This window comes from Acinetobacter sp. P8-3-8, from assembly GCF_000214135.1.
Taxonomy (GTDB): domain Bacteria; phylum Pseudomonadota; class Gammaproteobacteria; order Pseudomonadales; family Moraxellaceae; genus Acinetobacter.
Genome location: NZ_AFIE01000024.1, coordinates 1 through 48,969, shown reverse-complemented (window position 1 = coordinate 48,969; position 48,969 = coordinate 1). Strand labels below are relative to the sequence as shown.

The window sequence follows — 48,969 nt, the reverse complement described above, 5'->3', positions numbered from 1 at the left end:
ACTATAGTTCGTATTGGGAATACATTGAATTCGCTTTTAAAAAATATAATCTTTGGGATTATCTAATTAAACTCGATTCATCTAAAGGTACATTCCAACGTAAACTTCAAGAGCTATATTCATCATTCCCAGAGCAAAAATATGATTTTGAGGAAATATTTCAAACACTTTATCCAGAACTAATTTAATCTCATATTTATTTTTTCCACATAGCCACCACACCCAAAATTTTGTAGAATAGTGCTTTATTTCCCATGGTGCTGTTTATGACCTCTTGGACGCCACATGTTACCGTTGCTACAGTTGTAGAGAAAAACGGAAAATTTCTTTTTGTAGAAGAACATACAGAAGGTGTAACGCATACGGTATTTAACCAACCTGCGGGACATGTTGAAAGTGGTGAAAGTATTGTTCAAGCAGCCATTCGTGAAACTATGGAAGAAACTGGGCATGCCGTCGAAATTGATGCATTACTTGGAATCTATACCTATACTCCCCCGATGTTTCCAGATCGCACCTATTATAGATTTTGCTTTTTAGCACATGTACTCGAATATTTCCCAGAAGCTGAACTTGATACAGGTATTATTGGCCCAAAATGGATGACACTTGAAGAATTACTTGAAACTGCACGTGCACGTAGCCCATTAGTAATTAAAGCTGTACAAGATGCGCTTTCTGGTCAAAAATACCCACTTTCGCTCATTTATGAGCACCAAAACTCTCCTTTAATTTCAAATTTGGATGCCTAATCCTATGCAACAACGTGTCATCGTCGGTATGTCTGGTGGTGTAGATTCATCTGTTTCTGCAGCACTTCTTCTTCAACAAGGATATCAAGTTGAAGGACTTTTCATGAAAAACTGGGAAGAAGATGATGGTACGGAATATTGCACGGCGATGGATGATCTTGCCGATGCTCAGGCTGTTTGCGATAAAATAGGTATCAAGTTACACACTGCCAATTTTGCTATGGAATATTGGGATCGTGTCTTTGAGCATTTTCTAGCAGAATATGCTGCTGGTCGCACACCAAACCCAGATATTCTGTGTAATAAAGAAATTAAATTCCGTGCATTTTTAGATCACGCTGTGAACTTAGGTGCTGACTTTATTGCAACAGGTCACTACTGCCGTCGTGGTGAAACTATGACTAATTCTCGTGGTGATGAATATGCACCTTTACTTCGTGGTGTAGACAATAACAAAGACCAAACTTATTTCTTACATGCAGTTCATGGCCGTGAAATTAACAAGACTCTGTTCCCTGTTGGTGAAATTGAAAAACCACAAGTGCGTAAAATTGCAGAAGAATTAGGCTTAGCGACTGCTAAGAAAAAAGATTCAACAGGAATTTGCTTTATTGGTGAACGTCGTTTTAATGACTTTCTTAAACAATATTTACCCGCTCAACCCGGAAAAATTGTCCTAGATACAGGAAAAGAGGTTGGTGAACATCACGGCTTAATGTACTATACGCTCGGTCAGCGTGGTGGTATCGGCTTAGGTGGTCTTAAAGGCGCTGAAGAAGGTGCTTGGTTTGTTTTACACAAAGACATCGCAGGTAATCGACTTGTCGTCGGTCAAGGACATGAACACCCGCTTATGCAAAGCACCACTTTATGGTCTGAAGCGATAGATTGGGTTGCAGGTGAGCAAGAAATCCCTGAAACAGGTTTCCGATGCACGGCAAAAACACGTTACCGTCAGCCTGATCAAGCATGTACAATTTATAAAGATGCAGATACTCCAACAGGTGTTCGTGTCGAGTTTGATGAACCGCAAAGAGCTGTAACACCGGGACAAAGTGTTGTGTTCTATGTAGATGAAGTGTGTTTAGGTGGTGGTGTGATTCATCATACCAATGCGCCAATACCCGACTTTATCGTTCAATAGTTTAAATTTTCAGAATTATTTAAAGGAAATTAGGCATGGTTGAGTTACCCTTTCAACAGCCTCAAACTTTGAATCAACGCCAAAATAGAGCTTTGGCGTTAGCAGCTGTGTTCCAAGCAACACAGCTGACGCATATGACAGCCATGTCAGGACATCAGAGTATTGGTGAAAGTGGTAATTTTTATTTTGAGCAACTCATTAAAGCCAGTTTAAATATTCGCCCTGCTGATAATTGTTCCAGTCAAACGCTAGACTTTTTTAATCAATTGGCCGATATTTCTCTTGGACTGAAAGCTTTAGAAAGCAGTATTACCCAACCTTTTAATACCTCACCTAAATCACGAATTCCCAAATTATCCAATGCAAAATTACCCATGACTTATGCCATGTCACTTTTAGCATTAGAAAAGAAAGTGTATGGCAATCCGAAATTCGTAGAAATTATTGAAAAATCACAACAAAAAATATTAAAGCAACTCTCATTTTTTGATCATGACTATATGCACCCAAGTATCATTGCCAATTTAGCGCAAACCTATGTCGATACCGCTGGTCAAATCAACCCCAGAATTCTTGTGCGTGGTAATGCAGAAGCATTTAAAGATGCATCGCATACCAATCGTATTCGCGCCAGTTTATTTACTGGCTTACAAATGGCTCACCTCTGGCGTCAACTCGGCGGTAGCTCATGGAATATGATGTTTAGTAAACGCAAACTTCTTCAAGATATTCAAGATCTTGCTCGATTACAATATCAGGTTATTTAATTTGATAGATAAAGAGCACTTGTTTTGTATTTACGTTTAATTCCAAAATCTAAGGAATCTTTATGAACGCTTTAACTGCACTTTCTCCATTAGATGGACGCTATGCAAGCAAATGTGATGCTTTGCGCCCTTTCCTCTCTGAGTTTGGTTTAATCCATGCTCGTGTGACTGTTGAAGTGCGCTGGTTACAAGCGCTTGCGAACCGTCCAGAAATTACTGAAGTTCCTGCGTTCTCTGCGGCAACAAATGCTGCTTTAGATGCAATCGTTACAGATTTTTCTGAAGATGATGCAAACCGTATTAAAGAGATTGAACGTACAACCAATCATGATGTAAAAGCAGTTGAATATTTCTTAAAAGAAAAAATTGCACACATTGATGAATTAAAAAATGCAGGTGAATTCATTCACTTTGCATGTACTTCTGAAGACATTAACAACCTTTCTCATGCTTTAATGTTGAAAAGTGGTCGTGAAGTTTTAATGGCTTCAATGCAACAAATTGTTGATTCTATTGCTGCTTTGGCTGAAACACATGCTGAACAGCCTATGTTGTCACGTACACATGGTCAAACGGCGAGCCCAACCACTTTGGGTAAAGAAATGGCGAACGTGGCTTATCGTTTAGCGCGCCAAATCAAACAATTTAACCAAGTTGAATTACTGGGTAAAATCAATGGTGCTGTAGGTAACTACAATGCGCACTACTCTGCTTATCCTGAAATCAATTGGCCTGCTCACTCGCAAGCTTTTGTTGAATCTTTAGGTTTAACTTTCAACCCTTATACAACGCAAATTGAACCACACGATTATATCGCTGAATTGTTCGATGCTTTACGTCGTTTCAATACAATTTTGATTGACTTTAACCGTGATGTTTGGGGTTATATCTCTTTAGGTTTCTTCAAACAACGTTTAAAAGAAGGTGAAGTTGGTTCTTCAACCATGCCACATAAAGTGAATCCGATTGACTTTGAAAACTCAGAAGGTAACTTAGGTATTGCCAATGCTGTATTGGCTCACTTGGGTGAAAAACTGCCTATTTCTCGTTGGCAGCGTGACCTGACTGACTCGACTGTACTTCGCAATATGGGTGTAGGCTTGGCACAAAGTTTAATCGCATTTGAAGCTTGCTTAAAAGGGATTGGTAAACTTGAGCTGAACGCTACTCGTATCCTTGAAGATTTGGATCAAGCTCAAGAAGTCTTGGCTGAGCCAATTCAAACAGTAATGCGTCGTTATAACGTTGAAAAACCATATGAGAAATTAAAAGCATTGACTCGTGGTCAAGCGATGACACGTGACATGATGGTCGCTTTTGTCAATGGTAATGAACTTGAAGCAGTTCCTGCTGCTGATCGTGCACGTTTAGCTGAAATGACACCTGCAACTTATACAGGTAATGCTGCTGATCAAGCAAAACAGATTAAAGATTTAATTGCAAAGATTTAATTAAAATTATATAAAAAGCGAGGTTAATCCTCGCTTTTTATTAAAGATTATATGAACACTAAATACCTAAGCAAAATAATATTAAGCATCCTTTTACTTGCTTTTTCACTTTACTATTTCGTGATGAGTATAGATTTTGACATTTGCAAATATACATTCTGTTTTAAATATGTGAATATAGATCAATTATTTACAATAATAATTTCATTAATCAACACCTTTATTATCATCTATGGATTAGACCATTGGAAAAAGCAGGTAAATACTAACCGAAATATCGAAATCTATAAAAGTTTACTATCTAATCTAGATAATTTAGAAGAAAGTCGTTGTTGTTATGATTTATTAATAAATTCATTCAATAGAGAAATTCAACAGCAGTTTGATCCTCAAATAAGCTTGCTATTTTATGAACAATTTAAGCAGAAATTTGAAGAAACTCGCTATGCAGATATATCTAAGATTGCCAAATACAATACATATGCATTACACATGTCTAATTTTTTTCCAAATTTTAATTACGTAGAGTTAAACGAAGCGCATAAGAAATTTTTAGATATACTTGAAACTATTTATATTTCTGTACATACGAAAAACTACAGTGGTTTTATGATGCAAATAGAATCTTATTCCATATGCACTAAACATTACAAAGAACTTTTAAAAGAGCTCAGAGTTATGCTTTCAAACCATATTATTTTAAAATAATCTCTAAAATTTGAGCTTCGCATTTTTTTGTATTTTGATTACAATAAATTAAAATTTCACAATGAAAATAACAACATGATTTATCACTCATTAACTCTTAAACACTGGTTTGTACTTCTTGTTTTAGCTGTGGCAATCGTCATTGCCAGCATCTACCCATTAGAATATCCATCTTACCTATTGCATCAAGTTGGAACCGTGTTGATGCTGATTGGATTATTCATCTGTTTAAAAAAGGTTGGGCTGAGCTTTTCAGCATTTTTCTTATACATCTTATTTTTAATTATTCATGTGATTGCGGCGCATTACCTCTACTCCTATGTACCTTATAATGATTGGACAATCAAATACTTACATTTTGACCTAAACCACGCAATGGGTTGGACACGCAATATGTTCGACCGCTTCGTGCATTTTTTCTATGGCTTATTTTTATATCCAATTTTTTATCGACTTTTCCAAGTATGGTTACCGAGTCTAAAACCTAAAGTTCTGTTCTTATTGATTATTCAATTCGTTATGGCGAGTAGTTTGATTTATGAATGGATCGAATGGTGGATTGCGATTGGGCTATCTCCTGAAGAAGCTGAAAATTATAATGGTCAACAAGGCGATATGTGGGATGCCCATAAAGATATGTTCCTAGCAACAATTGGTGCGATTTTTACTGGTTTATTGATGCTAAAACAAAAATAGATTCAGTTGTTAATTTTTCTAAATAATGTAAAATACATCACATTATTATTTTATATTAAATATGAATCCAATGAATAAAAAAGCAATTCTTTTAATAGCAATGATGGCAGGCTTAACTGGGTGCGTTAGTCATCAAACATACAATGCCATTGTCAATACACAGCAATTACCTGCTCTAAGCAAGTTGTGTATTCAAGAGAATAATGCAATAGACCCATCAAAAGAATACTTAAGCATCATCGCAAATAGATTTGAAACCAATAAAATCAATACTCAAGTTTATGCGCAGCAAAAACCGAGTGATTGTAAATATACACTGACTTACGATATTAAAAAGAGTGACGATAATACTGTTGCGATTTCAAAAGCAAGCTTACATTTATTTGATAATGGGCTACAAATTCATACAGCTCAGTACAACATGAATGATATTTTTGTATTTGATAAAAATAAAGCGGCAAAAGACAAATTAGAACCGTTGGTTGATCAACTTTCGGTGAAATGATTTTTCTTTTTTACATATATGTACGCCAATCTCAACGTTGAATAAGGATTTCCAGCTGTAAAGGCGGATTTCCTAGTTTGGTATTCAAAATGACTGAAATTGTGTGTGAAAGAATTTTGCGAATAATTCTATGTGTTAAATGCCATAAATCTTTTGCTCTTACTTTTTAAATGTGAAATCGATCTGTCAACTGCCCTATAACAGTTTCAATCTTTCTACGTGCATTCATGAGTATCCACATCGATTCTTTAGGTCTCTTATCAACCATATTTTTTCGATACGGTGTTTGTAAATCAAGGCTCCAGACTAGCAGATTTACACTTAGTTTTACCTAATGAGGTTCCACAACTCTGTTGCTAACTCATTAGGTTCCCTCATCCAACGCCATTCTGTTTCTTTAAGATGATAATCAAAGTACTCTTTTGAGATGCCATTGAACTTGGCCAATCTTCTTTTACAAAAGCTCCAGAATGATTCTATTCCATTTATATGACATTGCCCTCTAGCAAACTCATTTGCTCCATGATTTACTCTGAAATGCTTTGAATAACCGACATCTACTAAACCATTGTATCCACGCCAACCATCACTATAAATTACGCTTTCAAGTGCAACTTTACCTAAGATAACTTGTTGTAATATATTCTTTTTACAATCAGGGACTATCTCTGTATAAACGTGACCATTCCTTTCAAATATTCCAAATACAGGCTGTTTTAAAGTACCTCGACCTCGTTTCAACTTTCCATGAAAACCACGTTGTCTTTTAGCTCCAAAATAGCTCTCATCCACTTCAATAGAACCTACAAACTTTACTCTTAAATCTGTTTGATGGTCATAGATCGCTTCTCTAAAAAGCATGTACCAATAGTTGATTGTATTACGGTTCAGATTGAGTAATAAGGCTGTTTTAGAAGCAGGGATATCAATGCAAAAGCATTGAATAATTTTTTTAATCTTGTAGTGACTTAATTTACTTTTTTATATCATGATTATAGACTAACATATCTATTCTGCTAGTCTAGAGCCCCATAAAAGTCTGCTAGTAAATACGACCAATGCCCTTTAAATTGCCTACATAGAACGTATCCTGTGAGCAAATAGTCTGGGTGTGCTGTTTCAATTTCACCACAAGCAACATCGTCTTCGTGTTTACATTCCAACGCAGTTATTTGTTGATGATTCAGTTGAATACCATCCTGAGCAATTTTAGCCTCCAAAGCTTTGAGCCTTTTCTTAAAGTTCTCTAGATCATGGCGAAGCTATATAGATCGAACCCCACTTCCTGATACAAGACACCTTGTTTTCGAAGTTCATTACCTCGTTCGATGTTGTCCATACGCAGGATATGGATTGCATAATCAATGACAGCATGATCTATATGATCATCAACTCGATTTTTGAAATTAGGCACACGACAGGATTTGTTGATAAATTCGTCCACATCACCTGATTCGGTGAGTTCTTGATAACGATAAAATGCATCTCTCGATACTCCCATCACATTTTGAAGTTCCACAGCTAAATTGAGTAAGCCTACTTTGTGTTTGATGACTTGATTGCTAATATACATCATAGAAAGTTACCTTTGTTTTGTTAAGATTCGACATCTTTATCAAAACGGGTAATTTTCTCTTTTTCAAGACCTGTTTCAGATCAAGTCTGAACTAATACAATTAAGGTTTCATTTAATTGCTGGAATTTACAACTTTCAGTTGGCTAAATAGTGATTTATAAAAGAGACCTAATAAAATCTACATTTCATTTATATAATCCAGCACATTGAAAACCAAGATTATTTACTTTGAATCCGTTGTTTATTTTCTAAAATATCTGGCAAGCTTCGTTCAATCCAACCAATTAAATAATTCAATTTTTCAGCGGCTTGTGCGCCCAATACCGTAAGTTGATATTCAACTTTAGGAGGAACTTCTGGATAAACCGTGCGTAAAATAAAACCATCTTTTTCCAAGGTCTTTAAAGTCTGAGCAAGCATTTTCTCACTCACCCCTTCTATACGATTTCGCAGCTCACTAAATCGCTGCACCCCCTCACTCAAACAACGTAAAACCAACACTGACCATTTACTGGTTAAATGTTCCAGTATTTGACGTGATGGACATTCACTGGATAAAACTTGACCAACCAAATCACTCTTCGCATAAATACTCATAAAATTCTCTCCAAACAGTAACTAGCTTACTTTTAGGTATGTACTTACATTTGGTAAGTTTAATAATTATGATATTAGCATCAAGTTTAAAAAACGTCCAACTTAAATCGTTAAAAAGGTCTATATCATGAAAATTGCAATTACAGGTGCAACAAGTCAACTCGGTGAATTGGTTATTCAAAACTTATTAACAAGTACTGAAGCAGAAAATATTATTGCTTTAGTCCGAAATGTTGAAAAAGCACAATCGCTCAAACAACGAGGTGTTGAATTACGATTATTTAATTATGATCAACCCGAAACACTTATTCCAGCGCTTGAGGGAATTGACAAATTATTGCTTATTTCTGCAAATGAAATTGGTCGTCGCACACCACAACATCAAGCAGTCATTCAAGCTGCTGTTTCAGCAAAAGTCCCTTATATCGCCTATACTAGCTTATTGAATGCTCCAACAAGCCCATTAGCTTTGGGTCAAGAACATCGTGAAACCGAAGCACTCGTTCTGCAAAGTGGCTTGAAATACACCCTTTTACGCAATAACTGGTATAACGAGAACTATCTTGCAAATGTACAGCATGTTGCTGAAACAGGAATACTCTATGGCAGTGCTCAGGATGGTAAAATCAGCGCAGCATCACGCTTAGACTACGCAGAAGCAGCAGCCAAAGTCCTCAGCACGGAAGGACATGAAAATAAAATCTATGAATTGGCAGGATCTACAAGCTTTACACTAGCTGATCTCACATCTTATATTGCCAATGCATCAGGTAACGCAGTTGATTATCAAAATCTCAGTGCTGAGGATTACACTCAAGCACTCACAGTAGCAGGTTTGCCATCAGCCCTAATAAACGTGATTGTTGATGCAGATATTCAAACAGCAAAAAGTGCAATGTTTAGCGATAGCAAAGATTTAGAACACTTAATTGGTCGTAAAACCACACTCATTCAAGATCAAGTAACGACCCTTTTTAATTGATCAGTGAATAACTGCAAAATCAACAACGGCTCAAATGATCATTTATTTTGAGTTTTCCAATTTGAACTTATTCCATCAATTACCCATCAAGGATGAATATTTTTGATGGGTAAATCAATATCCATGTTTAAATCAGCAATAGATTGCCGTTCAGTATTGATCATCGTGGCATTAAACGTAGAGATCTTACGCATGGTAATTGGATCGTTAATATTCAACACGGGTCTAAATTGATGATTTACTGGTACATCCACAGCTTCATCAAATTGAAAATACACTGATCCATCAAATAAAATTTTGATTGGAACTTGATAACTGCGTTTTAATTGAAAAGGTACATCTAACTGAATAGGGATATCCATTTTCAATGGAAATTTAGGTAATAGCTTGTTTTGATACACTAAATCAGTATTGGTTTCCAAAGGCATTACTGTTTCAATATGAATATTGGTCGTGTAATCAATATCAACAATAATTGGTGTTGTTACGGCAAAGCTAAGATCTGCAAGGTATTTCCCAGTCAAAGGTAAATTAAGCGTCTGCTCAACTTTTAGATCCGCATCTAATGCTCCCTTTGCCTGAGCTTGTAAATAATTACCCACTTGAATTTTAGTAGGTAATTGCTTTGACAGTTGAATCTGAGCATTTTTGGCAGAAATTTGCATAGACGCCTGAATATTCAAATACACCCAAACCAGTGCTGCAATCAGCAATACCACAGCAACAAAACTGATGAGCAAATGTCGAACTGAACTAAAAATCCACATTATTTCACCTTACTTATTTTGTAATTGAGTTGGTGAATCATGAGATGCAATGTCATGCTGAGAAAGTCTCAGACTATTTAGCGGAATCTTTAATTGCCCTTTTTCTATTTTGACTGGCAAGGTATTTTGCACATCAACAGTTGCCTGTAATGCTGATTTAATTGGAACATTTAAATGCCCTTCTATAGGAATATTGGTTTTCAAGGTTGTCTTTAATGGAACTTTTAAATTTTCTTTAAGCACAGTTTTAACAGGAGCATCAAATTTCAAATGTACTTTTTGATTTAGAGGTATTTTTAAATCGATCGGAACATCCATCCGAATCGGTATCGTGCCTTTTAAGGGTAAGCTAATATCTTTACCCAATACATTCACTTTCACAGTGGTATCAATCGGCATATCTTGATTCACTTTCAGCACTTCATTGACTGGGATCGTCGTTTGAATCGGCACCTGATTATCAAAATACACGCGAGGCGTTAAAGTCTGTGCAATGGGTAGCTCTATATTTTCATGAATGGGAATGGTTGCATTCACCTGCCCTTTTACATCAACATCTAAAGCATCATGAATCTGCACCTTGGCTTGTAAAGGCTCTTTTAAATCAATATTAACGGCTTGATTCTCTAAAGGAATATAGATATTAAAATGCTTAAACACCCAAAACGCAATAAGTACACCACATAATGTTGCCACCAGAATAAAAGCAACGCCTGTCATTATTTGTTTTAACTGCAAAATTCATCCCTTGAATCTTAGTTTTATCTATTTTCTATTCTAAATATTATTGTGAATCAATTTGCATTTTTATGTACACAAGTTGAAGCTATTTGTTTTTATTTTAACCAATTCTGCATCTTTAATTTACGTTTTACGCTTCAGGATAGTCATTTAACCAATAACAATGCACTTGTGCAATTTTGCCTTTATATTCCACACTTAGGTTAGCATTCATTTTGCTATTAAAATTCAAGGAATTAAACGCTTTTCTTGCAGCAACCGTAGCCAAATTAAAATATAAATATTCATTATACTGCTGTGCAGGGCGACCAAAGCCAATTTCAAATTGAGTGATCGGAATACCTGCATAAAATGTATTTTTAAGCTGATAACGTGTTAAATCATAGGCTTGTTCTTCAGTATATTTTGAATCGACAATATAAGAAGATAACGGTTCTAAAAGATCTGTATTTTCATCATGAAAATCATAAGCTTGTCGCACTGTACAATTTTGCTCAAAGCGATCTTTAAGTAAAGAACGTAATTCCAACGGTTTAGCATTGAGAAAAGTTACAACAAACAAATATAAGATAATAAATAGGATGCTATTTTTCATTGCACCGACCCATTTGATTTTTTGTGATCAACCAAAGTTTAATCCAACCTGAGTTCGAGATAAGATGTGTTCCCAACTATATGATACGCGGAAACGTCAGTCGCATTGTTCGAGGCATGAGGAATATATTCCGCAAGATCTGTAATATACTGTTTTAGCGATATATTAAATACTTGATAGTATCTGTCGAGTTGGCGACTCTTGCGCTGCTTTAATCACAGCTCAGGTTTTGCCCTTGCGTGGCAGTGCCACTCATCCCGAAAGCCTTGCGAGGTAGTACCTCTCAGGTCGAACCTGAACAAGATTGAAATATTTTTCAAGCGAAGTGCAAGACGAAGTGGGTTAATCCTTGCATTTGACTTTTAAACGGTAAAACTCCGCTGTGTCTGATCTATCTTTTCAATAACTTACATCAAAGTTTATCCCGAACTGACGTTAATCCAATTCTAAAAATTTAGGCATTAAAAAACCCGACATGGTGTCGGGTTTTATTTACGCTAACAAATTATGCATTTGTTTCAGCAGGAATCTTTGGATAGCTTACGCCGCCCATTTGCTCTGCAATACGTAATACTTGGCAGCTATAACCCACTTCGTTATCGTACCAAACATATGCAGTTAAACGGTTGCCAGAAGTAATTGTTGCTTGCGCATCAAATACACCTGCTGTACGAGAACCGATAAAGTCAGAAGACACAACCTCAGTTGAGTTTGTATAACCGATTTGACCTTGAAGATTCGAGTTAATCGAAATTTGACGAATATATTCGTTCACTTCTTCACGATCAACTTCTTTATCTAACGTTAAGTTTAAAATCGCAAGAGAAACGTTTGGTGTTGGAACACGTACAGAGTTACCAGTCAATTTACCTTGAAGTGCAGGAAGTGCTTTAGCAACTGCTTTAGCCGCACCAGTTTCAGTAATCACCATGTTCAATGTTGCAGCACGACCACGACGGTCTGCTTTATGGTAGTTGTCAATCAAGTTCTGGTCGTTTGTGAACGAGTGAACTGTTTCAACGTGACCATTCAACACTGTGTATTTGTCATGCAATACTTTAAGTGTTGGTGTAATCGCATTGGTTGTACAGCTTGCAGCAGAGATAATCGTATCTTCATCAAGAATGTCAGCTTGGTTTACACCAAATACAACGTTCTTCATGTCGCCTTTACCAGGTGCAGTCAAGATCACACGCGCAGCGCCTGGGCACTTCAGGTGTTGAGCAAGACCATCAGCATCACGCCATTTACCCGTGTTGTCGATCACCAATGCATTGCTAATACCGTAATCGGTATAATCAACTTCAGTTGGGTTAGAAGCGTAGATCACTTTAATGAACTGACCGTTTGCAATAATTGCTTCGTTTTCTTCATCAACAGAAATCGTACCAGAGAATGGACCATGGATTGAGTCACGGCGTAATAAAGACGCACGTTTTTCTAAATCACCATCAGATGACTTACGAACAACAATCGCTTTTAGATTTAAACCACGACCAAGACCAGACTGACCAATCATTAAACGTGCAAGAATACGACCAATACGACCGAAACCGTAAAGTACAACATCACGACCTTCTACTGAAGTGTCACGACCTTCCGCAGCTTTAACAGCTTCTGCAACAAATGCATCAACATCGCCACCTTGCTCTTTAAAAGCAACCGCTAATTTGCCTAGATCAATTTCAGCAGTGCCAATATTTTCAATTTTAGCTAATGCTTCAAGAATTGGGAACGTGTTTACAACTGAAAGCTCAACGTCCAACATACGTGTACGACGGTGCGCTTTTAAAATTTGAATCACTGAACGGTTTACTAAAGAACGACCGTAAACAGAAGTCACAATATTTTTTTCACGGTATAATTGACCGATTAATGCAATCATACGTTCCGCGATTTCTTCACGGTTTTTCCAACGACCTTGGTGCTCTGCGTGTAGGGCGATGATAGTGTCTTTGCTCACAGATACGTCCTCTATTTTATGTATATCTAGACATGGTTTTAAAACGCCATAATTGTAAAGCAATTCTCATTTAGTTGAAATCAAATCATCTATCATTTTTATAAAATTTTGTAATACTCATCATTTTAATTCGGATTACAACTTGATTTTAAAGAATTAAGCCATGATTCAACAGCTTTCATTCATCAATAGTGCTCTTTTAAAGCAATCAAATGCTAAATGAACAAATAACCAAGTTCACCCAAATAAATGATCCAAACGGTTAAATCTACACGCCTTCAATAACATCCATGTCAAACTACGAGTTCGGTGAAAAGTGTAAATCGTAACTAATCGAAGAATTAAATGCTTCAATATCAAAATCGATTAAATTTTCTGGTATTTTCATCAATATAGGTAATCGAATCAGTCCATTATCTCCATTTGGAAAAGCATAATGACGTTCCAATTCACTCATTGACGTTAAACTTTCAAACTCAATAAACACATGATATTTAGGTAAGCTTTTAGGAACAGTCAAAACATCCATGTAGGTTTGCTTTTTAATCAGCAAAGCGGCTTGACTAGTTTGTGCAATATCTTTATCAACCCGTTCACCGCGTAAAATTCTTTTAATAAAAGAACCCTGCCATGCTGTTTGTTCTTTTTTCAACTGAGTAACATAAGTCGTTAAATCACGATAATCCGTCATTTGCTCCAATAAAATGCCTTGGATTTTTTTAATAGGCTGCTGTGAACGCTCATGCATCACCTGCCACTCATGCTTACTCATTGGAATAAAAATTTCATCTTTCCGTTTTTCCAAAAGCTTTAAATAAGCCAATAATCGATATTCAAAAAGTTGTACGGCGTGATTAAAAAATAAAGCAGGCTGTTCTTTAAAATCTCGATAATGCGCTAAAATTTCAGAAAAAATACGATGTACGCTCATAAACAAGTATTCAAACTCTTCTATATGCGATAAATCATTTTTAACTGCGTTGCGTAAAGGCATTAAAATATTGGCAGTAATCAATTGCTCAATCTTTTTTAGATGATTTTGAGCAACTGAATCACTATTATTCGCCGACATACCTAAAGGTTCCATTAAGAACGGCAATAGCATTTTATCGGTAAAGCTTTCAAAATCTTGTACGACTTCAATCACATCCTTTTGCACTTGGCTTTGAATGGTGATCATTTTTTGCATCAGTCGATCTAAGTCACCTTTATAATTCTCATCGTCAATTCTTTCCAGTTCAACGACAAGTCCAGTCACATAAATTTGATTTTTATATTCAATATTTTCCTCAAACAAAAAACGCCGAATTGAATAAGGATTTTGTTCAAAGTTTTGAATTGGGGCGATCAAATAAATAAATTCAGATGTCTTAACAATGTCAAACTTTCTAACTTTTTGTTCATTTAAAATATAATATTTAAAAAATGGATGATTTCTTAAATCAGCCGACTTTGGTAATAAAGGCTTAAACCAATAACCCAATAATTGTTGTTTTATAAAGACTTCGACAATAAAACAACGTATTTGTTCACACGACAAATGACGAACGCCTTGAGGCGGCTCAATTCTAATTTTGCGAATCAGTTTCGCGACATCTTGTAAAAAAACTCTGCGAATCAACATTTTTTCACGTTGTAGACTTAAATTATCATCAACAGGAATCAAATCAATTTGGTGCAAAGCATTTTCTAGATAATCAGCGATTTGCACACTGTCAGAAATATCCTTCAACCAGTTAATCGAAATGCTTAATTTACTCGCAATCGAGCGCATACGCTCACTCGAAAAACTATGCTTCAAAATACTTAAAGAGTTAGTCACCGTATACTCAAATGTATTGGTGACACGATTCCATTGAATATCTTTTGGCTTTAGAATTTGACGATCTATTTCTTCTTTTACTTCAATATTTTCACTATCAAAAATATGCGACAAAGTCCCCTTCCAGTTTAAATCTGTGCTGGGTTCTAATTGCGACAACATTGCTCTTGTTTGATATGGAATAACTGTCGATTTCATCATATAACCAACTTTTTACTTTTAAAGTAAATACAAGAAAGCCTCAGTAATGCGACATATTTAACATATTTTTTCAGTTTTGTTAATTACTTATGTGTGAATTGGCTAAAATTTATTATTACGATAACCACTTTGGACTGTGCATAATTTGTCTGTATTCTGTCTGCATTGAGCATTTTTCACTCAACTTTTACTTAAAATACAGCATTGAATTGTTTTAGACATTCAAAAGCATAACTTCACAAAAATAACAACGTCGCTTTAAAACATTTTGGTCGTTAATGCACCTTAAACTACGAACAAAACATGAGCTATATATATTTAAAGCTTATTGCTCAGGTTGTGACCAAAATGATTTTTTCATTCATTATTAAATTAAACTTGGAAATCGTTTTATTATTTTCATTCATACTCTAAAGCATGTACGTCTCATGTATCATATTTATTTGTACAACAATCAATCATAAAACATCCATAAACCTTAATAATTATCGAATTTTTCAATATTTAACGCTAAGTTTTTCTTACGTTGTTTCTGTTTATAAAGATGTATCGTTCCTTCGATCACTAATACACCCACAGCACACCAAATCGGTATATAAGTCAACCATTCTTCTTTGGCTATAGATTCACCCAATGCAAGTGAAGCTAAGGCCAACAAAACAGGTTCTAAATAACTCAACAACCCAAATAAAATCATTGGTAAGTATCGGCTAGCAAGAATATAGCTTCCCAATCCAATTGCACTTAAAAACCCCAGTCCTACCACTACAAGCACTAAGCTTGGTGAGTCGATAAATTGACCATAAGCATTTAACCCAGTTTGGGTAAAATAAATGGCAAGCGGGATACAAATCAAAATATCCCACCAAAAGCCACCAAGATTATCGGTTCCAATTTTTTTACGAATCAGAAAATATAAGGAATAACCTACAGCAACACTCATGGTTTCCCATGCGATACTTCCGAGTCGCCACAACTCGTGTCCTACGCCAAAAGTAGCAAAAGCAACGGCCACCATTTGGAACTTTGATAATTTTTCTTTATAGAAAATACTGCCAGCTAAAACCAAAACTAAAGGTAATAGAAAATATCCAAGCGAAACCTGTAAACCACGCCCATTCATCGGCCCCCATAAGAACAGCCACAATTGAAAGCACGTCAAACTCGAGGTAATCACTAAAAGTAATAACAGAATAGGTTTTTCAATGATTCTTTTATAAATTGTTTTAACGTGGACAAAATCACCGCTAAATAACATAAATAATGTTAAAAAAGGCAGCGTTGAAATAATCCGCCAACCAAAAGTTTGCTGACTATCCAGATCGCCTAACAGCTTAGAAAAGAAATATAAAACACCAAAAGTCACAGATGCCAATACAGACAATGCTACACCCTTAAACATCTGTTACCTCTAATACCTACATATTTAAAGTTATTATAAACATCTTTCATTAAATATCACTTGAAAGATCAATTATTTTTATTATTCAAATAATCATTCCAAAATTCATTTATTTAAATAAAAATCAATATCTTGAAAGATTAACACTTACCATTATTGATCTGTTTGTTTGGTACGAATAATATCTTTTAGACTAAAGCCTACAATTTGTGCATAACGTAGAAATTCAGTGACTTTTGCTTCATCTGGATGTGCGTCACGGGACAATAACCATAAATATTTGCGTTTAGGCTCACCGACTAAAGCCATTTGATAGCTTGGATCTATTTTCAATATCCAATAATCACCACGCCCGATTGGCACCCAACGAATCGCTTCTGGCAGAAAACTGACTTTTAATTTTGAATTAAAAGGTTCATTACTGATAAAGCCCTCGCCTAAAGAGCGCAATTCATTTCCATCAACATCGATACAACGATTATCAACGGCAATATTCCCATACTCATTCACCGTATAACGAGCTGTTACATCCTTGGCACATTGCTTTTGAAAATGCATGGGTTTACGTGCAATTTCATACCATAGCCCTAAATACTGGCTTAACTCCACTCTTGGCACAGCAGCTAAAGTCGAATTTTCTGCATAAGTTTGACTATAAAAATTAGGCAAAGTGATCACAGCACATAGCATGATGAGTTTTTTAAAATTGTTCACTTTGGGTAATTTTTTTAGAAGTTGCACCTTATACCTTCGCCATTAGCAAATATTATAATTATTAAAATAATCATAAATTTAAACTAAAACTGTAGCTTTATGTATCTTAACATCCTACCTAAAGCTACACATTTATCGCATTCTAAACTTAACGAATTACTGTAACATTCTGGTTTTTAAACGAACAATTTCATCACGTAACCGTGCTGCCTGTTCAAACTGAAGTTCTTTCGATGCCTTTAACATCTCCTTTTCCAACTTCGACAAATGTTTACTCAGTAATTTAGGATCAGAGAGCAAATGCTGCTCATCTGCGGTTAAGGCTTTATTTTGCTCAAGAATTTTTGAATCAATCTCATCATCTTCAATCACTTCGCCTGAATCAATTTCCTTGACCACTTGTCGCACTGCACTACGTGGAATAATGCCATGCTCTTCATTAAATTGAATTTGTTTATTGCGGCGACGCTCTGTTTCATCCATGGCTTTTTGCATTGAATCAGTGATACGGTCTGCATAAAGAATCGCTTTACCATTTAAATGTCGTGCTGCACGTCCAATCGTTTGAATTAATGAACGTTCTGAGCGCAAAAAGCCCTCTTTATCTGCATCGAGAATGGCAACCAAAGAGACTTCTGGCATGTCCAAACCTTCACGTAATAAGTTAATACCGACGAGTACATCGTGCACACCTGTACGCAATTCATGAATAATTTTGACCCGTTCAACGGTATCAATATCCGAGTGTAAATAAGCGACTTTGACACCGTATTCTTTCAGATAAGAAGTTAAATCTTCTGCCATGCGCTTGGTCAAAGTTGTGACTAAAACACGTTCATCCAATTCTTTACGAATGTTAATTTCTGACAATACATCATCAACTTGCGTCAACACTGGGCGAATTTCAATTTCAGGATCTACCAGTCCTGTTGGACGAACTACCTGTTCTGCGACTTGTTCAGATTTTTCCAATTCATATTTTGCAGGCGTTGCACTGACATAAATCGTCGCTGGAACGATACGTTCCCATTCTTCAAATTTCATTGGACGATTGTCCAACGCACTCGGTAGACGGAAACCATAATTCACTAAGTTTTCTTTACGTGAACGGTCACCTTTATACATCGCACCAATTTGCGGCACAGTTACATGCGACTCATCGATAATCAATAACGCATCATCTGGAATATAATCGAATAAAGTCGGTGGCGCTTCACCTGCTGGACGACCTGATAAATGACGTGAATAATTTTCAATACCGTTGGTATATCCCAATTGTTGCATCATTTCCAAATCGTAACGTGTACGTTGCTCAATACGTTGCGCTTCAAGTAGTTTTTCATGTTCTTTAAAGAAAATTAAACGCTCAGCCAATTCTTCACGAATTGTACCAATCGCTCTTTGCAAATTATCTTTTGGTGTTACGTAATGACTTTTCGGATAAATCGTCACACGTGGTGCCTTACGTACTAATTTACCCGTTAATGGATCAAACCAACGGATTGAATCGACCTCATCATCAAATAGTTCAATACGAATTGCGTGTTGATCCGATTCCGCAGGGAAAATATCAATAATTTCACCGCGAATACGATAAGTACCACGTAAAAACTCAAGTTCATTACGCGTATATTGCATCTCTACTAAACGACGGATAATGTCATCACGGCTAATTCGATCGCCTTGAACAATATGCAACAGCATACTCATATAAGCGTTCGGATCACCCAAACCATAAATAGCCGATACAGAAGCAACAATAATGGCATCACGTCTTTCTAATAATGCACGAGTCGCAGAGAGACGCATTTGATCAATATGATCATTAATGGCTGAATCTTTTTCGATAAAAGTATCAGAAGAAGGCACATATGCTTCTGGCTGATAATAGTCATAATAACTAACGAAATATTCAACGGCATTATTGGGGAAAAATGACTTAAATTCACCGTAAAGCTGTGCAGCCAAAGTTTTATTATGTGCCATGACAATCGTAGGTCGTTGTGTCTGTGCGATCACATTTGCCATGGTATAGGTTTTACCTGAACCAGTCACACCAAGTAAAAGCTGATCACGAAAACCTTTGTTTACGCCTTCGACTAATTTTGCAATTGCCTGTGGCTGATCGCCAGCAGGCTCATAATTTGTGACAAGTTCAAAAGGTTGATGATCACTCACAGGCTTTTCTCTTCTTACCAATACGATTGAATCATTCACTATCTCTATAGATTAGACTCTATAGATTAGACAATGAATAATACGGATTAAATAAATAATGGTGATTGTAAAAATTCTAAAAAATAAATAACAAATACGCTTCACGACAAGTCTAGCAGAAACTCACTACTTACCCGACGAGATTATTTTTAAATGGGGTTAATTACACAATATTCAACAAATATCCTTGACCCATTTTTAATTCAATAGCAACATGGAAACAAGCCGACTAAAAGATTGAAAAAACATGACTTATCAATATCATAATGAAAGCATAATCAAAAGCTTAGCTGAAGATACGGTTTTTGTATTTGGTAGTAATATGGCTGGTACACATCAAGGTGGTGCTGCTAAAACAGCACATTTATACTTTGGCGCAATGAAAGGTGTCGGACGAGGATGGTCTGGGCAAAGCTTTGCTATTCCAACTATGAATGAACACTTACAACAAATGCCACTTTCACAAATTCAACATTATATTGATGATTTTAAAATCTACACCAAAAATCACCCGAAACTTAAATACTTTATTACATCTGTAGGATGTGGTGTTGCAGGCTATAAAGTTGAAGAAATTGCCCCCATGTTTAAAGGCATTTCACACAATGTGATTTTTCCACAATCTTTTCGTCCTTTTGTCGAAAAAACCTTACCTAAACTTACGCAGAAATTACTGCACAGTTTTATCAATGATCAGGTTATTTTTAGTGGTGATGTTGAACAAAGCATTCAACAACTTGATTTAACAGATGCAGAAAAAAGTTTAGCTACGATTATTTTAAATACGCCTATGTATCCAACAGACAGTAATGGTCGTGATCGTGAATTTGAAATTCAGGATATTTTGCATAATCTGCATGGGAAAACTTTTGATTTTCAACCAGAGGCCGAAGGTTCTATGATTTTTGGCGGTGCCATATTAGCGTTATTAGAGCTTTATCATTTAAACGAAAATGATTTTATTGATGTTTGGAATGGTACACGAACAATTTCAGCGCCTAAGCCTGAAAATTTTTCGAAAAAATAAATGATCAAATACCCATTGATTGAATCAATAAACAGAATATTAATCATGCGTTGATGGTGATTAATATTCAAAAAATACAAATCAATGCGAGTGAGATTATTTATCACAAATAAGATAAGAATCATTATTAAAATTTAATTAGATTGAATAACTTGATTGGTCATCTTATTAATTTTCATCCGTATTAATGATTTTAAAATTTGAGTAAATCTAAATTCAACCCCTTTCTCCTGTATGTTTTTCACTCAAACATGCATCACAGTATTACAAACTTATAAAACCGTAATATCCTGATATTATTGTAGAAATATTTATTAATTTTTCACTATCAAGCACCTACACTCAAAAAACAAAATATGAAAACAAATAATGAACAATTCTTTGTTGTTATTGTTTTGATATTATTATCTTTTAAGGTATATTTCCGACTACTTCAGAATTTAAAAACAAATGAGAATCCTGTAATGGATATTATGAATTCCACTATATTTGATATATCACCGATCCCCATGTGGTTAGAAGATATGAGTGAAATTAAAGCACAATTTGACCAATGGAAAGCGCAAGGCATCACTGATCTTCAATCTTTCCTTGAAGAAAATTTTGATTTGGTTGTTGAATGTGCACATAAAATTAAAATTATTAAAGTCAACCAAAAAACTTTAGATCTTTTTGAAGCCAATAGCCAACCTCATTTATGTCAAAATCTAAACGTTATTTTCCAAAAGGAAATGTTTAAAGCACATTTGCTTGAATTGGTCTCGTTATGGAATGGAAATAATGAGTTCTTAAGCACAACCACCAATTACACAATCTCTGGTAGAAAACTCGACATTAAACTGAGAGCGGTTGTTCTTCCTGGTTCAGAAAATACCTTTAATCAAGTATTGATCACCACTGAAGATATTACTGATTATCAAAATGCACACCGCAATGAAGAAAAAAATCGTCAACTTGCAGAATCTCGCTTTATTTATTCGCCAACTTCATTATGGGTTGAAGATTTTAGTCGTGTAAAAATGCGTTTAGACCAATTGCGTCAAGTGGGTATTGAAGACTTTCGTACTTTTTTAGATGTACACTCAGACTTTGTAAATCAATGTATAGATGACATTATCCTACTTGATGTAAACCAAGCCACTTTAGATTTATTTAAAGCAAAAGATAAAGAAACGCTCTTTAAAAATTTATACCGTGTATTTTCCAAAGAAACGCATCAAACATTTCGTGAACAATTGATTGAATTGTGGAATGGAAAAATCCACCATCAACGTGAAGCTGTCAACTATGCACTAGACGGCTCTATTCGTAATGTATTATTGCAATTTACGGTTTTTCCAGGCTATGAAGATGACTGGAGCTTGGTACAAGTTGCCTTAACAGATATTACCGCACGTAAAAAAGCTGAAAACTATTTAGAATATTTGGGCAAACACGACGTACTCACAAAACTATTTAACCGTTCATTTTATACGGAAGAAATTAACCGCTTAGAACGTAGTGTACTCCGCCCTGTTTCGGCGATTTTCATTGATATGAATGGTTTAAAAGCAATCAATGATCACTATGGTCATGATGTTGGCGATGAGCTACTTCGTCGCATGGGCAATATATTAAACCGTACCGTAACACATACCAGCTATACAGCGTCTAGAATTGGTGGTGATGAGTTTGTGGTGATGATGTCTGGTGCCAATGAGCAAGCAGTGAACTCAACGATTATGACCATTGAAGAATTATTGAATATTGATAATCAGTATTATTCTTCCCATCCCATCAGCATCGCTATTGGTCATGCAACCACACAACACGATGAAAAAGTTGAGGATATGTTAAAACGTGCCGACCAAGTCATGTATCAAAAGAAAAAAGATTATTATGAATATTTCACTCAAACTGTAGATGAATAAGCTATTAAATATTGTTATAACTTTAACGAATTAATCATACATTTCAAAAATGACACATATAAAAATAGGTGCTGAATGCACCTATTTTTAATTACCTTTTGCCCATAGAGCGACGTGTACCACGTGGTGGCATCCATGTCCGATCTGCATACTGTTCAGGTTTTGGACGCACTTGGTTGTGAGCGACATCATCTTGATTTTCAGCAGAAGCCGACGGCATTGGAAAAGGTAACTTTGCCAATGACTTTTTCTTGGGAGTATTTTGGGTGCTCATATGATTCACTCAATTTTAACTGAGCATATTGTACGTAAAATTGCTTAATGATGCGAGTGCTTATATGAACCACTGATAATTTGTCGCGTCTTGATACAGTAAAGTTGAATTTTCGTAGATTTCTGGTGAATTTGTTTAGATATTGAACAACGATATCCCCTATTTTAAGCTATGATAGTGTGCTTTTTATTTTTAATCCCTATAAGAAGGAATAATGCCGTGGACGTACGTCTTTCAGATCGTGTTAATGCCATCAAACCGTCCCCAACTCTTGCTGTTACCAACAAAGCAGCAGAATTAAAAGCTGCGGGTAAAAATGTAATTGGTTTGGGTGCAGGTGAACCTGACTTTGATACCCCACAACACATCAAAGATGCTGCTATTCAAGCAATTAACAACGGTTTTACCAAATACACAGCTGTAGATGGTACGCCTGGCCTTAAAAAAGCAATTATTGCAAAGTTAAAACGTGATAATAATCTTGACTATGCTGCAAACCAAATTTTGGTTTCATGCGGTGGTAAACAGTCATTCTTTAACTTAGCACTTGCCTTATTAAATAAAGGCGATGAAGTGATTATTCCTGCGCCATATTGGGTGAGCTACCCAGATATGGTGATTATCGCTGAAGGTGTTCCAGTTATCGTAAAATGTGGTGAAGAACAACGTTTCAAAATCACTCCTGCGCAATTAGAAGCGGCGATCACTGACAAGACACGTTTAGTGGTTTTAAACAGCCCTTCAAACCCAACAGGCATGATCTATACCAAAGCTGAATTAGAAGCTTTGGCTGACGTTCTTCGCAAATATCCAGAAGTTTATATCGCTTCTGACGATATGTACGAACCAATCCGTTGGGATGACGAATTTTATAACATCGCAACAGTTGCTCCAGACCTTTATGACCGTACAATCGTGTTAAACGGTGTATCTAAAGCCTATGCAATGACTGGCTGGCGTATTGGCTATGCAGCGGGTCCTGCTAAGCTAATTGGTGCGATGAAAAAAATCCAATCTCAATCAACTTCAAACCCAACTTCAATTTCACAAGTTGCTGCTGAAGCTGCTTTGAATGGCCTTCAAGATGTTCTTGAACCAATGATTGAAGCATTCAAACGTCGCCATGACTTAGTCGTGAATGGTTTGAACGAAATTAACGGTATTTCTTGCTTACCTGCTGACGGCGCATTCTATGCTTATGCAAATATCCGTCCATTGATTCGTGCGAAAGGTTTAAAATCTTGCACAGAATTCTCTGAATGGTTATTAGAAGAAACAGGCGTTGCTGTTGTTCCAGGTGATGCATTCGGCTTAGGTGGTTTCATGCGTATTTCTTATGCGACTGCTGATGAAGTTCTTGTTGATGCGCTTGCACGTATCAAAAAAGCTGCTGATTCAATCGAAGGCGTAGATGCTGCGATTGCTTCTATCGAAGCTGAAAAAGCTGCGAAATAATCTATAGATTTCTATAAATAAAAACCCGCTCAGTTCAACTGAGCGGGTTTTTTATTTCTAAATCAAAATCATTATTGATTCATTACAAATATAATCAATAAGTTAAAAATAAGATTTAAATTTTTAAATGAAACACAGAGTTAAATCAGTCTAAATACTTAACCTGAGTTCGAGATAAGATATATTCCCAACTATCTGATACGCGGAAACGTCAGTCGCATTGTTCGAGGCATGAGGAATATATTCCGCAAGATCTGTAATATACTGTTTTTGCGATATATTAGGTACTTGATGGTATCTGTCGAGTTGGCAACTCTTGCGCTGCTTTAATCACAGCTCAGGTTTTGCCCTTGCGTGGCAGTGCCACTCATCCCGAAAGCCTTGCGAGGTAGTACCTCTCAGGTCGAACCTGAACAAGATTGAAATATATTTCAAGCGAAGTGCAAGACGAAGTGGGTTAATCCTTGCATTTGACTCTTAAACGGTAAGACTCCGCTGTGCCTAATCTATCTTTTCAATAACTTACATCAAAGTTTATCCCGAACTGACGTTACTTACTTCAAATATTGCCGATATTTAAGACATAGGCTACACACTGCCACAGCAAGAATATAAGCAAATGTCAGTAAAATCCAAAACCCATAGATTCCCATCGCAGGTAGATGAAACTGAAGCCAAGCAATAGGATGATACGCAACATACCAACCACCACCTAAGCCAATCACTAGAATCACAGAGGTATAAATAAACATCGGGGTAATTGTCACAGACCAACAACGCAACATATTAACCAGAATGCACAGCATCGCATCTGCAATATGCATGACACAAACGATCAATAATAAATTCATTACAAAAACAGTAACGGCTGCATCTTTCGTAAAGATAGGAATCAATACATCTTTAAATCCATAAACACAAATCACGATAGATAAGGCCAATAACAATCCTATTTGCAAAGCCCGCTGTGTTAATTTCCATGCAGCTTGAAGATCACCCTCTCCTACTTTGGTAGAGATTAAAATGCTATATGCAGCAGATAATGATGATGGGAACATAAACAGTAATGAAGTGATACCCATAACAATTTGATGTGCTGTTAAAGCTGTATTTCCCAAAGGAATAGAAAGCAGTGATATAAAAGTCACCGCAATGACATCAATTAAGATAATGACAGCCATTGGGAAACCAATTCTCAAGATTTTTTTTAAAATATCAAAATCGAAGAATTGACCCGCCAGTTGAATCCGATATTTCTTTTCTAGGAAAAATCCATAATAAACAAACAACATGATCCATTGAGTAAGCATTGTCGCGGTAACAGCGCCTTTCACACCCAGTTGGGGAATGTGAAAATAAGGAACACCATAGATCAAAGCATAAGATAAGCTCAGTTTTATGATTAGTGCAAAAATATTGGCATAAAACACCAATTTCGCTTGCCCGCATGTTTGAGTCACGATAAAGAAGGTTCGTAATAGCAATTGTGCAGGTAAAGCCAAAGCTAAGATGAAAAGACAATCTAAAACCAGCGCTTGCAAATGCTGATCCGCACCAAGAAGTCTTAAAACCGACTCTGAATGTGTGAGAAAAATGATTCCAAACACAGAAAGCAATAAAACGATCAATACACCTTGTTTGATAATGATTTGCGATGTATTTAAAGCATGTCGTCCATTTGCTTCAGCCAGTTCTTGCATCACACCTTGCAATAAACCAAAACCCAAAATATAAACCAAAGCATAAATAGAAAGCGTCACAGACATTGCAGCGACATCTGATGTGCTCACATGTGATAAAAAAATAGTATCCGCAACACTACCGACTACAACGGCGAGGTTGCTCAATAAAATAGGAATAAAGAGATTGATAAACTTTTTCATACATTCTTGATTTTGTTGTATTTAGGATTTGTTGACATTAAATTTTATATTTTGAGCACGAAAGTCTTGAATGCTAAATAAATGAATACCTAACACTTGAGAAAATTTATCAAACAATAAAATTTTACACTTCAATAAATATAGCTAATTTTTATAAAAAATAATATTGAAAAATAACGAAAAAAATAAAATATTAAGCTGACTTATTTTAAACAATGCAAACTCAAGTTACTTTTTTAGGTACTGCAAAAATAACCAATAAAATTCCACACAGTACAGCTCCAGACGACAGTAAAATTCTCAGACCGATGTTTTCACCAATAAAGAGCGAACCACCAATAATTGCTAGACATGGCACGCTTAATTGCACCGTGCTCGCCATGATTCTGTCGATCTGTTTGAGAATGGAATACCACAATACATAAGCACTACTTGAAGCCAATCCTCCTGAAACAATCGCTAAAATAAAACCTTGCCAACTTATATAAATATCTTGTGCAAATAGAAATCCAGCAATAACCACAAATGGTATAGCCCAAACAAAGTTGGTGTATGTGCTATTTAAAGGATTAGCAGAATCTTTGCCTGAAATACTATAAGCAGCCCAAGCAATACCAGAAATCACCATAATCAAGGAATATCCTAGGCTTGGCGCATTTGCACCCGGTAAAAGTAAAATCGTAATGCCTGAAAAAGCAAGGAGCAAACCCACTGCTCTTTTCCAATTGATTTTTTCACCATGACATAATCCGTAAATCACCATAGTCAATTGCACTGTACCAAATAACAATAACGCACCAACACCCGCATCAATTTTCACATAAGCCAATGAAAATGCAACAATATACGTCGCTAGATAAAACCCATGCTTGAGATTCCAATTAAGTTTTGTTCGGATTTGAGATTTGCGATAACTCACCATCAACAATACACTTAAAACCAAAACACCACTCAGTACACGAAGGATGCTAAAGCTCATTGGATCAATTTGATTTTGCACCAATGCAAAACGGCAAATTACTGAATTTGCAGCAAAAGCAATCATTGCCAATACAATTTTAAACAGCATTGCTGATACGTCCATTTTCAACACATTTTGAAATCCATTTTCAAAGAAAATAATTTGATTATTCAGATTGTGCTGTAAATAAAGCCACAACTTCCGCCTCAGTCATTTTTGTCGTTTCATTTTTAAAGCTATAAAAGTCAGGTTTGTTGTCTATATAAATCTCCAAATCCAATTTTAAATCTTGAAGTGCATCATTTAATGAAAATGCATTGATATTACAATAGCTTTGATCTTTAGTTCGCCAAAACAAAGTTGTACCACACGCATTACAGAAACCTCGTTCGCCCCATTCTGATGAGTTAAAAACACTCAAATGATCTTGCTGATCAAAAACCAAAGTACCTTGTTTTACATCTATGGTCATAATCACGCCACTGGTTTGGCGACGGCAAATTGAACAATGACACACATGGACATCGTGATTATTTAATTCAACATCAAATGTTGTTACGCCGCAAAGACACTGTCCTTTCATAAGCTTGTTCCTTTTTGAGTCTAAATTTATAAATTGATTTTATCGTTTGAACTAAAAATACTATGATTTTTAGATGAAGTCCTTATGAATATTTTATATCCTGAATTCACATATAAAATGAATTTATATTTACGTTATTTATCATTTGAAATTTACAATTCATTAGGATTAGACTAGAAAAACAATAAATTAAATATAAGCTTTGGAAAATATGCGTTATAAAATAATTGATGTCTATAAACTACAAGGCATTCAGCGTTATATCGCTAAGTGCTTAAAATCACACTCACCTCAATTTATCGTGATTGAGAGTGCTAGAACACTGTGCAAAGAATTAGATATTATCGATGTGGATCTCGCAAAAGCACATGCCACATGGGCAACAGGTGAGAAAATTGCCTTAAAAATCATTCATCAATCTGACCATTTCGAAAAATTCTACACAACTGAATATTAAAATTTTCTAACGCTACAGTCACGACAAAAGATTTGACAGTCTTCTTGTCTCAGCTTATCTTATTTTAATAGTTCCTTTTTGGAACTTAATTTAAAAATGGCAATCAGGATAGCAAGATGAAACACCCTAAAGAAATGACAGGATTAGAATTTTTACAAGCAATGGTTGCTGGACATATTCCAAGAGCGAGTATCAGCGAAACTATTCCAATGGATTTATTTGAAATTTCTAATGGTCAAGCCAGCTTTAAAGTCAAGGCAGATCAACGTCATTTGAATCCTTTAGGTGGCGTACATGGTGGTTTTGCTGCAACTGTTTTAGATTCTGCGACAGGTTGTGCAGTACATACCACTTTGGAAGCTGGTGTGGGTTATGGAACAATCGATTTAAATGTCAAAATGTGCCGTCCAGTGCCTAAAGATAAAGAATTACTCGCGATTGGTTCTGTCATTAATTTAAGTAAAAATCTTGCAATTTCTGAAGGTAAATTAGTTGATGAAGATGGTAAGTTATATGCGCATGCCACAGCGACCTGTATGATTATTCGTCCTTAGTCCATATGCAATTAAAGTGCTATTTATTTTGAATGGCACTTTTTATTCTATTTCTTTTTCACTTTATCCTTTTTAATGCTTAGAATTTATCGTCTACTTTCTACTCTGATTTTTTCAATCTGTCTCATTTCTTTAAACGACTTGTTAAATTATATTTAGCCTGCTCTTCCAATAAATATCTAAAATATTCAGTCTGATATAAAGGTTTCATTTCAAAAAAATAGTTTAATACTTCTGCTCTTTTTACCCGATACAACTCAGCCTCAACCCACGAATATTCTTGCTGAATTTGCTGTTCATATTCTGCAAATCGTTGTTTGGAACTCCCTAGAATTGCCAAATCTATGTCCAATAAATAATTTAAGTCCTGATCTGCCGCAGGTGAATGCTTTTTAGTTGCAATAATCCATTTATAAACTTTTTGAAGTTGAGTATTTTCAAATAATTGTGAACAATGTTGCTCCATTAATTCAGCACTTTTTTCTTCATTGTCGATAGCCTGCGGATTATAAATTGCATCATGGAACCAAATCGCCAACTCAACAGCAATCGGGTCATTCAACTGATTTTTTATCTGATGAAAAAATGCTAAACATTCCACAATATGTTGAATCGTATGATAGTGACGTTGTGGCTCAGAATAAGCTTCTAATAATAAACGTAATAATGCTTTTGAATGCGCATCCTCCAGCATTAAGTGATTGGAGAATTGTTGCCAATAGGATTTAAATTGATGTTTAAACATATTTTATTTTCAATCCATTTTCACACCTAAATGATGAGGAAGTCTCATACTGATTCAATCAACTTAAATAAAAAGCGTTGAGTAGATCAACTTCCTAATCATCTGTTCAATTATTCATACAAAGCCGTTAAGGTGTATACGTGAATCGAATCAAAGCGCCTGGATTCTCTAAAGTATTGGTCACAGTCCCATCATCTTTTTGCACATTACCTTCTTTATCAGTCAATACATAAAGAACATTACCTGCGGGATTAGCAATGACATCACGATAGCGGTTATTACTCTTAAACATAGGCACTGCATCATCATAAGTCACACTATATGTCGGATCCATTTTAATACGGAAGATCACACCTCGTTTTAATGATGGAACCAACAATACATTTGACCAACCTGAAATCGCTTTTTGACCACCGTTATAAACGTATGCCGAAGCAGGTGCAACCGTTGGCCAACAGATATAGGTCATTTCACCACACATGGGATCGTTATAACTATAAGTATCTTGTACTGTATATAAAGTTTTTAATGGTGTAACAAAGTTTTTACCCTGCCATTCTGACTCTTTCGTTACAGGGACACCGTCCATAACTTTTAAACCATTCTGTGCTAAATCTTTAATCTGAGATTGGTTTTTGGCAGCAGAATAATTTGCATAGGCATAGCCACTATCATCTTTATAGCCTGCTACATTTGGCCAACCATAATACCACCTTTAATGATCTCATTGATTTCATCATCAGAATTTGGTCCTTGCTCAGCTTGTAGCAACTTGCCATTTGGGCTAAAAGCCAAACCTTGTGGATTACGATGTCCTATCGTATAGATATGACTGACGACACCATCAAAACTTGGGTTATCGTTTGGAATACTTCCATCCAAATTCAAACGCAAAACTTTACCCATATAGGTATGATAATCTTTATTTTTTAAATCCTGCTGTGTTGGCGTATGCTGAGCTTGGTTTGGTAAAAATAAATACGCCAATTGGTTACGCCCCTGATCACCAATCGTATAATAAAGCTTTTGGTCTGGGCCAATAATTAAACGTCCTGACTGATGATCTTTTGCTGAAGGTAAGCCTGTAATTAAATCCAGTGGTTTTTCAAAAGAATCCATTGTTTTGTTATAGGTGTAGCGTCTAATAATAGTTTGATTTGGTAGATTTTTATCCGTCGCATTAGGGTTTTTAAAAGTACCAGAAACGTAAATATAAGGATGTTGTTTAAAATTAGGGTGGAATGTAAAACCTAGAAAACCATTCTGTGCATGATCATCATTTATAATCTCAGGAACTTGGAATATTGTCTTTGCAGCACCTGACTCTGGATTAACACGTATAATTTTGCCTGTAGCAAGCTCAGTTAGCCAAATCTGATTGTCTGGTCCCCAAAGTAAGGCATGCGGTTTGTTTAAATTTGATAATAGGACTTTCTTATCAAACTTTTGGCTATCAGCTTTCGCAAACTGAGCAGGAGTCAGTGGAATATCTGCAAAAACACTTGAACTTACCAATGACTGAACTACGCCCAATAAAGCTATTTTCATCAATAAATGCTTTTTCATTTAATATACCTCAATTTGTTAAACTTCATATAATTTGCTCATAAACAGCAATCATGTCACATTATTACAATTTACTCAGTGTATTATAAAAGTGAAAAAGAAGATTAAAAATTGAGATAAATAAGAAATAGTATCTCAATTTTATGACAATAATATTTCCCTTAATTCCATGATCTAGGAAAACCTATCCCTCCCTGAAAAATATAAAGCTATTTGAGGTTCTAGCTAGAACTAAGTGATGTATAGTGAATAGATCAAATTATATTATTTCTTTTAAACCATCAAGATATGTTGCTTTTCAGTTAAAGTTTTCTCGATCTGATTCAACTTAAAAATAATAGATAAGCAAAATGAATACCAAGGTACTAAGCATCTAGCGATATAATTGATTTAAGTATGTATATTTAAATAGTTATAGTGAAATATAGAATGATTATTTCTAAACAACAATCTAAAGCAGCCCATGTTTTTAAATGGATTAAATCACGATTATTTCCAACAATAAAACATCATAATATAAAAACAGATTAAAACTATTACTGAAACTTAAATGATCAATGATCAATGATTGAGTGTTAATTGAGTTGATGTTCCTTTGATAATATGGAACATCGAATTGACCATGATTTGACGATCAAGTTGATAACCATCTAACAACCATGCCATCGTCGATTGGCTGATTGCCCCAACTATACCAATTGCAACCACATCACGTTCTGCTTCAGATAATTGAATATTAGGATAAAGAGATAAGCTTAACTGTAAAAAAAGTGCAGCAAAGCTACGTATTGCATTGTTATAAATTACATCAACACGTGTACTCACACCAAGCACTTCCAACCAAATAATTCGTGCAGTTTTAGGACATTCTACTGCCTGAAAAAAGATATCGAGCACTTGTCGAATTAAAACATCGACATCATCTTTTTGATCATCTCTATCATCATTATTTTGAATTGTGAGTAGAATTTTAGTTTGAATGTCTCGAATCGCTTGTTCATACACAAGCACCAGCACATCCTCCATACTGGAAAATGATTCATAAAAATAACGATCAGTCAGTTCAGCTTGTTTGCAAATCACTCTGACCGTTGTTTGCCGAAAACCGATTGTGCCAAACAACTCGTGTCCAGCCTCAATAAATTTTTGATGTCGTTTGGCTTGACGCTCCGCTTGAGCTTCGCCCGCATAAGTTCGCCCAATTTGGGCATCATGGCTTTTTTTCATGATTAATATTTGACAACATTTATTGTCAAATGTAAAGTGAAGACAGTTGTCATCAAATTAAACTAAAATTATAGCAATAGCGTAAAATAAGGATGTAACTTATGTCTTATCATCAAGTGATTATTATTGGCAGTGGCTTTGGCGGGCAATGCTCTGCGATTAATTTATTAAAAAATGGGATTGAAGATTTTTTAATTTTAGAACGTCGTGATTTTATGGGAGGCACATGGTGTCAAAATAGCTACCCAGGCGCTGCTGTTGATGTGCAATCTCCACTCTACTCGATCTCACATGAACCTTATGCATGGAGTCAGATGTTTGCAGAACAGAATGAATTAGAAGAATATACCAACCATGTAATTGATAAATATAATTTACGCAGTAAAACAAAAACCAATTGTAATGTTGTAAAAGTACAGTGGGATACCCATAAAAAACGTTGGAATATTTATACAGATCAAGATGAGGTACTGACAGCCCAATTTATTATCAATGCATCAGGGCCGCTGAGTACGCCTGTGATTCCAAATTTTAAAGGCCGTGACAGCTTTGAAGGTAAATCATTTCACACCAATGAATGGGATCATGACTACAACTATAAAAACAAACGTGTAGCGATTATTGGCAGTGGTGCAAGTGCAGCACAAGTGATTCCTACAATTGCACCTGATGTCGCTCATTTACATGTTTTTCAACGGACACCGCATTGGGTGATGCCTCGTCCAGATTACAAATTTAACAGCGCACAACAGAAATTAATTGGCAATAAATTCATTCACAAAGCAGTGCGTACTGCGGTGTATTGGAATCTTGAAACACGAATGATTGGTTTTAAATATTCTAAAGCTGCTTTAAATGTATTTGCACAAAAACTAGCACTTAAACATATTGAAAAACAAATCCAAGATCCAAAACTCAGAGTGGCAGTCACACCAGATTACACCATTGGCTGTAAACGCATTATCTTATCCAATACTTTATATCCAGCACTATCTCGAAATAATGTCACGCTACACACTAAAGACTCAGCGATTGCTTCAATTGATAAAACGGGTATTAACACCACAGATGGACAGCATATCGATCTTGATTTAATCATTTATTCAACAGGCTATGATGCAACAGATGGTGTAATTTCTTATCCAGTTTTAGGTGAAAAAGGTCAAAATATTGCAGAGGTATGGCAGGAATTTCCAAGAGCTTACCTAGGAACTACCCTTCCGAACTTTCCTAATTTATTCATTATTACTGGCCCAAATACAGGCATTGGGCATACTTCAGCAATTTTTGTCATTGAAGCGCAAATGAATTATGTCTTGAAGGCAATTCAAACCACCCTAAAACAAGGGAAACAAAGTATAGAAGTCACCGCCGAAGCTGAAAATGACTATACACAAATGATCCATAAAGAAATGAAAAAAACCGTTTGGCAAACGGGTGGTTGCAATAGTTGGTACAAAAACAAAAGCGGTCATGTGATTGCAATGTTCCCTGGCTTTAGTTTCACCTATTACCAAATGGCTAAAAACTTTAAACCCCAGCATCATCAATTCCATTGATCAATAAGCTAAGAACAAGTATGAGAATAAGCAAATGACTCAATATTTTTCAAATCAAGTCACCATTATTACAGGCGCAGGCTCGGGCATGGGAAGAGCCTATGCATTGGCCTTTGCGCGACTCGGTGCAAAATTAGGATTGAATGATTTTAATCAAACAGGTTTAGATGAAACGATTGAACTCATCAAAAAACAAACACCCAATTGCACTATCGTCAGTGAAGTTTTTGATGTTTCTGATCAAAATAAAATGTTAAGTTTTGCAGACTTATGCCAGAAGAAACTTGGAAATGCGTTTGTCATTATTAATAATGCAGGCATTGAAGGCGCTTATACGCCGGCATGGTTAATGGATTTAAGTAGCTACGAACGTGCTATGAAAATTAATTTTTTTGGCGTTGTTTATGGAACACGTGCCTTTCTACCTCAACTATTATCAAAAAATAAAGGACATATTGTTAATGTATCCAGTATTTTTGGCTTAGTCGGGACACCTAACCATTCTGATTATTGTGCCAGTAAGTTTGCAGTACGAGGCTTTAGTGAAGCACTGATGTGTGAATTGCAAAACAGTGGCGTTCAAGTTCATTTGTTACATCCGGGCGGAATTGACACTAACATTGTGCAATCTACAAATGGACAAGCTTTTTCTAAAAATTATTTAAAAACTTCGCCTGAACAAATCACAGCGCATTTAATTAAGCATATCGAAAAAGGCACCACACGAATTGTATATGGCAATGATTCATTGAAAATATGGTTGGGCTCCAAATTAGTACCATTAAAAATATTAAATAAATTCATTTGGTCAGACATGAAAAAAGTGATTGATCAAAAACCTTATAACTTAATAAAACTGAAAAAAGGACTTTTTAAATGATTCAGGATTTTAACAATGCTGTTGTCGCTATTACAGGCGCAGGTTCAGGTATTGGTCGTGCTTTAGCAATGCGTTTTGCTCAGGAAAATTGTCATTTAGCCCTCTCAGATGTTCATTTAGATTCGGTCGAGGAAACTAGAAAGCTTATTCAAAGCAGACCGCAATTTAGCCATTTGAATATTTCATGCCAAAAAGTTGACGTGAGTAATCAACAACAGGTTTTTGATTGGGCAAAAGATACTTTTGAAACTCACGGTAAAGTGAATCTGATTATCAACAATGCTGGTGTTGCATTGTCAGGGACTGTGAACGAACTTGAAATTAAAGATTATCAATGGATTATGGATATTAATTTTTGGGGCGTCATCTATGGCACCAAAGCTTTTTTACCTTACCTTGAGCAATCAGGTGAAGGTCATATCGTTAATATTTCCAGTGTTTTTGGTTTAACTGCGCAACCTTTTATGAGTGGATACAACGCAAGTAAATATGCAGTTCGAGGTTTTACCGAAGCACTAAGACAAGATTTAGAAATCAGTAACTCTGCGATTAGTGCAACATGCGTACACCCAGGTGGAATCAAAACCAATATTGCCAAATCGGCACGAATTTCTGACAAGCTATCCAAACTCACTGGAAAATCAGCACAAGATGCAACCAAAGAGTTTGAAATGACTTTTCTAACCACTTCGACAAAAGCTGCTGACACCATTTTTAAAGCTGTCAAAGAGAATAAAAGACGTGTTCTGATTGGGCCAGATTCTAAATTATATGACTGGTCAGCAAGACTTTTACCTTCATCTTATCAGGCAATTTTCACAGCAGTTGTACGTTCACGCATGAAGAGAAAATAGAAATGCAAAAAAAGTAGACATCGTTACTTGTTTGGGGATTTGTTTAGAAATCAGAATTTTTATCCAAAAAAAAGGAGCTTATTCATCTAAATGCATTGATTAAAGCGTCATTTAGCATGAATAAAGCTCCCATTCTTTAATGCCCAATGATCATTGCCATGACCACCCAGCTAAAATACAGAAAGCACAGTACAGAACGCGTAGTACAGAAAATAAATTATTCGTAATGAATAACAGTACGAATCGATTTACCCTCATGCATTAAATCAAAGGCTTCATTAATTCCGTCTAAGTCCATAGTATGCGTCACGAATGGCTCAAGTTGGATTTTGCCTTCCATCGCATCCTCAACCATTCCAGGAAGTTGCGAACGACCTTTGACACCACCAAAAGCTGAACCTAACCATTTACGACCAGTAACAAGCTGGAATGGTCGAGTTGAAATTTCCTGACCTGCACCTGCTACACCAATGATGACGGATTGCCCCCAACCACGATGTGCGCATTCAAGTGCTGAACGCATAACATTCACATTGCCAATGCATTCAAAAGAATGATCAACACCCCAGCCTGTCATTTCAACAATCACATTTTGGATTGGCTTATCATAATCTTGCGGATTTAAAAAGTCAGTTGCGCCAAATTCTTTGGCAAGTACAAATTTATCTGGATTGGTATCAATCGCAATAATACGCCCTGCTTTTGCTTGTAGTGCACCTTGTATGACTGCAAGTCCAATTCCGCCTAGACCAAAGACTGCAACACTGTCACCTTCTTGAACTTTAGCGGTGTTATGTACTGCACCAATACCAGTCGTTACGCCACAACCCAGCAAACACACATGTTCAGGGTTTGCTTCAGGATTAATTTTAGCTAATGAAACTTCTGCTACAACTGTATATTCACTGAAAGTCGAACAACCCATATAGTGATAAATAGGTTGACCATTATAAGAAAAACGTGTTGTGCCATCTGGCATTAAACCTTTGCCTTGCGTCTCACGCACAGCAACACATAGATTGGTTTTGCCTGATTTACAGAATAAACATTCACCACATTCAGCCGTATAAAGTGGAATCACATGATCACCAGCTTTAACACTGGTTACACCCTCGCCAACTTCAACCACAACACCTGCGCCTTCATGCCCTAAAATAACGGGGAATACACCTTCAGGATCACTCCCTGATAATGTAAATGCATCGGTATGGCATACACCTGTATGAGAAATTTTGATTAAAACTTCCCCCTTTTTAGGTGGTTCAACATCAACTTCAACAATTTTAAGCGGTTCACCAGGACCAAATGCAACCGCAGCACGTGATTTCATAGAATTTCTCCGAACAAAACTTACTTTAAATACGACTTGAGAATCTTCGCTATTTCCGTCAATTCTTCCCTTCTTTGTTGTTCTGTGGTTTCGCCTGATACGAGTGTGTCTTTCAAATGAACTTCCAACATCTCATTCATTAAACCATTGATCGCACCACGCACAGAACATATTTGTTGCAGAATTGCACCACATTCCACATTACTTTCTAACGCATTTTCAATCGCTTGAGCCTGACCGATGATGCGCTTAATACGTAAAAGAATCTTTTTTTTATCTTCAACTTGATTTGGCATAAATCTGATCCATTCAAATTTTATAGTATAGTACCCTATAGTATAAAATTTAAAAACAAATGATTAAAAAATAATGTAAATTTTAATTAAAAATATTTAAAATTCATATAGTTGTATTGAAAAATTCATTTTACTGCTCATTATTCATTTATTCTTATTAGAATTCTTTTTTGAATCAAGCTCAATACGTTAAGATGATAAACAGTAAGGAATCAAATTGATTGTTGAGACTCTCTAGCTTATCTTAACAAGAGCAGAAATACCAAGTCTCGTATTCGTTTTATTAAAGTGCTTTGGTTCAAATTCAGAAGATATTTTTTTCTAAATTAATTGTTATTACTTACTTCTTTAGAGTTTTGTTTAACATACTGTATAACACTTTCATTATTTAAAATAAATTCTTTTATAATTTCAGGATGATCAATAATATTATCATCTTTATTTTGTACAACATTACGAAAATCATCAGCAAATTTAGTATCTACTTTTAACCCTGAATCATCATTATTCAACCACTGCGATGTATACACCTCATATTCAAGTTGATATTTACTATTTAAGTATGTTGTAATCTTAAATACTTGCATAAAACCAGAATCAATTAAATGTGGATCATAATCATGGTATTCAATCATTAACCAATGTTTCTTTTCTTTGAAGTCCCCAACTAAAATTGCATTTATACCAATACCACTTCTATATATTTTCATATTATTTTTAGAAGCTTCTAATTTACTATCTTTTTTTTGTCCATATTCAAAAAAGGCAGCTCTATATTCATTACTCGTAAAATCCTTTTGTCCTTGAATTTTAAAATTTGATGTCGTTCCAATTTGTAAACTTACAGTTGCACTATCTTTACTAAATGGGCAATTAAAAGTTTTTTGGTAATTACCTGTAAATGTTGGTCGCGGAAAATATAAAAAGACTGAACGTTGTACTCCTTCAATATTCCTATGTCCATAATTACACTTAGGAAAATTGAGAATTAACTCCTCCCCAGAATCATAATAAGGAATACGTACTAAATTTCTTTCTCGATTCTCATCAAATATAATTTTATCGCCAAAGATAACATTTCCAATAAAAACCATAAAAATCAAAATGATAAAATATTTCAAAAATATACTTCCTTATAGACGTTCTATTTTACAACCTATTATTAGCCACACAACGAGATGATAACTCAAGCTTAAATGATTGATACCATTTGACCAAACCGATTTCCTTTTGTTGTTTATTTCCTCATTCCAGTCAGGATTCCTTTTTGTGAATCAGGCTCAATTTGTTAAGATGGCAAAGCATAAACTATCAAATTGATTTCTCCTGCTCTGTTGACTCAATTTTGATATAGAAAAATCTACATTAAAACGTTTACTTTTTCTTGGTTTAGCTAGAATTTGCACAAAAATTGCTTGAATTGGTTAGACGGTCCAATTTTAAAATTAACCCTATTTATTCTTTAAATTTAAGGTTTTAACATCGATGAATAACACAGAAATAACGGCTGACCTCTCCTCGCACACGCCAATGATGCAACAATATTTAAAAGTAAAAATGCAGCATCCACATTCTTTGATGTTTTATCGCATGGGCGATTTTTACGAACTTTTTTTTGATGATGCTAAAAAAGCTGCAAAATTATTAGGTATCACCCTCACCCATCGTGGTAAAGCCAATGGCGCGCCTATTCCAATGGCAGGTGTACCTTATCATGCAGCCGAAGGTTATCTAGCACGTTTGGTTAAAAAAGGTGAAACCGTTGTTATCTGTGAACAAATTGGCGAGGTCACAGGTAAAGGACCTGTTGAGCGTGGTGTTGTTCGAATCATCACGCCTGGTACGTTGACAGATGATGCTTTATTAACAGCAACACAAAGCTCCAATCTTGTTGCTTTATGTTTCCAACAAAATCAAATTGGTATTGCTTTACTTGATTTAAGTGCAGGTATTTTTAAAGTTCAACAACAAGAGTTTAAAGCAGAAAATCTCGCTATCGAATTGGCGCGTTTAATGCCAAGTGAACTGCTCATTGATGAAGATATGATCGATCCAAATATTGTTGAATCGATTAAAAAGCAGATCGACTGCCCGATTACTAAGCGTCCAAATGTCGATTTTAATTTAAATAATGCACAGAAAACCTTATGTGATCAATTTGCTGTCGCGACACTTTCTGGCTTTGGTATTGACCATTTACCTTTAGCAAAAGCAGCGGCTGCATCGCTGATTCATTATGCAAAAGAAACTCAAAAAACTGCATTACCACATATTCGTTCAATTAAATTAGAACAAAGCTCTGACTTTATTGCTTTAGATCCAGTCACACGTCGTAATTTAGAAATTATTGATCCATTGTTTGAACATGGCACGTCTTTATTTCATTTAATCAATGATTGCCAAACTGCAATGGGTGGTCGTTTACTTGCTCGTACATTGATGCAACCCATTCGTGATACACATCTTTTAGATGCTCGTTTAGATGCAATTGATGCTTTTTTGCAAGGCTATCATGAGTCACCTGTACGTTTAGTTTTAAAAGAAATTGGCGATATTGAACGTGTGTTGAGTCGTGTCGCTCTGGGCAGTGCTCGTCCACGTGATCTCGTTCAGCTGCGTCAAGCTTGTGCGCAAATTCCTTTCTTACGCCATGCAATTCAACCCATTCTCAACACCAAAAAATCCGTTTTTGTTCAGCAATTAAATGAAGAACTTGGTGATTTTAATGGCTTACATCAACGTTTACAGTCAGCTATTGTTGAACATCCTCCAGTCCTTCTACGTGATGGTAATGTCATTGCTGAAGGTTTTGATGATGAGTTGGATGAGTTACGTAAAATTCGAGATCATGCAGGACAATTCCTGATTGATTTGGAAATAAAAGAACGTGAAGCAACAGGAATCAATACCTTAAAAATTGGTTATAACCGTGTCAGTGGCTATTATATTGAACTCACCCGTGCGCAAGCTGAACAAGCACCTGATCATTATATTCGTCGTCAAACGCTTAAAAATGCTGAACGTTATATCACGCCAGAACTAAAATCTTTTGAAGACAAAGTGCTTTCAAGTGAATCTCGTGCTTTAGCGCGTGAAAAGCTTTTATTTGAAATGTTATTGGATGAATTAAAAGCCGATATCGGACATTTACAAATGATGAGTGCGTCGATTTCACACATTGATATGTTGTGTAATTTTGCCCATCAAGCCCGTTTACATAGTTGGCATCGCCCTGAATATAGTCCTGAAATTGGAATAAAAATCACGGCGGGACGCCATCCTGTTGTTGAGGCTTTAAATAAAGCACCTTATACCCCAAATGATACCTTGCTTGATTTTAATCATCGTATGGCAATTATCACAGGGCCGAACATGGGCGGTAAATCGACATTTATGCGCCAAACTGCCTTGATTAGCCTACTCGCTTATTGTGGTAGTTTCGTTCCTGCTAAAGCTGCAAAATTAGGTCCAATTGATCGTATTTTCACTCGAATTGGTTCTGCCGATGATTTGTCTACAGGAAAATCAACTTTCATGGTTGAAATGACTGAAACATCTCAGATTTTACATCATGCAACCAATCAATCTTTAGTGCTTATGGATGAAGTCGGCCGTGGTACCAGTACCTATGATGGTTTATCTTTAGCATGGGCATGTGTTCTTGATCTAACCAAACGAATCAAATGCTTATGCCTTTTTGCAACGCATTATTTTGAACTTACAGAACTTGCCAAAGAATCTGCGATTGATAACTATCATGTTACTGCCAAAGAGTTGAATGGTAATTTGATTCTTTTACATAAAGTACAACATGGCCCTGCTAGTCAAAGTCATGGTCTTCAAGTGGCTAAATTGGCAGGTATTCCTGCGAGTGTAATTAAGGAAGCTCAAAAGCGTTTAAAGATTTTAGAAAAGCAACAGTTGCAACAACCAATCAATGTTGTCCAAAATGATTTGTTTGCAGAAGCTGAGATTTTTGAAACTGAAATTGAAATTGTTGAAAAAGTCATTGAAGTGGAAAAATCTTCTCCTGTTTTAGATGCTTTGGCTGAAATTGATGTGGATGATTTAACCCCACGTGAAGCACTTGCTAAACTTTACGCACTTAAAGAAATTTTAAAACAAGGTTAGAATTAATTCTGATAGCCTTATGCAAAAAAGAGAAAAGCCCACGAGAATCGTAGGGCTTTTTTATTAATTCGGTCAAAAAACCAACTGTTTATTGGTTTTTTATCACAATCAGTAGTCGTGCATATAATAAATATCAATAAAAGCAATTGTTAGTTGGGGTAGTTTTGCCTAAAATACACCATTATTAATTAGAACCATATTTTTAGGTAGCTGACGCCATGACCTTTGTTGTCACTGAAAATTGTATCAAGTGTAAATACCAAGACTGCGTAGAAGTATGTCCTGTGGACTGTTTTTATGAAGGTCCAAATTTCCTTGTGATTAGCCCAGACGAATGTATCGACTGCGCACTTTGTGAACCTGAGTGTCCTGCAAATGCGATCTTCTCTGAAGATGAGTTACCAGAAGGTCAAGAAATCTTTATTGAGTTAAATGCTGATTTGGCGCAAAAATGGCCAAATATCACTCAAATTGGTGATCAACCGGCAGATCGTGAAGAGTGGAATGGTAAACCTGATAAATTACAATATTTAGAAAAGTAATTTTTAGATGTTAAAGATCAGCTTAGGCTGATCTTTTTTCATTTCAATAAACAAATTGTACATTTATTTGCAATTTATCCATATTACCTTATCCAATCTAGTCTAGAATAGCGCCTTACCTTCTTTAGCTAATATTGAGAATGAAAAATATTCTAAAAGGTCTGCTTACAGTCAGTTTTTTTGCAACTATTTTGACTGCTTGTACGTCTTCTCCTCAAAAAAGCCCAACGATTAGTACACCTCATGGTCATCGTATTTATATTCCTCAAGAAAAAATTACGATTGAACGTGCTATTCCGCCTAAAGTGATGCCCAACTCATATCGTAATTGGTTAATGGTTGATTCGAATCAGTCACGTGCGCGTGATTATGAACGTTTTCTTGAAAAGAACAGCGTTGGGAATATTATTCCAAGTTTTGAGTTATTTAAAACAGCTCGGGATTGGGACAAATGTGGTAAATCTGAATATATGATTCCAAGCGAAGAAATTTGGCGGAATCAATTACCTACATTAAAAGTATTCAAATATTTAGTTGCATCAAAAATTCTGACAGATTTTACAGTGACTTCAGTTTATCGTGATTTACCTTTAAACCAGTGTGCTGGCGGTGCAAGTTCTTCACGTCATTTGTTTAATTCAGCCATCGATTTTCGTATTGGGCCTGAATACCCACAACCTGAAGATTATGCATATATTGAAAATACCAAGTTCAAACTCTGCCAGTTCTGGGCGCAATATGGTCAAAGTTTAAATATGGGACTTGGCTTATATGCCTCAGGTCAAATTCATATTGATACTCAAGGCTATCGTACTTGGGGACCTGATTTAACACGTAATAGTTCGATGTGTAATTTCTAATCGCATTTGAATGCTGACTGTTGTAAATGACTATTGTTAGAATACAAAAGAGATCGAAAGATCTCTTTTTATTTGTCTTTAAGTTGTGCACAGCTTTTATTCGATGATTTCCAAATTCAGTTTTATGTGAATCATGGGTCTAATGAACAATAGCTTAACTCGTTATTGCTTAAATATTATCCAAAAGTTTTCGTTAAAATTGCACTCTCAGCATAAACCATTAAAATGCACACTACACAAACCCAGTGACTCTCATGAGGCGGTACAACATGCAACAAATGTGGTCAGACATCGATGCTTATATCGAATCACATTTAATCCCTGAAGATCCTATTTTAACTCAAACATTGAAAAATACTGAGGCGAAAGGCTTTCCAGATCATCTTGCTGTTGCTGCGAATCAAGGCATGCTTTTACAAATGCTCATTCAAATGAATAAATGTAAACGTGTTTTAGAGTTAGGTACCTTTGCTGCATATAGCACCATGTGGCTGGCACGTGCATTGCCTCAAGATGGTTATATTTTAACGATTGAAGGTCGAGATACACACGCAGCTTTGGGTCAGGAAAATATTGATCATGCCCAACTGCCACAGACTGTGGAACTGAAAGTTGGGCGAGCTGCTGATATTTTAAATGCTCTACCTGAAAATACCGAACCGTTTGATTTTATTTTTGTCGATGCTGATAAACAAAGCTATCCTGAATATTTAGAGCTGAGTTTAAAACTGTCACACTCAGGTACAGTGATCGTTTTAGACAATGTGATCCGTGCAGGTGACATTCTCGATACTGAAAATCATAAACCGAGTATCGAAGGGATTCGTGATATGTATAAAGCCATGCAGAATCATCCTAAAATTTTATCCTGTACCGCCCTTCAAACTGTCGGCAGTAAAGGTCATGATGGTTTTGCAATCGCCATTGTAAAATAATGTATTTTTCATCTAAAAAGTCCTCTATCCTTATAGGGGATTTTTTTGTTTGACAATTTTGATTGGTATTTTAAGTCATCGGCATTAAGGTGATGAGTTATCCCCTGAACTTGTTTGTAGAATTATGGATAACTCACTTATTACTAATTAAGCAATTGAATATATGATACTTTTAATAACAGTTCGTTTTTTAATCAATTAATTTAATCCCTTTTAAAAAAGCTATTGCATTTTAAATTGCAACATTTCACAACATTTTTTTTAATTTTTCTGATAAAAAATGCCATGAAATTTAGGCTTCATGGCATCGAATTATTGTGAATAAAATCACAGTCATTATTTAACTATTCATCTATTCAAAACACTCAGAAATACAGCAAGCACCTATTTAGCAACCAAAAGTGGAACTGATGAATTACGGAAAATCGTGGTGGTTACACTTCCTAGGAAGAATTGATGAATTTTACTATGGCTAAATGCACCAAGGACAATCAATTGAATTTGATGCTGCGCTTGATAATCCAAAATATTTTCAGCAACATCGCCATAACGGTACTCAACCACAACATCTAAACCTGCATCTTTTAAACGTTGTGTTGGCTCATTCAGTATTTCAGGATGATCACCGACATAGACCAAGTGACATTGTAATAACCGAAGTAGATCACTTTTTTCAACACGCTTTAGCATTTTCTGACATGCTTCAGAGAGTTCGTATGCAAAAATAAAACGTGTTGGTGGTTTAAAGGTTTCCCCTACTGTTAACACGGTGCTTTTTGTCCCACGGATAAAGTTTTCGACATTGCTGCCTAATGTTTTATTTTTTTCAGCCGAACGTTCACCGACCTTGCCAATCACAGCAATATCATCAATATCCAATTGGTTAAAGCTTTGCTCAAGGAAGTCACCTTTTTCTTGTATCTGACTCGCCTGAATACCGTATTTTTCTAGAATATGTTCTGAGATATGTTTCAGTAAATTATTACTATAGTCCAAAGCCAATTCACTTTGCTTTTGTTCTAATTCTGCAAGCTCTTTCAGCAACATTGCGTTGCTTTCAAAACCAATTACCCCACTAATTTCTCCTAAATGATAACTTGCAGGGTAATAGTCTAATACTTGCAATAAAACCAATTCACGACCAGTTTCTTGAGCAATCCATGCCGCTGCTTCTGCGACTGCATTAATGCATGGAGAAGAATCAATACAAGCCACTACTCTGTTCATTATAACCTCGCTTTAGCCTTACAGCTTTGGGTCTCTTTATTTTAAATTAGCATAAGTTTTAAGTTATTTGGACAGTATTATGTAATAAATTCCGTAATTTAATGCTGTAATTGTACATATTGTGCAGTTACTCACGATATCGAACAAATCTTGCAGGGTTACCTACGACAATCTCACGTTCAGCAACATTTTTGGTCACCATGCTATTCATACCCACAACAGCATGTGCAGCAATTCTCACACCGTCCTTAATGCCCACATGCGCACCTAACCAAACATCCTGACCAATTTCAATGCCTTTCGATGTTACAGCTTGTTGATAGATAGGCTGATTTAAATCCATGCCGTGATCAAAAGCATAAAGATGGCAATAAGCCGCTATACGGACTTGATCAGCGAGTGTGATCCCTACCCGACCACCATCTAAAATACAATGATGGTTAATTGCAACTTCACTCCCTATCTGCAAAGGCCCATGCAAAGTACAGTCTGCGGCAATAAAAGTATTGTCACCAATCACAATCTTACGCCCAGGCTCAGCAAAAATATGTGCCAATGGTGATATAAAGCAGTTTTTGCCGATTTCAACCGTTTCCATTGCCATCAAATAATCTTGATACTCTTTTTGCCATTGTTCAGCCCACAGTTTATTTTTTGGTTTGAGTGAATAATACAACCACGGCATATAATTCAAACGATGCTTATGCTGTTCTCTGTATTTAAGCAATGGATCTTGTTCAAGCATGCTGTTCTTCCAATACTTTGAGTTGCTCACGTCCACGGGTAACATCTTGAATTTTCAATTTAAGTGGATCAATTTGATGAATTTGTAACATTGCTTCGACGGCAACACCTTCTGCTGTGTATTGCTCTACATATTCAATCTGTTGAGAATTGAGCTCATATTGAAAAATTGCCCATTCATTAAACTGACATTGAAAATAAACAGTTTTCTTTTCAATTTGTTCAATCTTTTCAGCCAATAATAAACATTGCCCTGCACAACCACCATATGCTCGGACTAAACCACCTGTACCGAGTTTAATACCGCCATACCATCGGTTCACTAAAACAATTGTATTGGTTAAATCATTGCCTTCTATGGTGGCTAAAATGGGCCTTCCTGCTGTTCCCGATGGTTCGCCATCATCATTAAATCGAACATTATGCCCAATTTTCCAAGCCCAACATTGGTGTGTTGTTGCTATATCCAAATGTTTTTCTAAGAACTCTTTAACCTGCTGTTCATTTTCTACAGGCGCTGCAATCGCTTGAAATCGACTTTTTTTAATCTCTTCTTCATAGGTCGTTTCTGTCGCAAGGGTAAAAGCCATAATTTAAATAGAACATTCAAATAAAATACCTTTGAATTATAACTTGGAATTGTGCTCGACGTGGCAATAAAAAAGCTCTAAACAAACTTAGAGCTTTCTGTGAAATCGAATGTTTAGAAAATAATTTGTTGATTTTGAATTAGCTCTTCAAGTGTGGTATTTACATGTTCTAAAATCAAAAGATCACTTTTTGTATAAGTCGTCCCTGTTCCATCACGATCTACTTGAATCACGGTTTGGTCGTTGACAACATCATAACTCACTGATAAATATTGCTGAATATTTCCAATATTTGCAGCATTTCCAAGTAATTCGGCAATATCTATTTTATCTGCTTCGCTGTCAGTCGTCACATTCCCCTTATGAAAATCAGTCCAAGTATCTGTCCCATTTCCACCTGTTGCATCATTTGCAACCAGTAAATGATAAATCGCTGTATCTGAACCAATCCCGCCCGTTAAAAAGTCGTTGCCTTTTCCACCTTCTAACCAATCATTTCCCGCATTGCCTTTTAAGGTATCAACACCATCTCCGCCTCGTAAAATATCGTTTAATGAACCGCCTTGGAGGGTGTCATTTCCGCTTGTACCATAAAGCCGCACATTCGACGTATTTAGATGTTGATCAAACTCAGAAAGTTGATCATAAATCCCTATTTTTGTACCACTTAACAGTTGAACATCTGCAAGAGACGTGGCGCTTGTTTTACCATAGCCAATAATTTGATTACTGCTGTCTTTATTAGCATCGCTGATATAACGGCTATCCCATGCTTCAATACTTAATGTAGGTAACACACTGACGTTTAATAAACTTGGTACATAAACAGAAGCGAGAAATTCTGTTATTTCATTGTTAGAGACAATTCCGCCATCTTTAGCAGTGATTTCTAGAGTAGTCACGGATGCTATTTCAATTCCTAATAGTGTGATCCCCTCTTTCTTATAGTTAATCTGCAAACCAAGTAAATCTGCTACAGATTGTGAATATTTGATCGTTGAATCTAAGGCTATAAGTTGTTCATTTTTAATAACTACTTTCTTTAAGTCATTATTCACATCATAAGCAGCTATGGGCTGATTATCCAATTGAATAAGTCCAAGTGCATCAAGCCCCACTAAACCTAATAAACTGCCTTCTTTCAGTGCCGTGATTGGATTTTGAGTGGTACTAGCTTGATAAGTGCCGATATCAAAAATATTACTTACAGGGCTAACATTATGTGAAGCATCTGTTGCTGTTGCCGTAATTTGAAAATTAGAACCCTGAACACTCCTAAACGTCGGACTGGTTAATGTTGGTTCATAACTCCAACGACCTGAACCATCTGCTATTGCAGTACCTACTTCAAGGCTATTCACAAAAACGGTGACAACACTATTTTCTTCTGCAACACCATATATAGTTGGGGTAAAATCATCTGTCAAACCACCTGAATAAATATTACCAAATGCGCCTACATTATCTTCCGCCCCTAAAATAATCGGTGCAGGTGGTGGCGTAATATCAATTGTTGAATGATTATCACCTGCTGGTAAATTGGTCTGTGCAATACTATTTGCATCATTACCCGTTGTATCTTGAGTCGCATTGGTATCATTATTTGGACTTGGATCGGTGTAGCTGTAACTCACACTTTGTCCAATTCCAATCGCTGGAATGAAGCTAAGTAAAACATCGTTACCTGTGACCGTGACACTTGTTGGAGTGACGGTTTGTCCATTGATTGTCACCGTGAAATTACTTGCTAGTGCTGTGTTATTAGCATCTAAAGCTTCGTTATAATGGAACACCAATTGACCAACCATATTCACTTCAACGCTTTGCAATATTGGCGCAGTGACATCAACATTTGAGTGATTATCACCCGCTGGCAAATTGGTTAATGGAATGCTACTTGCGTCATTACCTGTTGTATCTTGAATTGCATTGGTATCATTATTCGAGGATGGATCGTTATAGCTATAACTTACACTTTGCCCAATTCCAATCGCTGGAACGAAGCTGAGGAATACATCACTACCTGTAACTACAACACTTGTCGGAGTGACGGTTTGTCCGTTGATTGTCACCGTGAAGTTACTTACTAGTGCTGTGTTATTAGCATCTAAAGCTTCGTTATAGTGGAATACCAATTGACCAACCGTATTCACTTCTACGCTTTGTAGTTGTGGTGCTGTAACATCAACATTCGAGTGATTATTACCTGCTGGTAAAGTTGTTAATGCAATGCTATTTGCATCATTACCCGTTGTGTCTTGAATCGCTGACGTGTCGTTATTCGAACTTGGATCGTTATAGCTATAACTCACACTTTGTCCAATGCCGATCGCTGGAACAAAACTCAGTAAGACATCGTTGCCTGTAACTGCGACACTTATCGGAGTGACGGTTTGTCCGTTAATTATCACCGTAAAGTTACTTGCTAGTGCTGTGTTATTAGCATCTAAAGCTTCGTTGTAGTGGAACACCAATTGACCAACCGTATTTACTTCTACGCTTTGCAATATTGGTGCAGTGACATCAACATTTGAGTGGTTATCACCTGCTGGTAAATTGGTTAATGGAATGCTGTTTGCATCATTACCAGCCGTATCTTGAATTGCATTGGTATCGTTATTTGTGGATGGATCGTTATAGCTATAACTCACACTTTGTCCAATACCGATGGCTGGAACAAAGCTGAGGAAGACATCGTTGCCTGAAATTGTAATTGTACTTGGAGCAAAAGGCTGACCGTTAACGGTCACTGTGAAGTAACTCGCATTCGGTAGGTTCA

At 36.0% G+C, this 48,969-nt stretch carries 43 protein-coding genes and 4 pseudogenes; 21 read left to right on the top strand and 26 right to left on the bottom strand.

What is annotated here, in order from left to right; translation table 11 throughout:
* The 8 genes from GGG_RS21360 to GGG_RS0111175 form a co-directional block, all read left to right on the top strand.
* On the top strand, positions 1–188 hold a 188-nt coding region (locus tag GGG_RS21360; RefSeq protein ID WP_010114947.1), incomplete at its 5' end, for a DUF6035 family protein.
* Positions 189–266: 78 nt separating this feature from the next.
* Positions 267–752 carry an NUDIX hydrolase gene (locus GGG_RS0111205; RefSeq protein ID WP_010114946.1) on the top strand — a complete coding sequence of 162 codons (486 nt, stop codon included), beginning with the start codon at positions 267–269 and terminating at the stop codon, positions 750–752.
* 4 nt (positions 753–756) lie between these two features.
* Complete coding sequence (gene mnmA, locus GGG_RS0111200) at positions 757–1,896, top strand: tRNA 2-thiouridine(34) synthase MnmA (protein ID WP_010114945.1); 1,140 nt, start codon at positions 757–759, stop codon at positions 1,894–1,896.
* A 35-nt stretch (positions 1,897–1,931) separates the two neighbouring features.
* Positions 1,932–2,663 (top strand): high frequency lysogenization protein HflD, encoded by a 732-nt coding sequence (hflD, locus tag GGG_RS0111195; RefSeq protein WP_010114943.1) that lies wholly within the window; start codon positions 1,932–1,934, stop codon positions 2,661–2,663.
* A 62-nt stretch (positions 2,664–2,725) separates the two neighbouring features.
* Positions 2,726–4,114, top strand: a complete 1,389-nt coding sequence (purB, locus tag GGG_RS0111190; protein WP_010114941.1) for an adenylosuccinate lyase — start codon at positions 2,726–2,728, stop codon at positions 4,112–4,114.
* 171 nt (positions 4,115–4,285) lie between these two features.
* Positions 4,286–4,822, top strand: a complete 537-nt coding sequence (locus GGG_RS0111185) for a hypothetical protein (protein WP_138920272.1) — start codon at positions 4,286–4,288, stop codon at positions 4,820–4,822.
* Between the two features lie 75 nt (positions 4,823–4,897).
* On the top strand, positions 4,898–5,518 hold the full coding sequence (locus tag GGG_RS0111180) for a DUF2238 domain-containing protein (protein ID WP_010114938.1): 621 nt from the start codon (positions 4,898–4,900) through the stop codon (positions 5,516–5,518).
* Positions 5,519–5,588: 70 nt separating this feature from the next.
* Positions 5,589–6,023: a hypothetical protein gene (locus GGG_RS0111175; protein ID WP_010114936.1), complete on the top strand. Its 435-nt coding sequence runs from the start codon at positions 5,589–5,591 to the stop codon at positions 6,021–6,023.
* A 31-nt stretch (positions 6,024–6,054) separates the two neighbouring features.
* On the opposite strand, the pseudogene GGG_RS20675 reads toward GGG_RS0111175, so the two are convergent.
* The 4 genes and pseudogenes from GGG_RS20675 to GGG_RS0111155 form a co-directional block, all read right to left on the bottom strand.
* Positions 6,055–6,321 (bottom strand): annotated as a pseudogene (locus tag GGG_RS20675) (transposase); the annotation flags it as partial.
* Positions 6,322–6,350: 29 nt separating this feature from the next.
* Positions 6,351–7,013: pseudogene (locus tag GGG_RS0111170) on the bottom strand (IS1595 family transposase).
* Between the two features lie 55 nt (positions 7,014–7,068).
* Positions 7,069–7,599: pseudogene (locus tag GGG_RS20670) on the bottom strand (IS481 family transposase); the annotation flags it as partial.
* A 219-nt stretch (positions 7,600–7,818) separates the two neighbouring features.
* Positions 7,819–8,196: a helix-turn-helix domain-containing protein gene (locus GGG_RS0111155; protein ID WP_010114931.1), complete on the bottom strand. Its 378-nt coding sequence runs from the start codon at positions 8,194–8,196 to the stop codon at positions 7,819–7,821.
* A gap of 127 nt (positions 8,197–8,323) precedes the next feature.
* Between GGG_RS0111155 and GGG_RS0111150 the strand changes: the two genes are divergently transcribed.
* Positions 8,324–9,178, top strand: a complete 855-nt coding sequence (locus GGG_RS0111150) for an SDR family oxidoreductase (RefSeq protein ID WP_010114930.1) — start codon at positions 8,324–8,326, stop codon at positions 9,176–9,178.
* Between the two features lie 86 nt (positions 9,179–9,264).
* Here GGG_RS0111150 and GGG_RS0111145 read toward each other — a convergent pair whose 3' ends face one another.
* The 8 genes from GGG_RS0111145 to uvrB all read right to left on the bottom strand — a co-directional run bounded on the left by GGG_RS0111145 (position 9,265) and on the right by uvrB (position 19,561).
* Entirely contained in the window at positions 9,265–9,945 is a 681-nt protein-coding gene (locus tag GGG_RS0111145; RefSeq protein ID WP_010114928.1) for a hypothetical protein, read from the bottom strand.
* Between the two features lie 9 nt (positions 9,946–9,954).
* On the bottom strand, positions 9,955–10,683 hold the full coding sequence (locus tag GGG_RS0111140) for a hypothetical protein (RefSeq protein ID WP_029574550.1): 729 nt from the start codon (positions 10,681–10,683) through the stop codon (positions 9,955–9,957).
* 133 nt (positions 10,684–10,816) lie between these two features.
* Complete coding sequence (locus GGG_RS0111135) at positions 10,817–11,281, bottom strand: hypothetical protein (RefSeq protein ID WP_010114926.1); 465 nt, start codon at positions 11,279–11,281, stop codon at positions 10,817–10,819.
* Positions 11,282–11,786: 505 nt separating this feature from the next.
* Entirely contained in the window at positions 11,787–13,244 is a 1,458-nt protein-coding gene (locus GGG_RS0111130; protein WP_010114925.1) for a glyceraldehyde-3-phosphate dehydrogenase, read from the bottom strand.
* Between the two features lie 298 nt (positions 13,245–13,542).
* Positions 13,543–15,264, bottom strand: coding sequence for a hypothetical protein (locus GGG_RS0111125; protein WP_029574549.1), 1,722 nt, complete (start codon positions 15,262–15,264; stop codon positions 13,543–13,545).
* A gap of 481 nt (positions 15,265–15,745) precedes the next feature.
* Complete coding sequence (gene rarD, locus GGG_RS0111120) at positions 15,746–16,669, bottom strand: EamA family transporter RarD (RefSeq protein ID WP_010114923.1); 924 nt, start codon at positions 16,667–16,669, stop codon at positions 15,746–15,748.
* Between the two features lie 153 nt (positions 16,670–16,822).
* Positions 16,823–17,410 (bottom strand): lipocalin family protein, encoded by a 588-nt coding sequence (locus tag GGG_RS0111115; RefSeq protein ID WP_010114922.1) that lies wholly within the window; start codon positions 17,408–17,410, stop codon positions 16,823–16,825.
* Positions 17,411–17,539: 129 nt separating this feature from the next.
* Positions 17,540–19,561 (bottom strand): excinuclease ABC subunit UvrB, encoded by a 2,022-nt coding sequence (uvrB, locus tag GGG_RS0111110; RefSeq protein WP_010114920.1) that lies wholly within the window; start codon positions 19,559–19,561, stop codon positions 17,540–17,542.
* Between the two features lie 286 nt (positions 19,562–19,847).
* Here uvrB and GGG_RS0111105 point away from each other — a divergent pair, with 286 nt between their 5' ends.
* A complete protein-coding gene (locus GGG_RS0111105; protein WP_010114918.1) occupies positions 19,848–20,627 on the top strand; it encodes a hypothetical protein in 780 nt (259 codons plus the stop codon).
* A gap of 464 nt (positions 20,628–21,091) precedes the next feature.
* Positions 21,092–22,537 (top strand): diguanylate cyclase, encoded by a 1,446-nt coding sequence (locus GGG_RS0111100; protein ID WP_029574548.1) that lies wholly within the window; start codon positions 21,092–21,094, stop codon positions 22,535–22,537.
* A 91-nt stretch (positions 22,538–22,628) separates the two neighbouring features.
* Here GGG_RS0111100 and GGG_RS0111095 read toward each other — a convergent pair whose 3' ends face one another.
* A complete protein-coding gene (locus tag GGG_RS0111095) occupies positions 22,629–22,811 on the bottom strand; it encodes a hypothetical protein (RefSeq protein WP_010114914.1) in 183 nt (60 codons plus the stop codon).
* Between the two features lie 219 nt (positions 22,812–23,030).
* Between GGG_RS0111095 and GGG_RS0111090 the strand changes: the two genes are divergently transcribed.
* A complete protein-coding gene (locus GGG_RS0111090) occupies positions 23,031–24,266 on the top strand; it encodes a pyridoxal phosphate-dependent aminotransferase (RefSeq protein WP_010114912.1) in 1,236 nt (411 codons plus the stop codon).
* 554 nt (positions 24,267–24,820) lie between these two features.
* On the opposite strand, the gene GGG_RS0111085 is transcribed toward GGG_RS0111090, so the two are convergent.
* The 3 genes from GGG_RS0111085 to GGG_RS0111075 all read right to left on the bottom strand — a co-directional run bounded on the left by GGG_RS0111085 (position 24,821) and on the right by GGG_RS0111075 (position 27,693).
* A complete protein-coding gene (locus tag GGG_RS0111085; RefSeq protein WP_010114911.1) occupies positions 24,821–26,149 on the bottom strand; it encodes an MATE family efflux transporter in 1,329 nt (442 codons plus the stop codon).
* A gap of 223 nt (positions 26,150–26,372) precedes the next feature.
* Positions 26,373–27,218: a DMT family transporter gene (locus tag GGG_RS0111080; RefSeq protein WP_029574547.1), complete on the bottom strand. Its 846-nt coding sequence runs from the start codon at positions 27,216–27,218 to the stop codon at positions 26,373–26,375.
* A 58-nt stretch (positions 27,219–27,276) separates the two neighbouring features.
* Positions 27,277–27,693, bottom strand: coding sequence for a GFA family protein (locus GGG_RS0111075; protein ID WP_010114907.1), 417 nt, complete (start codon positions 27,691–27,693; stop codon positions 27,277–27,279).
* A gap of 211 nt (positions 27,694–27,904) precedes the next feature.
* Here GGG_RS0111075 and GGG_RS0111070 point away from each other — a divergent pair, with 211 nt between their 5' ends.
* Both GGG_RS0111070 and GGG_RS0111065 read left to right on the top strand, forming a co-directional pair.
* Complete coding sequence (locus tag GGG_RS0111070) at positions 27,905–28,150, top strand: hypothetical protein (RefSeq protein WP_010114905.1); 246 nt, start codon at positions 27,905–27,907, stop codon at positions 28,148–28,150.
* 116 nt (positions 28,151–28,266) lie between these two features.
* Positions 28,267–28,704 carry a PaaI family thioesterase gene (locus GGG_RS0111065; RefSeq protein WP_010114903.1) on the top strand — a complete coding sequence of 146 codons (438 nt, stop codon included), beginning with the start codon at positions 28,267–28,269 and terminating at the stop codon, positions 28,702–28,704.
* Between the two features lie 124 nt (positions 28,705–28,828).
* Here the strand turns inward: GGG_RS0111065 and GGG_RS0111060 are convergent, their stop codons facing one another.
* From GGG_RS0111060 to GGG_RS0111050, 3 genes and pseudogenes are all read right to left on the bottom strand, one after another.
* Complete coding sequence (locus tag GGG_RS0111060; protein ID WP_010114901.1) at positions 28,829–29,449, bottom strand: hypothetical protein; 621 nt, start codon at positions 29,447–29,449, stop codon at positions 28,829–28,831.
* 127 nt (positions 29,450–29,576) lie between these two features.
* Positions 29,577–31,015 (bottom strand): annotated as a pseudogene (locus tag GGG_RS19715) (glucose/sorbosone family PQQ-dependent dehydrogenase).
* 561 nt (positions 31,016–31,576) lie between these two features.
* Positions 31,577–32,242, bottom strand: coding sequence for a TetR/AcrR family transcriptional regulator (locus GGG_RS0111050; protein ID WP_010114895.1), 666 nt, complete (start codon positions 32,240–32,242; stop codon positions 31,577–31,579).
* 101 nt (positions 32,243–32,343) lie between these two features.
* Here GGG_RS0111050 and GGG_RS0111045 point away from each other — a divergent pair, with 101 nt between their 5' ends.
* Genes GGG_RS0111045 through GGG_RS0111035 form a run of 3 tightly spaced genes read left to right on the top strand, consistent with a single transcriptional unit; the run spans position 32,344 to position 35,535 of the window.
* Positions 32,344–33,801, top strand: coding sequence for an NAD(P)/FAD-dependent oxidoreductase (locus GGG_RS0111045; RefSeq protein WP_010114893.1), 1,458 nt, complete (start codon positions 32,344–32,346; stop codon positions 33,799–33,801).
* A 34-nt stretch (positions 33,802–33,835) separates the two neighbouring features.
* On the top strand, positions 33,836–34,681 hold the full coding sequence (locus GGG_RS0111040; protein ID WP_010114892.1) for an SDR family oxidoreductase: 846 nt from the start codon (positions 33,836–33,838) through the stop codon (positions 34,679–34,681).
* Positions 34,681–35,535 carry an SDR family oxidoreductase gene (locus GGG_RS0111035; RefSeq protein WP_029574545.1) on the top strand — a complete coding sequence of 285 codons (855 nt, stop codon included), beginning with the start codon at positions 34,681–34,683 and terminating at the stop codon, positions 35,533–35,535. The genes GGG_RS0111040 and GGG_RS0111035 overlap by 1 nt, the downstream gene beginning before the upstream one ends.
* Before the next feature lie 217 nt (positions 35,536–35,752).
* Here GGG_RS0111035 and GGG_RS0111030 read toward each other — a convergent pair whose 3' ends face one another.
* The 3 genes from GGG_RS0111030 to GGG_RS0111020 form a co-directional block, all read right to left on the bottom strand.
* A complete protein-coding gene (locus tag GGG_RS0111030; protein ID WP_010114890.1) occupies positions 35,753–36,865 on the bottom strand; it encodes an S-(hydroxymethyl)glutathione dehydrogenase/class III alcohol dehydrogenase in 1,113 nt (370 codons plus the stop codon).
* Between the two features lie 20 nt (positions 36,866–36,885).
* Entirely contained in the window at positions 36,886–37,161 is a 276-nt protein-coding gene (locus GGG_RS0111025; RefSeq protein WP_010114889.1) for a metal/formaldehyde-sensitive transcriptional repressor, read from the bottom strand.
* A gap of 326 nt (positions 37,162–37,487) precedes the next feature.
* Positions 37,488–38,282: a hypothetical protein gene (locus GGG_RS0111020; RefSeq protein ID WP_010114888.1), complete on the bottom strand. Its 795-nt coding sequence runs from the start codon at positions 38,280–38,282 to the stop codon at positions 37,488–37,490.
* A 364-nt stretch (positions 38,283–38,646) separates the two neighbouring features.
* Between GGG_RS0111020 and mutS the strand changes: the two genes are divergently transcribed.
* From mutS to GGG_RS0111000, 4 genes are all read left to right on the top strand, one after another.
* Positions 38,647–41,292, top strand: a complete 2,646-nt coding sequence (gene mutS / locus GGG_RS0111015) for a DNA mismatch repair protein MutS (protein WP_010114886.1) — start codon at positions 38,647–38,649, stop codon at positions 41,290–41,292.
* 218 nt (positions 41,293–41,510) lie between these two features.
* Positions 41,511–41,834 carry a ferredoxin FdxA gene (fdxA, locus tag GGG_RS0111010; RefSeq protein ID WP_010114885.1) on the top strand — a complete coding sequence of 108 codons (324 nt, stop codon included), beginning with the start codon at positions 41,511–41,513 and terminating at the stop codon, positions 41,832–41,834.
* 140 nt (positions 41,835–41,974) lie between these two features.
* A complete protein-coding gene (locus GGG_RS0111005) occupies positions 41,975–42,694 on the top strand; it encodes a D-Ala-D-Ala carboxypeptidase family metallohydrolase (protein WP_029574544.1) in 720 nt (239 codons plus the stop codon).
* Positions 42,695–42,963: 269 nt separating this feature from the next.
* On the top strand, positions 42,964–43,629 hold the full coding sequence (locus GGG_RS0111000; RefSeq protein ID WP_010114882.1) for an O-methyltransferase: 666 nt from the start codon (positions 42,964–42,966) through the stop codon (positions 43,627–43,629).
* Between the two features lie 384 nt (positions 43,630–44,013).
* Here GGG_RS0111000 and GGG_RS0110995 read toward each other — a convergent pair whose 3' ends face one another.
* The 4 genes from GGG_RS0110995 to GGG_RS20465 form a co-directional block, all read right to left on the bottom strand.
* A complete protein-coding gene (locus GGG_RS0110995; RefSeq protein ID WP_010114881.1) occupies positions 44,014–44,856 on the bottom strand; it encodes a universal stress protein in 843 nt (280 codons plus the stop codon).
* 127 nt (positions 44,857–44,983) lie between these two features.
* Positions 44,984–45,601: a DapH/DapD/GlmU-related protein gene (locus GGG_RS0110990; protein ID WP_010114880.1), complete on the bottom strand. Its 618-nt coding sequence runs from the start codon at positions 45,599–45,601 to the stop codon at positions 44,984–44,986.
* Entirely contained in the window at positions 45,594–46,190 is a 597-nt protein-coding gene (locus tag GGG_RS0110985; RefSeq protein WP_010114879.1) for a YigZ family protein, read from the bottom strand. The genes GGG_RS0110990 and GGG_RS0110985 overlap by 8 nt, the downstream gene beginning before the upstream one ends.
* A gap of 113 nt (positions 46,191–46,303) precedes the next feature.
* Positions 46,304–48,969, bottom strand: a 2,666-nt coding sequence (locus tag GGG_RS20465) for a SwmB domain-containing protein (RefSeq protein ID WP_010114878.1), incomplete at its 5' end; no start/stop codon positions are given.

What these genes read in the sequence shown, in the direction of transcription:
- GGG_RS0111180 (WP_010114938.1), top strand. Translation starts at nt 4,898, where the DNA reads ATGATTTATCACTCATTAACTCTTAAACACTGGTTTGTACTTCTTGTT.
- GGG_RS0111005 (WP_029574544.1), top strand. Translation starts at nt 41,975, where the DNA reads ATGAAAAATATTCTAAAAGGTCTGCTTACAGTCAGTTTTTTTGCAACT.
- GGG_RS0110995 (WP_010114881.1), bottom strand. Translation starts at nt 44,856, where the DNA reads ATGAACAGAGTAGTGGCTTGTATTGATTCTTCTCCATGCATTAATGCA.
- GGG_RS0111125 (WP_029574549.1), bottom strand. Translation starts at nt 15,264, where the DNA reads ATGAAATCGACAGTTATTCCATATCAAACAAGAGCAATGTTGTCGCAA.
- GGG_RS0111040 (WP_010114892.1), top strand. Translation starts at nt 33,836, where the DNA reads ATGACTCAATATTTTTCAAATCAAGTCACCATTATTACAGGCGCAGGC.
- GGG_RS0111085 (WP_010114911.1), bottom strand. Translation starts at nt 26,149, where the DNA reads ATGAAAAAGTTTATCAATCTCTTTATTCCTATTTTATTGAGCAACCTC.
- GGG_RS0111175 (WP_010114936.1), top strand. Translation starts at nt 5,589, where the DNA reads ATGAATAAAAAAGCAATTCTTTTAATAGCAATGATGGCAGGCTTAACT.
- GGG_RS0111095 (WP_010114914.1), bottom strand. Translation starts at nt 22,811, where the DNA reads ATGAGCACCCAAAATACTCCCAAGAAAAAGTCATTGGCAAAGTTACCT.
- GGG_RS0111075 (WP_010114907.1), bottom strand. Translation starts at nt 27,693, where the DNA reads ATGAAAGGACAGTGTCTTTGCGGCGTAACAACATTTGATGTTGAATTA.
- GGG_RS0111155 (WP_010114931.1), bottom strand. Translation starts at nt 8,196, where the DNA reads ATGAGTATTTATGCGAAGAGTGATTTGGTTGGTCAAGTTTTATCCAGT.
- GGG_RS0111080 (WP_029574547.1), bottom strand. Translation starts at nt 27,218, where the DNA reads ATGCTGTTTAAAATTGTATTGGCAATGATTGCTTTTGCTGCAAATTCA.
- GGG_RS0110985 (WP_010114879.1), bottom strand. Translation starts at nt 46,190, where the DNA reads ATGGCTTTTACCCTTGCGACAGAAACGACCTATGAAGAAGAGATTAAA.
- GGG_RS0110990 (WP_010114880.1), bottom strand. Translation starts at nt 45,601, where the DNA reads ATGCTTGAACAAGATCCATTGCTTAAATACAGAGAACAGCATAAGCAT.
- GGG_RS0111045 (WP_010114893.1), top strand. Translation starts at nt 32,344, where the DNA reads ATGTCTTATCATCAAGTGATTATTATTGGCAGTGGCTTTGGCGGGCAA.
- GGG_RS0111105 (WP_010114918.1), top strand. Translation starts at nt 19,848, where the DNA reads ATGACTTATCAATATCATAATGAAAGCATAATCAAAAGCTTAGCTGAA.
- GGG_RS0111145 (WP_010114928.1), bottom strand. Translation starts at nt 9,945, where the DNA reads ATGTGGATTTTTAGTTCAGTTCGACATTTGCTCATCAGTTTTGTTGCT.
- hflD (WP_010114943.1), top strand. Translation starts at nt 1,932, where the DNA reads ATGGTTGAGTTACCCTTTCAACAGCCTCAAACTTTGAATCAACGCCAA.
- GGG_RS0111150 (WP_010114930.1), top strand. Translation starts at nt 8,324, where the DNA reads ATGAAAATTGCAATTACAGGTGCAACAAGTCAACTCGGTGAATTGGTT.
- GGG_RS0111205 (WP_010114946.1), top strand. Translation starts at nt 267, where the DNA reads ATGACCTCTTGGACGCCACATGTTACCGTTGCTACAGTTGTAGAGAAA.
- rarD (WP_010114923.1), bottom strand. Translation starts at nt 16,669, where the DNA reads ATGTTTAAGGGTGTAGCATTGTCTGTATTGGCATCTGTGACTTTTGGT.
- GGG_RS0111050 (WP_010114895.1), bottom strand. Translation starts at nt 32,242, where the DNA reads ATGAAAAAAAGCCATGATGCCCAAATTGGGCGAACTTATGCGGGCGAA.
- mutS (WP_010114886.1), top strand. Translation starts at nt 38,647, where the DNA reads ATGAATAACACAGAAATAACGGCTGACCTCTCCTCGCACACGCCAATG.
- GGG_RS0111065 (WP_010114903.1), top strand. Translation starts at nt 28,267, where the DNA reads ATGAAACACCCTAAAGAAATGACAGGATTAGAATTTTTACAAGCAATG.
- fdxA (WP_010114885.1), top strand. Translation starts at nt 41,511, where the DNA reads ATGACCTTTGTTGTCACTGAAAATTGTATCAAGTGTAAATACCAAGAC.
- purB (WP_010114941.1), top strand. Translation starts at nt 2,726, where the DNA reads ATGAACGCTTTAACTGCACTTTCTCCATTAGATGGACGCTATGCAAGC.
- GGG_RS0111060 (WP_010114901.1), bottom strand. Translation starts at nt 29,449, where the DNA reads ATGTTTAAACATCAATTTAAATCCTATTGGCAACAATTCTCCAATCAC.
- GGG_RS0111000 (WP_010114882.1), top strand. Translation starts at nt 42,964, where the DNA reads ATGCAACAAATGTGGTCAGACATCGATGCTTATATCGAATCACATTTA.
- GGG_RS0111100 (WP_029574548.1), top strand. Translation starts at nt 21,092, where the DNA reads ATGGATATTATGAATTCCACTATATTTGATATATCACCGATCCCCATG.
- GGG_RS0111135 (WP_010114926.1), bottom strand. Translation starts at nt 11,281, where the DNA reads ATGAAAAATAGCATCCTATTTATTATCTTATATTTGTTTGTTGTAACT.
- mnmA (WP_010114945.1), top strand. Translation starts at nt 757, where the DNA reads ATGCAACAACGTGTCATCGTCGGTATGTCTGGTGGTGTAGATTCATCT.
- GGG_RS0111030 (WP_010114890.1), bottom strand. Translation starts at nt 36,865, where the DNA reads ATGAAATCACGTGCTGCGGTTGCATTTGGTCCTGGTGAACCGCTTAAA.
- GGG_RS0111070 (WP_010114905.1), top strand. Translation starts at nt 27,905, where the DNA reads ATGCGTTATAAAATAATTGATGTCTATAAACTACAAGGCATTCAGCGT.
- GGG_RS0111025 (WP_010114889.1), bottom strand. Translation starts at nt 37,161, where the DNA reads ATGCCAAATCAAGTTGAAGATAAAAAAAAGATTCTTTTACGTATTAAG.